Source organism: Streptomyces sp. NPDC020845 (assembly GCF_044334165.1).
GTDB lineage: Bacteria > Actinomycetota > Actinomycetes > Streptomycetales > Streptomycetaceae > Streptomyces.
In genome coordinates, this window is record NZ_JBIRSJ010000002.1 from 284,912 (window position 1) to 340,939 (window position 56,028).

54 protein-coding genes and 1 pseudogene (2 of these 55 only partly in view) are annotated in these 56,028 nt (G+C 70.6%); 19 read left to right on the forward strand and 36 right to left on the reverse strand.

What is annotated here, in order from left to right:
* The 14 genes from ACH4U7_RS05165 to hisI form a co-directional block, all read right to left on the reverse strand.
* A protein-coding gene (locus ACH4U7_RS05165; RefSeq protein WP_398526656.1) for a glutamate synthase subunit beta crosses the window boundary here: on the reverse strand, positions 1-404 show its beginning. Its footprint begins 1,057 nt before the window's first position; the window shows 404 of its 1,461 coding nt (coding positions 1-404); its start codon is at positions 402-404; the stop codon falls past the left edge of the window.
* Positions 397-4,905 (reverse strand): glutamate synthase large subunit, encoded by a 4,509-nt coding sequence (gene gltB / locus ACH4U7_RS05170; RefSeq protein WP_398526996.1) that lies wholly within the window; start codon positions 4,903-4,905, stop codon positions 397-399. Before gltB ends, ACH4U7_RS05165 begins: the two co-directional genes overlap by 8 nt.
* Positions 4,906-5,234: 329 nt before the next feature.
* Positions 5,235-5,966, reverse strand: coding sequence for a VIT1/CCC1 transporter family protein (locus ACH4U7_RS05175; protein WP_398526657.1), 732 nt, complete (start codon positions 5,964-5,966; stop codon positions 5,235-5,237).
* 179 nt (positions 5,967-6,145) lie between these two features.
* Complete coding sequence (gene lgt, locus ACH4U7_RS05180) at positions 6,146-7,171, reverse strand: prolipoprotein diacylglyceryl transferase (RefSeq protein ID WP_398526658.1); 1,026 nt, start codon at positions 7,169-7,171, stop codon at positions 6,146-6,148.
* A gap of 79 nt (positions 7,172-7,250) precedes the next feature.
* On the reverse strand, positions 7,251-8,015 hold the full coding sequence (locus tag ACH4U7_RS05185) for a DsbA family protein (RefSeq protein ID WP_398526659.1): 765 nt from the start codon (positions 8,013-8,015) through the stop codon (positions 7,251-7,253).
* Between the two features lie 69 nt (positions 8,016-8,084).
* Positions 8,085-8,894, reverse strand: coding sequence for a tryptophan synthase subunit alpha (gene trpA, locus ACH4U7_RS05190; RefSeq protein ID WP_398526660.1), 810 nt, complete (start codon positions 8,892-8,894; stop codon positions 8,085-8,087).
* On the reverse strand, positions 8,894-10,126 hold the full coding sequence (gene trpB, locus ACH4U7_RS05195) for a tryptophan synthase subunit beta (RefSeq protein ID WP_398526661.1): 1,233 nt from the start codon (positions 10,124-10,126) through the stop codon (positions 8,894-8,896). Before trpB ends, trpA begins: the two co-directional genes overlap by 1 nt.
* Before the next feature lie 1,022 nt (positions 10,127-11,148).
* Positions 11,149-11,322, reverse strand: coding sequence for a tryptophan biosynthesis modulator TrpM (trpM, locus tag ACH4U7_RS05200; RefSeq protein WP_398526662.1), 174 nt, complete (start codon positions 11,320-11,322; stop codon positions 11,149-11,151).
* Positions 11,323-11,329: 7 nt separating this feature from the next.
* Positions 11,330-12,139, reverse strand: coding sequence for an indole-3-glycerol phosphate synthase TrpC (trpC, locus tag ACH4U7_RS05205; protein WP_014180510.1), 810 nt, complete (start codon positions 12,137-12,139; stop codon positions 11,330-11,332).
* A gap of 203 nt (positions 12,140-12,342) precedes the next feature.
* Entirely contained in the window at positions 12,343-12,753 is a 411-nt protein-coding gene (locus tag ACH4U7_RS05210) for a DUF2752 domain-containing protein (protein WP_398526997.1), read from the reverse strand.
* A 253-nt stretch (positions 12,754-13,006) separates the two neighbouring features.
* A complete protein-coding gene (locus tag ACH4U7_RS05215) occupies positions 13,007-13,255 on the reverse strand; it encodes an HGxxPAAW family protein (protein ID WP_089511390.1) in 249 nt (82 codons plus the stop codon).
* Positions 13,256-13,365: 110 nt separating this feature from the next.
* Positions 13,366-14,055, reverse strand: a complete 690-nt coding sequence (locus tag ACH4U7_RS05220) for a TIGR02234 family membrane protein (RefSeq protein WP_398526663.1) — start codon at positions 14,053-14,055, stop codon at positions 13,366-13,368.
* A 160-nt stretch (positions 14,056-14,215) separates the two neighbouring features.
* Positions 14,216-15,730 (reverse strand): anthranilate synthase component I, encoded by a 1,515-nt coding sequence (locus ACH4U7_RS05225; RefSeq protein ID WP_398526664.1) that lies wholly within the window; start codon positions 15,728-15,730, stop codon positions 14,216-14,218.
* 11 nt (positions 15,731-15,741) lie between these two features.
* Entirely contained in the window at positions 15,742-16,107 is a 366-nt protein-coding gene (gene hisI / locus ACH4U7_RS05230; RefSeq protein ID WP_385628309.1) for a phosphoribosyl-AMP cyclohydrolase, read from the reverse strand.
* 134 nt (positions 16,108-16,241) lie between these two features.
* Between hisI and ACH4U7_RS05235 the strand changes: the two genes are divergently transcribed.
* Both ACH4U7_RS05235 and ACH4U7_RS05240 read left to right on the forward strand, forming a co-directional pair.
* Complete coding sequence (locus tag ACH4U7_RS05235) at positions 16,242-17,279, forward strand: hypothetical protein (RefSeq protein WP_398526665.1); 1,038 nt, start codon at positions 16,242-16,244, stop codon at positions 17,277-17,279.
* A 99-nt stretch (positions 17,280-17,378) separates the two neighbouring features.
* On the forward strand, positions 17,379-18,011 hold the full coding sequence (locus ACH4U7_RS05240; protein ID WP_398526666.1) for a TIGR03085 family metal-binding protein: 633 nt from the start codon (positions 17,379-17,381) through the stop codon (positions 18,009-18,011).
* A gap of 133 nt (positions 18,012-18,144) precedes the next feature.
* Here ACH4U7_RS05240 and leuA read toward each other — a convergent pair whose 3' ends face one another.
* Positions 18,145-19,959 carry a 2-isopropylmalate synthase gene (gene leuA, locus ACH4U7_RS05245; protein ID WP_398526667.1) on the reverse strand — a complete coding sequence of 605 codons (1,815 nt, stop codon included), beginning with the start codon at positions 19,957-19,959 and terminating at the stop codon, positions 18,145-18,147.
* Positions 19,960-20,199: 240 nt separating this feature from the next.
* Between leuA and ACH4U7_RS05250 the strand changes: the two genes are divergently transcribed.
* The 5 genes from ACH4U7_RS05250 (at position 20,200) to ACH4U7_RS05270 (ending at position 24,032) form a co-directional block, all read left to right on the forward strand.
* Positions 20,200-20,964 carry a FadR/GntR family transcriptional regulator gene (locus ACH4U7_RS05250; RefSeq protein WP_398526668.1) on the forward strand — a complete coding sequence of 255 codons (765 nt, stop codon included), beginning with the start codon at positions 20,200-20,202 and terminating at the stop codon, positions 20,962-20,964.
* Between the two features lie 163 nt (positions 20,965-21,127).
* Positions 21,128-21,622, forward strand: a complete 495-nt coding sequence (locus ACH4U7_RS05255) for a hypothetical protein (protein WP_398526669.1) — start codon at positions 21,128-21,130, stop codon at positions 21,620-21,622.
* Between the two features lie 19 nt (positions 21,623-21,641).
* Positions 21,642-22,196, forward strand: a complete 555-nt coding sequence (locus tag ACH4U7_RS05260) for a hypothetical protein (RefSeq protein ID WP_398526670.1) — start codon at positions 21,642-21,644, stop codon at positions 22,194-22,196.
* Between the two features lie 755 nt (positions 22,197-22,951).
* Positions 22,952-23,446, forward strand: coding sequence for a hypothetical protein (locus ACH4U7_RS05265; protein WP_398526671.1), 495 nt, complete (start codon positions 22,952-22,954; stop codon positions 23,444-23,446).
* Between the two features lie 19 nt (positions 23,447-23,465).
* A complete protein-coding gene (locus ACH4U7_RS05270; RefSeq protein WP_398526672.1) occupies positions 23,466-24,032 on the forward strand; it encodes a hypothetical protein in 567 nt (188 codons plus the stop codon).
* 101 nt (positions 24,033-24,133) lie between these two features.
* On the opposite strand, the gene ACH4U7_RS05275 is transcribed toward ACH4U7_RS05270, so the two are convergent.
* Entirely contained in the window at positions 24,134-25,246 is a 1,113-nt protein-coding gene (locus ACH4U7_RS05275) for an FAD-dependent monooxygenase (RefSeq protein ID WP_398526673.1), read from the reverse strand.
* Between the two features lie 193 nt (positions 25,247-25,439).
* Here ACH4U7_RS05275 and ACH4U7_RS05280 point away from each other — a divergent pair, with 193 nt between their 5' ends.
* Positions 25,440-26,381 carry a GntR family transcriptional regulator gene (locus ACH4U7_RS05280; protein ID WP_398526674.1) on the forward strand — a complete coding sequence of 314 codons (942 nt, stop codon included), beginning with the start codon at positions 25,440-25,442 and terminating at the stop codon, positions 26,379-26,381.
* Between the two features lie 34 nt (positions 26,382-26,415).
* On the opposite strand, the gene ACH4U7_RS05285 is transcribed toward ACH4U7_RS05280, so the two are convergent.
* On the reverse strand, positions 26,416-27,222 hold the full coding sequence (locus ACH4U7_RS05285) for a nucleotidyltransferase domain-containing protein (RefSeq protein WP_398526675.1): 807 nt from the start codon (positions 27,220-27,222) through the stop codon (positions 26,416-26,418).
* 170 nt (positions 27,223-27,392) lie between these two features.
* Positions 27,393-27,839, reverse strand: coding sequence for an ATP-binding protein (locus ACH4U7_RS05290; protein ID WP_398526676.1), 447 nt, complete (start codon positions 27,837-27,839; stop codon positions 27,393-27,395).
* A gap of 167 nt (positions 27,840-28,006) precedes the next feature.
* Here ACH4U7_RS05290 and ACH4U7_RS05295 point away from each other — a divergent pair, with 167 nt between their 5' ends.
* Positions 28,007-28,771: a GntR family transcriptional regulator gene (locus ACH4U7_RS05295; protein ID WP_398526677.1), complete on the forward strand. Its 765-nt coding sequence runs from the start codon at positions 28,007-28,009 to the stop codon at positions 28,769-28,771.
* A 16-nt stretch (positions 28,772-28,787) separates the two neighbouring features.
* On the opposite strand, the gene ACH4U7_RS05300 is transcribed toward ACH4U7_RS05295, so the two are convergent.
* Positions 28,788-29,129, reverse strand: a complete 342-nt coding sequence (locus ACH4U7_RS05300) for a nuclear transport factor 2 family protein (protein WP_398526678.1) — start codon at positions 29,127-29,129, stop codon at positions 28,788-28,790.
* 291 nt (positions 29,130-29,420) lie between these two features.
* Positions 29,421-30,137 (reverse strand): TetR/AcrR family transcriptional regulator, encoded by a 717-nt coding sequence (locus tag ACH4U7_RS05305; protein ID WP_398526679.1) that lies wholly within the window; start codon positions 30,135-30,137, stop codon positions 29,421-29,423.
* Here ACH4U7_RS05305 and ACH4U7_RS05310 point away from each other — a divergent pair.
* Positions 30,115-30,369, forward strand: a complete 255-nt coding sequence (locus ACH4U7_RS05310) for a DUF1330 domain-containing protein (RefSeq protein WP_398526680.1) — start codon at positions 30,115-30,117, stop codon at positions 30,367-30,369. The genes ACH4U7_RS05305 and ACH4U7_RS05310 overlap by 23 nt on opposite strands.
* A gap of 45 nt (positions 30,370-30,414) precedes the next feature.
* Here the strand turns inward: ACH4U7_RS05310 and ACH4U7_RS05315 are convergent, their stop codons facing one another.
* The 3 genes from ACH4U7_RS05315 to ACH4U7_RS05325 are packed head-to-tail and all read right to left on the reverse strand — an operon-like array spanning position 30,415 to position 33,783.
* Positions 30,415-31,533 (reverse strand): NADH:flavin oxidoreductase, encoded by a 1,119-nt coding sequence (locus ACH4U7_RS05315; RefSeq protein WP_398526681.1) that lies wholly within the window; start codon positions 31,531-31,533, stop codon positions 30,415-30,417.
* Positions 31,534-31,585: 52 nt separating this feature from the next.
* On the reverse strand, positions 31,586-33,166 hold the full coding sequence (locus ACH4U7_RS05320; protein ID WP_398526682.1) for an MDR family MFS transporter: 1,581 nt from the start codon (positions 33,164-33,166) through the stop codon (positions 31,586-31,588).
* A gap of 17 nt (positions 33,167-33,183) precedes the next feature.
* Entirely contained in the window at positions 33,184-33,783 is a 600-nt protein-coding gene (locus ACH4U7_RS05325; RefSeq protein WP_398526683.1) for an NADPH-dependent FMN reductase, read from the reverse strand.
* 118 nt (positions 33,784-33,901) lie between these two features.
* Between ACH4U7_RS05325 and ACH4U7_RS05330 the strand changes: the two genes are divergently transcribed.
* From ACH4U7_RS05330 to ACH4U7_RS05345, 4 genes and pseudogenes are all read left to right on the forward strand, one after another.
* Positions 33,902-34,654 carry a TetR/AcrR family transcriptional regulator gene (locus ACH4U7_RS05330; protein ID WP_398526684.1) on the forward strand — a complete coding sequence of 251 codons (753 nt, stop codon included), beginning with the start codon at positions 33,902-33,904 and terminating at the stop codon, positions 34,652-34,654.
* Positions 34,655-34,741: 87 nt separating this feature from the next.
* Positions 34,742-34,900: pseudogene (locus ACH4U7_RS05335) on the forward strand (hypothetical protein); the annotation flags it as partial.
* Positions 34,901-35,012: 112 nt separating this feature from the next.
* Positions 35,013-35,492: a hypothetical protein gene (locus tag ACH4U7_RS05340; RefSeq protein ID WP_398526685.1), complete on the forward strand. Its 480-nt coding sequence runs from the start codon at positions 35,013-35,015 to the stop codon at positions 35,490-35,492.
* A gap of 129 nt (positions 35,493-35,621) precedes the next feature.
* Complete coding sequence (locus ACH4U7_RS05345) at positions 35,622-37,118, forward strand: PQQ-binding-like beta-propeller repeat protein (RefSeq protein ID WP_398526686.1); 1,497 nt, start codon at positions 35,622-35,624, stop codon at positions 37,116-37,118.
* A 78-nt stretch (positions 37,119-37,196) separates the two neighbouring features.
* On the opposite strand, the gene hisF is transcribed toward ACH4U7_RS05345, so the two are convergent.
* The 8 genes from hisF to hisD all read right to left on the reverse strand — a co-directional run bounded on the left by hisF (position 37,197) and on the right by hisD (position 43,205).
* Positions 37,197-37,970, reverse strand: coding sequence for an imidazole glycerol phosphate synthase subunit HisF (hisF, locus tag ACH4U7_RS05350; protein WP_398526687.1), 774 nt, complete (start codon positions 37,968-37,970; stop codon positions 37,197-37,199).
* Positions 37,967-38,374 carry a RidA family protein gene (locus ACH4U7_RS05355; protein ID WP_358634309.1) on the reverse strand — a complete coding sequence of 136 codons (408 nt, stop codon included), beginning with the start codon at positions 38,372-38,374 and terminating at the stop codon, positions 37,967-37,969. Before ACH4U7_RS05355 ends, hisF begins: the two co-directional genes overlap by 4 nt.
* Entirely contained in the window at positions 38,371-39,102 is a 732-nt protein-coding gene (priA, locus tag ACH4U7_RS05360; RefSeq protein ID WP_398526688.1) for a bifunctional 1-(5-phosphoribosyl)-5-((5-phosphoribosylamino)methylideneamino)imidazole-4-carboxamide isomerase/phosphoribosylanthranilate isomerase PriA, read from the reverse strand. Before priA ends, ACH4U7_RS05355 begins: the two co-directional genes overlap by 4 nt.
* A gap of 71 nt (positions 39,103-39,173) precedes the next feature.
* Positions 39,174-39,839: an imidazole glycerol phosphate synthase subunit HisH gene (gene hisH / locus ACH4U7_RS05365; protein WP_398526998.1), complete on the reverse strand. Its 666-nt coding sequence runs from the start codon at positions 39,837-39,839 to the stop codon at positions 39,174-39,176.
* Entirely contained in the window at positions 39,836-40,000 is a 165-nt protein-coding gene (locus ACH4U7_RS05370; RefSeq protein WP_179285467.1) for a hypothetical protein, read from the reverse strand. Before ACH4U7_RS05370 ends, hisH begins: the two co-directional genes overlap by 4 nt.
* A 174-nt stretch (positions 40,001-40,174) precedes the next feature.
* Complete coding sequence (gene hisB, locus ACH4U7_RS05375; protein ID WP_014180479.1) at positions 40,175-40,768, reverse strand: imidazoleglycerol-phosphate dehydratase HisB; 594 nt, start codon at positions 40,766-40,768, stop codon at positions 40,175-40,177.
* Positions 40,765-41,883: a histidinol-phosphate transaminase gene (locus ACH4U7_RS05380; RefSeq protein WP_398526689.1), complete on the reverse strand. Its 1,119-nt coding sequence runs from the start codon at positions 41,881-41,883 to the stop codon at positions 40,765-40,767. Before ACH4U7_RS05380 ends, hisB begins: the two co-directional genes overlap by 4 nt.
* Positions 41,880-43,205 carry a histidinol dehydrogenase gene (gene hisD / locus ACH4U7_RS05385; RefSeq protein WP_398526690.1) on the reverse strand — a complete coding sequence of 442 codons (1,326 nt, stop codon included), beginning with the start codon at positions 43,203-43,205 and terminating at the stop codon, positions 41,880-41,882. The genes ACH4U7_RS05380 and hisD overlap by 4 nt, the downstream gene beginning before the upstream one ends.
* 169 nt (positions 43,206-43,374) lie before the next feature.
* Here hisD and ACH4U7_RS05390 point away from each other — a divergent pair, with 169 nt between their 5' ends.
* The 3 genes from ACH4U7_RS05390 to ybaK are packed head-to-tail and all read left to right on the forward strand — an operon-like array spanning position 43,375 to position 46,253.
* Positions 43,375-44,970, forward strand: a complete 1,596-nt coding sequence (locus ACH4U7_RS05390) for an oxidoreductase (protein WP_398526691.1) — start codon at positions 43,375-43,377, stop codon at positions 44,968-44,970.
* A 33-nt stretch (positions 44,971-45,003) separates the two neighbouring features.
* Positions 45,004-45,744, forward strand: coding sequence for an LON peptidase substrate-binding domain-containing protein (locus tag ACH4U7_RS05395; RefSeq protein WP_398526692.1), 741 nt, complete (start codon positions 45,004-45,006; stop codon positions 45,742-45,744).
* Positions 45,745-45,758: 14 nt separating this feature from the next.
* Positions 45,759-46,253 carry a Cys-tRNA(Pro) deacylase gene (gene ybaK, locus ACH4U7_RS05400; RefSeq protein WP_385628249.1) on the forward strand — a complete coding sequence of 165 codons (495 nt, stop codon included), beginning with the start codon at positions 45,759-45,761 and terminating at the stop codon, positions 46,251-46,253.
* A gap of 20 nt (positions 46,254-46,273) precedes the next feature.
* On the opposite strand, the gene ACH4U7_RS05405 is transcribed toward ybaK, so the two are convergent.
* From ACH4U7_RS05405 to ACH4U7_RS05420, 4 genes are all read right to left on the reverse strand, one after another.
* The gene (locus ACH4U7_RS05405) at positions 46,274-46,933 is read right to left on the reverse strand and encodes a DUF2567 domain-containing protein (RefSeq protein WP_398526693.1); all 660 of its coding nucleotides are present in this window, start codon (positions 46,931-46,933) and stop codon (positions 46,274-46,276) included.
* A 59-nt stretch (positions 46,934-46,992) separates the two neighbouring features.
* Positions 46,993-47,835, reverse strand: coding sequence for an ABC transporter permease (locus ACH4U7_RS05410; RefSeq protein WP_398526694.1), 843 nt, complete (start codon positions 47,833-47,835; stop codon positions 46,993-46,995).
* 76 nt (positions 47,836-47,911) lie between these two features.
* Positions 47,912-48,931 carry an ABC transporter ATP-binding protein gene (locus tag ACH4U7_RS05415; protein ID WP_398526695.1) on the reverse strand — a complete coding sequence of 340 codons (1,020 nt, stop codon included), beginning with the start codon at positions 48,929-48,931 and terminating at the stop codon, positions 47,912-47,914.
* An 88-nt stretch (positions 48,932-49,019) separates the two neighbouring features.
* The gene (locus ACH4U7_RS05420) at positions 49,020-50,363 is read right to left on the reverse strand and encodes an NYN domain-containing protein (protein WP_398526696.1); all 1,344 of its coding nucleotides are present in this window, start codon (positions 50,361-50,363) and stop codon (positions 49,020-49,022) included.
* Positions 50,364-50,635: 272 nt separating this feature from the next.
* On the opposite strand from ACH4U7_RS05420, the gene ACH4U7_RS05425 reads away from it, so the two are divergent.
* The gene (locus tag ACH4U7_RS05425) at positions 50,636-50,839 is read left to right on the forward strand and encodes a hypothetical protein (RefSeq protein WP_398526697.1); all 204 of its coding nucleotides are present in this window, start codon (positions 50,636-50,638) and stop codon (positions 50,837-50,839) included.
* Positions 50,840-50,958: 119 nt separating this feature from the next.
* Here ACH4U7_RS05425 and dnaE read toward each other — a convergent pair whose 3' ends face one another.
* Positions 50,959-54,504, reverse strand: a complete 3,546-nt coding sequence (dnaE, locus tag ACH4U7_RS05430) for a DNA polymerase III subunit alpha (protein ID WP_398526698.1) — start codon at positions 54,502-54,504, stop codon at positions 50,959-50,961.
* A gap of 204 nt (positions 54,505-54,708) precedes the next feature.
* Between dnaE and ACH4U7_RS05435 the strand changes: the two genes are divergently transcribed.
* Positions 54,709-56,028: the 5' portion of a DUF2252 domain-containing protein gene (locus tag ACH4U7_RS05435; RefSeq protein ID WP_089514049.1), read on the forward strand. 6 nt of this gene lie beyond the right edge of the window; the window shows 1,320 of its 1,326 coding nt (coding positions 1-1,320); its start codon is at positions 54,709-54,711; its stop codon lies beyond the right edge, outside the window.

Here is a 56,028-nt window from a genome sequence, read left to right on the forward strand (position 1 = left end):
GTGACGTCGCCCGTCTCCCAGGCCTTGTCGATGATGGAGACCTCGACGTTCTTGATGGTCACGGCGGGCTGGTTGATGCCCAGCACACACGCGGCCTCGCACGGGGCGGGGCACAGCCGCCCGGTGAACTCCGGGAAGTTGTTGGTCGCGTGCAGCCGCTCGCTGGCCTCCCGCCAGTCCTCGCGGTAGGCGTAGTCGTTCCACTCGGGGATCAGGTTTCCGAGCGGACAGCCGTTGTGGCAGAACGGGATGCCGCAGTCCATGCAGCGGCCGGCCTGCTTGCTGATGATCGGCAGCAGCGAACCAGGGACGTAGACCTCGTTCCAGTCCTGGACGCGCTCGCCCACCGGACGGGTCTTGGCGACCTCGCGGTCCGTGCTCAGAAAGCCCTTGGGATCAGCCATTGGTCGCCGCCTCCATCATCTTCTCGGTGGTCTCGGACTCGGAGAGCCCGGCTCGCTCGGCGGCGTCCTTGGCGGCGAGCACTGCCTTGTACGTGGTGGGGATGATCTTGCTGAAGCGAGGGAGGGCGGCGTCCCAGTCGGCGAGCAGGGCGCCCGCGACGGTGGAGCCGGTCTCCTCGTGGTGGCGGCGCACCACGTCGTGCAGCCACTGCTGGTCGGCCGTATCGAGCGCTTCGACGGACTCGATGTTGCCGGCGTTGACGTTGTCCCGGTCCAGGTCGACGACGTAGGCGATGCCACCGGACATGCCCGCCGCGAAGTTGCGGCCGGTCGGGCCGAGCACCACGGCCCGGCCGCCCGTCATGTACTCGCAGCCGTGGTCGCCCACGCCCTCGGAGACGACGGTCGCGCCCGAGTTACGGACGCAGAACCGCTCGCCGACGCTGCCGCGCAGGAACATCTCGCCGCCGGTGGCGCCGTACGCGAGGGTGTTGCCCGCGATGGTCGAGTACTCGGTCAGGTGGTCGGCGCCGCGGTCCGGGCGGACGATCACCCGGCCGCCGGACAGGCCCTTGCCGACGTAGTCGTTGGCGTCGCCCTCCAGGCGCAGCGTGACGCCGTGCGGCAGGAACGCGCCGAACGACTGGCCGGCCGAGCCGGTGAAGGTGATGTCGATGGCGTCCTCGGGCAGACCCGCGCCGCCGAACTTCTTGGTCACCTCGTGGCCGAGCATGGTGCCCACGGTCCGGTTGATGTTGCGGATCGCGACCTGCGCGCGGACCGGCTGGGCCGCCTCGGCGCTCTCCGCGTTCAGCGCATCGGACGCGAGCTTGATCAGCTCGTTGTCCAGCGCCTTCTCCAGGCCGTGGTCCTGGCCCACCACCTGGTGGCGCACCGCGCCCTCGGGCAGGTCCGGGACGTGCAGCAGCGGGGCGAGGTCCAGGCCCTGCGCCTTCCAGTGCGCCACGGCGCGGGTGGTGTCCAGCAGCTCGGCGTGGCCGACGGCCTCGTCGAGGGTGCGGAAGCCCAGCTCGGCCAGGAGCTCGCGGACCTCCTCGGCGATGAACTCGAAGAAGTTCACCACGAACTCCGGCTTGCCGCTGAACCGCTCGCGCAGCACCGGGTTCTGGGTGGCGATGCCGACCGGGCAGGTGTCCAGGTGGCATACGCGCATCATCACGCAGCCGGAGACCACCAGCGGGGCGGTCGCGAAGCCGAACTCCTCGGCGCCGAGCAGCGCGGCGATCACGACATCGCGGCCGGTCTTGAGCTGGCCGTCGGTCTGCACCACGATGCGGTCGCGCAGGCCGTTGAGCAGCAGCGTCTGCTGGGTCTCGGCCAGGCCGAGCTCCCAGGGGCCGCCCGCGTGCTTGAGCGAGGTGAGCGGGGAGGCGCCGGTGCCGCCGTCGTGGCCGGAGATCAGCACCACATCGGCGTGGGCCTTGCTGACGCCCGCGGCCACGGTGCCGACGCCGACCTCGGAGACCAGCTTGACGTGAATGCGCGCCTTCGGGTTGGCGTTCTTCAGGTCGTGGATCAGCTGGGCGAGGTCTTCGATGGAGTAGATGTCGTGGTGCGGCGGCGGGGAGATCAGGCCGACGCCCGGGGTGGAGTGCCGGGTCCTGGCGACCCACGGGTAGACCTTGTGCCCGGGCAGCTGGCCGCCCTCGCCGGGCTTGGCGCCCTGGGCCATCTTGATCTGGATGTCGTCGGAGTTGACCAGGTACTCGCTGGTGACGCCGAAGCGGCCGGAGGCCACCTGCTTGATCGCCGAGCGGCGTGCCGGGTCGTACAGCCGCTCCGGGTCCTCGCCGCCCTCGCCGGTGTTGGACTTGGCGCCCAGCTGGTTCATGGCGATCGCCAGGTTCTCGTGCGCCTCCTTGGAGATGGAGCCGTACGACATGGCGCCGGTGGAGAAGCGCTTGACGATCTCGCTGACGGGCTCGACCTCCTCGATCGGGATCGAGGTCCGCCCGCTCTTGAAGGCGAACAGGCCGCGCAGCGTCATCAGCCGCTCGGACTGCCCGTTCACCCGCTCGGTGTACTTCTTGAAGATGTCGTAGCGGCGGGAGCGGGTGGAGTGCTGCAGCCGGAAGACCGTCTCGGGGTCGAACAGATGCGGCTCGCCCTCGCGACGCCACTGGTACTCGCCGCCGATCTCCAGCGCCCGGTGAGCGGAGGGGATACCGGAGACGGGGTACGCCTTGACGTGCCGCGCGGCGACCTCCTGGGCGATGACATCCAGGCCCGCGCCGCCGATCTTGGTGGCGGTGCCGCGGAAGTAGGTCTCCACGAAGGACTCGTCCAGGCCGACGGCCTCGAAGACCTGCGCACCGCGGTAGGAGGCCACGGTGGAGATGCCCATCTTGGACATCACCTTCAGCACACCCTTGCCCAGCGCCTTGATCAGGTTGCGGATCGCGGTCTCGGCCTCGACGCCCGGCAGGAACGTCCCGGCGCGGACCAGGTCCTCGACCGACTCCATCGCCAGGTACGGGTTGACGGCCGCGGCGCCGTAGCCGATCAGCAGCGCGACATGGTGCACCTCGCGGACGTCGCCCGCCTCGATCAGCAGCCCCACCTGGGTGCGCTGCTTGGTGCCGATGAGGTGGTGGTGGACGGTGGAGGTGAGCAGCAGGGAGGGGATCGGGGCGTGCTCGGCGTCCGAGTGGCGGTCGGAGAGCACGATCAGCCGGGCGCCGTCCTCGATGGCGGCGTCGGCCTCGGCGCAGATCTCCGCCAGCCGCGCGGCAAGGGCCTCGCCGCCCCCGCCGACCCGGTACAGGCCCGAGAGGGTCGCGGCCTTCAGGCCCGGCATGTCGCCGTCGGCGTTGATGTGGATGAGCTTGGCCAGCTCATCGTTGTCGATCACCGGGAAGGGCAGGGTGACGCTGCGGCAGGCGGCCGGGGTCGGCTCCAGCAGATTGCCCTGCGGGCCCAGCGAGGAGATCAGCGAGGTGACCAGCTCCTCGCGGATGGCGTCCAGCGGCGGGTTGGTGACCTGCGCGAACAGCTGGGTGAAGTAGTCGAACAGCAGCCGGGGGCGCTCGGAGAGGGCGGCGATCGGGGAGTCGGTGCCCATCGAGCCGATCGGCTCGGCGCCGGTCTTGGCCATCGGGGCCAGGATGACGCGCAGCTCCTCCTCGGTGTAGCCGAAGGTCTGCTGACGGCGGGTGACCGAGGCGTGGGTGTGCACGATGTGCTCGCGCTCGGGCAGATCGGCCAGGTCGATCAGGCCGGCTTCCAGCCAGTCGCCGTACGGCTGCTCGGCGGCGAGCGTGGCCTTGATCTCGTCGTCCTCGATGATGCGGTGCTCGGCGGTGTCGACCAGGAACATCCGGCCGGGCTGCAGCCGTCCCTTGCGCACCACCTTGGCCGGGTCGATGTCCAGCACGCCGACCTCGGAGGCCAGCACGACCAGGCCGTCGTCGGTGACCCAGTAGCGCCCGGGCCGCAGACCGTTGCGGTCCAGGACCGCGCCGACCTGAGTGCCGTCGGTGAAGGTGACGCAGGCCGGGCCGTCCCAGGGCTCCATCAGCGTGGAGTGGTACTGGTAGAAGGCGCGCCGCGCCGGGTCCATGGAGGGGTGGTTCTCCCACGCCTCGGGGACCATCATCAGCACGCTGTGCGGCAGCGAGCGGCCACCGAGGTGCAGCAGCTCCAGGACCTCGTCGAAGGTCGCGGAGTCGGAGGCGTCGGGGGTGCAGATCGGGAAGATCCGCTCCAGCTTCTTGTCTCCGAACAGGTCGCTGACCAGCTGCGACTCCCGGGCGCGCATCCAGTTGCGGTTGCCCTTGACCGTGTTGATCTCGCCGTTGTGGGCGACGAAGCGGTACGGGTGGGCCAGCGGCCAGCTCGGGAAGGTGTTGGTGGAGAACCGCGAGTGGACCAGCGCGATGGCGGTGGCGAAGCGGCGGTCGGACAGGTCGGGGAAGAACGGCTCCAGCTGGCCGGTGGTCAGCATCCCCTTGTAGACCAGGGTGCGCGAGGACAGCGACGGGAAGTAGACCCCGGCCTCCCGCTCGGCGCGCTTGCGCAGCACAAACGCCTTGCGGTCGAGGGCGAGCCCGCTGCTGGCGCCGTCGGTGACGAAGAGCTGGGCGAAGGCGGGCATGACGGAGCGGGCGGCCTCGCCGAGCAGGTCGGGGGCGACCGGGACCTCGCGCCAGCCGAGGACGGTCAGACCCTCCTCGGCGGCGATCCGCTCGATGTGGTCGGCGGCGTCGGCCTCGCCGTCCGGGAGGAACGCGATGCCCACGGCGTACGAGCCGGCCTCGGGCAGCTCGAACCCGCTGACACTCGTCCGGAGGAACGCGTCCGGAACCTGGACGAGGATGCCCGCGCCGTCACCGGACCGGGGATCGGCACCGGTGGCTCCACGGTGCTCAAGGTTGCGCAGCACGGTCAGAGCCTGCTCCACGAGCTCATGGCTGGCCTCGCCGGTGAGGGTCGCCACGAAGCCGACGCCACAGGCGTCGTGCTCATCGCGCGGGTCGTACATCCCCTGTCGGGCGGGGTGGGACGCGGAACGCATCGGCTCTCCCGTCGTCGTCTACGGCATTTGGGTGTGCCGAGGGACGACGCTGGCCCTCCGCCAAGAAATTTTCGTGCAGGTTACATGATGGGTCGCTTCTCGGGAAGTGGATAGCGCGTTCCATCATGCGGACACCGGACACGAAGGGTGAAGTAAGGCAAGGGGGGATCAAAGGATCGCCCCGCCGAAGCGCGAAGCGGGCGACGCTGCCCACGGCGCTACGGCGTTATGCCCGTCGGTAAACGGATTGAAACCGTCAAGTAACGGCGTAATCTTGCGGCTCGCCGTATGGTAAATCAACCCACGGCCGTGCCAAAGAGTATGCCCAAGGCATATGTCACACCGGCCGCCGCGCCACCCAGCGCCAGCTGCCGCAGCCCGCTGAACCACCAGCTGCGAGCGGTCACCCGCGCCACCACCGCACCGCACGCGAACAGCCCGATCATCGCCAGCGCCACGGCCGGCCACAGCGCCGTCGCCCCCAGCAGATACGGCAGCACCGGCAGCAGCGCGCCCAGCGCGAACGAGCCGAACGAGGACACCGCCGCCACCAGCGGCGACGGCAGATCGTCCGGGTCGATGCCCAGCTCCTCGCGGGCGTGTATCTCCAGCGCCTGCTCGGGGTCCTTCGACAGCTGCTCGGCCACCTGACGTGCCAGCTGGGGCTCCACGCCCCGCGACTCGTACAGCGCCGCCAGCTCCTCCAGCTCGTCCACGGGATGCTTGCGCAGCTCGCGCCGCTCCACCTCCAGCTCGGCCTCCACCAGCTCACGCTGGGAGGCCACGGAGGTGTACTCCCCGGCCGCCATCGAGAACGCGCCGGCGGCAAGACCCGCCAGCCCGGTGATCACGATCGTCTGGCGGTCCACGGCGCCGCCCGCGACACCGGTCATCAGCGCGAGGTTGGAGACCAGACCGTCCATCGCACCGAATACGGCCGGGCGCAGCCAGCCGCCGTTCACATCGCGGTGGGTGTGGTTGTCACGGTGCGCGATGTGCGGAGGTTCGGTACTCGCGATGACAGACATGATGGATACTGCGCTCCCTTCAGGGGGTACGGGCGCGGCCGCCCTCAACCCAACAGTCCGAAGGTACGCACGAATTCCCTGCCGCCGCCAGCAAGGAAGGCCGAACTTACCTCGCTGACCTGCGGAAACGCAAAGGCCGCCGAACCCGTGCGGCTCCGGCGGCCTCTCGGTGACGCTCGCTACTTCGAGGCTTCGGCCTCCGGCTTCGACTCCGCCTCGGCTCCGGTCTTGCCCTCGGTCTTGGACTCCGCCTTGGCCTCGGTCTTGCTTTCGGTCTTGGCCTCCGCCTTGGCCCCGGTCTTGCTTTCGGCCTCGGCCTCAGCCTCGCCGCCGCCCTCACGGCCCGGCTCGCCGCCCTCGGCCTTGGCCTGCTCCGCCCCGGCCACCGCGGCGGGCTCCACGATCTCCTCCCGCCCGGGGGCCTTCTTCGCGGAGATCACGAAGTAGGCCACCGCCGCCAGGAAGACGACGATCGCCGTCCAGTTGTTCAGCCGCATGCCCAGCACATGGTGGGCGGTGTCCACTCGTAGGTACTCCACCCAGAAGCGGCCTACGGTGTACGCGGCGACGTACAGCGCGAACGCCCGGCCGTGTCCCAGCTTGAACCGCTTGTCCGCCCAGAGCACCAGCAGCGCCACGCCCACGCACCACAGCGACTCGTACAAGAACGTCGGCTGGTACGTACCGGCGACGCGCCCTATGTCGGGGTCGGCGTCGATCTTCAGCCCCCAGGGCAGATCGGTCTTCTTGCCGTACAGCTCCTGGTTGAACCAGTTGCCCCAACGGCCGATCGCCTGGGCGAAGGCGATCCCCGGCGCGATCGCGTCCGCATACGCCGGGAGCGGGATCCCCCGGCGCCGGCAGCCGATCCAGGCGCCGAGGGCGCCCATCGCGATCGCACCCCAGATCCCGAGGCCGCCCTCCCAGATCTTGAAGGCGTCCACCCAGTCGCGACCGTCGGTGAAGTACAGCTCATAGTCGGTGATGACGTGGTACAGCCGACCGCCGATCAGGCCGAAGGGCACCGCCCATACGGCGATATCGGCGACCGTGCCGACCTGGCCGCCCCGTTTGACCCAACGTCGGCCGCCGAGCCAGACCGCCACGAAGACACCGAGGATGATGCAGAAGGCATAGCCGCGCAGCGGGATCGGGCCGAGGTAGATCACGCCGGACGACGGGCTGGGAATGTATGCGAGGTTCATGTCGGAGTCGACGCTACCGTGCCGGGCGGTCAATACGGCAACCCACCCGGCGCAACGGCTCCGTAACGAGCACGGGTCCCTAGCCCTTCCCGGTGACCATCCGCTTGAGTTTCCGCGGACTCAGCGGCTTGTTCGGGTCCCCGTAGATCGCCTTCCCGTCCAGCAGAACGGTCGGCGTCATGCTGTACCCCGAGCGGGTGAAGACGCTGTTGGACTTCCGCACCCACCCGTCGTGCTTGCCCTCCTCGACGCATCTGCGGAACGTCTCGGTGTCCAGCCCCGGAACCTTGCCCGCCAGCTTGATCAGCTTCGACTTGTCCGCGTACGAGTCCTTGGTCTCCGACGGCTGGTTCTTGTAGAGCACATCGTGGTACGCCACATACTTCCCGGCGTCCTGCGCGCAGCCCGCCGCGTTCGCCGCGTACAGCGAGCCGGTGCCGCCCATATTGCCGTCGATGATCGTCACCAGGTGGTAGCGGACCTTCATCCGGCCCTTGTCCTGCAACTGGTGCACGGTCTTGCGGAAGACGTCCTCGAACTGCTTGCAGCCCGGGCAGCGGAAGTCCTCGTACACGGTCAGCGTCTTCTGCGCGCCCGCCTTCCCGGTCGGGATCACCGTGCCGGTCGCACCCCGGGGGGCCACCGCCCGGCTGCCGGACTTCCCCGAGTCCCCGCCGCTCTTCGAGGCGACCATGCCCACCCCCGCGGCCACCCCCAGCACGGCCACCACCGCCCCGGCCACGCCCAGGCCACGCCTGCGCTTGGCGCGGACCCGGTCCTTCTCTCGCTGTTCCCGCAGCCGCTCCCGGGCGCTGCGCTTCCCCTCACGGTTTTTCTCGCTCACGCCCACGACAACGAGGCGGAGGAGCCCCACTGAACCCCTCCGCCCCGTATTCGCTCTATCGAGGGACCCCTACCGGGGGACGCGGACGCCCTCCGCCAGCTCACCCGCCAGGTCCCGGACGGCCGTGAGCCCCGTCTCCAGGTCCTCGGCGTCCATCAGCCGCCGCACGAACGCCGTCCCGACGATCACGCCGTCCGCGTACTCGGCCACCTCGGCGGCCTGCCGGCCATTGGACACCCCGAGCCCCACGCACACCGGCAGCGAGGTCGTCGCACGGGTGCGCGCCACCAGCCCCCGCGCCCCCTCCCCCACCGAGTCGCGAGTGCCGGTCACGCCCATGATCGAGGCCGCGTACACAAAGCCGCTGCCCGCCGCGGTGATCTTCGCCAGCCGCTCGTCACTGCTGCTCTGGGCCACCACGAAGACCGTGGCCAGCCCATGCTGCTCGGCGGCCTTCCGCCAGGCCTCCGACTCCTGGACCGGCAGATCGGGCAGGATGCAGCCCGCCCCGCCCACCGCGGCCAGATCGGCGGCGAACCGCTCGACGCCGTACCGGTCCACCGGATTCCAGTACGTCATGATCAGGACGGGCGCCCCCGTCGCCGCATGCACCTCGCCGACCGTACGGATCACATCGCGGATGCGAACACCGCCCCGCAGCGCGATGTCGTCGGCGGTCTGGATGACGGGGCCGTCCAGCACCGGATCGCTGTACGGCAGGCCGACCTCGATCACATCGCAGCCGCCCTCGACCATCGCCGTCATCGCCCGCACGCCGTCGTCGACGGTCGGATAACCGGCCGGCCAGTAGCCGATGAGCGCGGCGCGCCCCTCCTCCTTGGCCTTCGCCAGCACGGACCCCAGCAGCTCTGCGCTCATCACTTCTCTCCCTCGTAGAGCCCGAAATACCGCGCGGCCGTGTCCATGTCCTTGTCGCCCCGGCCCGACAGATTGACCAGCACCAGCCCGTCGCCGCCCAGCTCACGCCCGAGCTCCAGCGCCCCCGCCAGGGCGTGCGCGCTCTCGATCGCCGGGATGATCCCCTCGGTCCGCGACAGCAGCCGCAGCGCCTGCATCGCGGCGTCATCGGTGACCGCCCGGTACTCGGCCCGCCCCGTGTCCTTCAGATACGCGTGCTCCGGGCCGACCCCCGGATAGTCCAGCCCGGCCGAGATCGAGTACGGCTCCAGGATCTGCCCGTCCTCGTCCTGCAGCACATACGACCGGGAGCCGTGCAGAATCCCCGGCTCCCCCTTGGTCAGCGTGGCCGCGTGCTCCCCCGTCTCCACGCCGTGCCCGGCCGGCTCGAAGCCGAACAGCCGCACCGACTCGTCCTTCAGGAAGGCGTGGAACAGCCCGATCGAGTTCGACCCGCCCCCCACACACGCCGCGACCGCGTCCGGCAGCCGCCCGACCCGCTCCAGGATCTGCCGCCGCGCCTCCACGCCGATCACCCGGTGGAAGTCGCGCACCAGCGCGGGGAACGGGTGCGGTCCGGCGGCGGTCCCGAACAGATAGTGCGTACGGTCCACGTTCGCCACCCAGTCGCGGAACGCCTCGTTGATCGCGTCCTTGAGCGTCCGGCTGCCCGTCTTCACGGAGACGACCTCGGCGCCCAGGATCCGCATCCGCGCGACGTTGAGCGCCTGGCGCTCGGTGTCGATCTCCCCCATGTAGATCACGCACTCGAGCCCGAACAGCGCACACGCGGTCGCCGTCGCCACGCCGTGCTGCCCCGCACCGGTCTCGGCGACCACCCGGGTCTTGCCCATGCGCTTGGCGAGCAGCGCCTGGCCCAGCACGTTGTTGATCTTGTGGGATCCGGTGTGGTTGAGATCCTCCCGCTTGAGAAAGATCCGCGCACCCCCCGCATGCTCCGCGAACCGCGGCACCTCGGTCAGGGCACTGGGCCGCCCCGAGTAGTTGACCAGCAGATCCTCGAGCTCGGCGGCGAACGACGGATCGCTCTTCACCTTGTCGTACTCAACGGCGACCTCATCCACCGCGGCGACCAGCGCCTCGGGGATGAACTTGCCGCCGAAGGCGCCGAAATACCCCTCGGCGGTGGGGATACGACCCTCCGGGTCCGGAACAAAGAAGTCAGACGGCATCTGACGTACTCCTCAGTCGGGGCGGATGCCCCACAGCTCATAACGGACAAATAACCACGATGATCGCTGCGCGACGGTGCCACGCGCGGGAGGGTGCGGGGGGCTTCCCCCTACCCCACCCCTGCCCGAGCTGTGGGCGCCGGGCGCTTCGCCCCCAGACCCCAGCGATCGCTGGGGCGGGTGGCTCGGGGCTGCGGGGCCGCCGACGGTGAGATGCGCCGCGGGCTTCGCCTTCAGACCCCAGCGGTGGCCGGGAGCCGGGTGGCGTCGGTCAGGGCGCTGCCGGGGGTGACATGAGACGTCGCCCCGCCCCGGACACCCCTTCCGGCACCGGACCGGCCTCGGACACCCCACCCCGCCCGGCCGACGAACCGGCCGATGGGATGGGGCGGTCCGCACCGCCCGGGCCCGAGTTCGGCCGGGAGGCCGACCTACCAGAAGGGAGCCGGGGCCGCCCCGCATCCGAGCCGCATCTGAAGCCAGACGCCACCCGAGGGGAAGCCGGAGCAACCAGCCCCACGCCCCAGCCGAACCCGAAACCGGACCCACCCGAGGGGGAAGCCAGAGACCACCAGCCCCGCACCCGGAACCAGGCCAGCCCCACGCCCCAAGCCGAACCCACCCGAGGGGAAGCCGCACGTCGGCTGCAGGAGGTGCGCCCAACCGGGCTGGAGCCGACCCCTTGTGGGGGAAGCCAGCGCCTACTCGGGTTGGGCCCGAGCCAATGGGACGAAGCGCGCCCGCCTGCCCTCGACCGGGTCGGGACGACCCGCCCGAGAACCGGAGAAGAGAGGCGAAGCCCACCCGCACCGCAACCGCGACGGGCCCGGGCCGGGGTCACCGGTCGGGAGTCGCCGACGAGGCGGGAGGGGGTGGGGGTGCAGGGGTGGCGCCCTGGACGCTTACGCATATTTGTGGCGCCAAGTTCCGAGCGACCCTACGTTTCGGGCCATCGGCGCCGTAAATATGCGGTCCAGGGTGACAGCCCCGGAGGCCACGCCCCCGGCACCCACCACAAACGCTCAGCGCACCGCGCGCAACCTCAACGCAGCGAGCGACCCACGCCATCGGCGCCCGTTGACCTGCCCCGGCTCGCATCCGATGTGGTAGCGCACCCGCCGCCCCCGCACCCGCCTCGCGGGCGCGCGGCAGCCACGGGGGCGGCACCCCCGGGCCAGGCGCGCGTACGTGTCCATGGCGGCCTCAGTCCCGCCCGTGCCGCAGCGCCGGGTGCGCGCCCGCCGCGACCAGGTCCGCGACCGCGCCCTTCGGGTCGCGGCCGGTGACCAGGGACTCGCCCACGAGCACGGCGTCCGCGCCGTCGTTCGCGTAGGCGATCAGATCGTGGGGGCCGCGCACACCCGACTCCGCGATCTTCACGATGTGGTCCGGGATCTCGGGCGCGACGCGCGCGAAGTTCCCGCGGTCCACCTCGAGCGTCTTCAGGTTCCGCGCGTTGATGCCGATCACCCGCGCCCCCGCGTCGACCGCCCGCGCGGCCTCCTCCTCGTCGTGCACCTCGACCAGCGGCGTCAGCCCGATCGATTCGGCACGCTCGATGAGCGAGACCAGCGCCTCCTGGTCCAGCGCGGCGACGATGAGCAGGGCGACATCCGCGCCGTACGCCCGCGCCTCCCACAGCTGGTACGAGGTGACGATGAAGTCCTTGCGCAGCACCGGGATGTCGACCTTGGCCCGCACGGCCTCCAGGTCGGCCAGCGACCCGCCGAACCGGCGCTGCTCCGTGAGGACACTGATGACCGCGGCGCCGCCCGCCTCATAGTCGGCGGCGAGCCCAGCCGGGTCGGCGATCGCGGCGAGCGCGCCCTTGGAGGGGCTGGACCGCTTGACTTCGCAGATCACCTTGACGCTGTCGCCCTTGAGCGCGGCGGCGCCGTCCTTGGCCTGGGGTGCCTTGGCGGCCCGCTCCTTGAGCTCGTCGAGGGTGACGCGCGCCTGCCGCTCCGCGAGGTCGGCACGGACTCCGTCGATGATCTCGTCGAGCACACTCACGCGAGCGGCCCCCTTCCGGACGGGGATGGAGCTTCTGATCACTACTGGCGCAGCGGGCGTCCTCTGGGGGACGAGCACTTCACCAGGCACTGCGATGGTATCTGGCGGAGAACCGAGGTCTCGCATCCGGTTGACGCGGACCTGCGCAATCCGCCGCCGTGAACCCGATACGGAACCAACGGGTACCCCCATCAAATCAACGGTCACGGCGTGAGGAAACTTCCGAAGGGGAAGTTCCGGATAACCGTGAAACCGAGAACCACCCCGCCGAGCACCCACCCGTGTACGGCCCGCAGCGGGACCACCGGCCCCGCCACCCCCACCGTCCGCCGCCCCCGTACGCACGCCACGAACCACCGCAGCCACACCACGGCGAACCCGAGGTAGCCGAGGACGGCGAGCGCATTGGCCCCGAGCGCGGTGAACGGTTCGCCGTGAGCGATCGCGTACGCGCTGCGCAGCCCGCCGCAGCCGGGGCAGTACACGCCGGTGAGCCTCAGCAGCGGGCAGGCGGGGTAGTGGCCCGGCTCGTTGGGGTCGACGAGCCCGACGAAGGCGAAGGCGGCCACGACCGCCGCGAGCGCGCCCACAGGAGCGCCCAGCCGACGCACCAGCCCGACCCCACGGCCGCTGACCCCGCGGCCACCGGCCCCACAGTCGCCGGCCCCACGACCGTCCCCCGGAACGTCCGTCGGCGCAGGTGTTTCCTCGGTCACATCGCCGAGTCTCCCCGCGGATACACGAAGGCGCAGCTCAGGGTCCGCGCATCTGCCTCCGTACGGCGCTACGACCGTACGGCCGTAACGCCCGGACCCCGCGCCGCACCTCGAAACAGACCTGCCGGGTCGCCCCCGACCCGGCCTCGGCCTACTGCTGGGTCTGCGCCTGCGGCTGGGCCGCCCGCTGCGCCTGGGGCTGCCGCTTCGGCGTCATGCCGAGACCGGCCGCGCGCATCGCCAGGCCGACGACGCCGCCGAGGGCCACCACGACCATGCCCGCCCAGAAGCCGATCGGGTTGGCCAGCACGACAAACGCACCGGCGACACAGAAGCCGATGAAGGCGATGGTGACGCCGGTCCAGGCGGCCGGGGTGTGTCCGTGGTTGTTACCCGCCATGAATACTCCTCGTTGCTCTACTGCCCCCGGGTTCCGGGCGCGCGGGGCGAACGCTCCCACGTCATTGTCCCCGACGCGCGCAAATGTCTTGAGCGGGGGGTCCTAACCGCTCAGGCCTCGCGGCCCGCCGACCGCTCCGTCGGATCCTCGCCCCGGTCAAGCGCCTTCCACAGGTCCTCGGGCCGCTCCGGATCCCCCGCGGCCCCACCGCGCCGCGCCCGCGCGGCCGGGCCGCGGCTCCCCTTGCCGTCTCCCGCCCGCTCGTACCGGCCGGACATGGCGGGCCAGTGGCGGCCGTAGCCCAGCGCGAGCACCCCGGCGAGCAGCAGCAGGAGCCCGCCCACCATGGCGACCCAGGGCCACGGGGTGTACGCGACGTCGTGGATGGCGCTGTCGGCCAGGCCGGTCGCCTGGGACGCCTTCTCCTCGAGCGCCGCCTTGTCGGACGCGCCGAGCACCGCGCTGACCACGATGCCCGCCCCGCTGAGGGCCAGCAGTCCGGAGACGACCCAGCGCCCGACGCGGTTGACGGCGAACACCGCGACGAGCGCGGCGAGGCCGACGACCGCCAGCGCTCCGGGCAGCCCGGTGATGTCGTCACCGTTGGCATGCTGCGGCAGGGTGCCCTTGGCGACCGCCGCCGTGCCCTTGGCCCAGGTGCGGCTGGTGGCCAGCAGCACGAGCGCGGCGCCGAGCGCGCCGGACAGCAGGGCGACGCCGAGGCTGCGTCTACGGCCGCGCGCGGCTGAGGCGGTGGGCTCGTGATGGGCCCGGGGCTGGGGTACGGCTGCTGCACTCACGCGTACCACTATCCCCCACGGGTCGGACAGCCCCGCCGCGGGGATACGGTTTGCCTGATTCGACGCCGAAAACCCGGAACGTTATGCGACACCGGACCTTCGAAACGTCAGCCGACACCGGACACCGAGCACGTCAGCCGGCACCGAGCACCCGAAACGTTCAGCCCCGCTCCAGCCGCCCCGCCGTGTGCACGGCCCGCAGCACCGCCGCCGCCTTGTTCCGGCACTCCGCGTCCTCCGCCACCGGATCGGAGTCGGCGACGATGCCCGCGCCGGCCTGGACGTACGCCGTCCCGTCCCGCAGCAGCGCCGTACGGATGGCGATCGCGGTGTCGGAGTCGCCGGCGAAGTCGAGATACCCGACGCAGCCCCCGTACAGGCCGCGGCGGCTCGGCTCGAGTTCCTCGATGATCTGCATGGCGCGCGGCTTGGGGGCGCCGGAGAGGGTGCCGGCGGGGAAGCAGGCGGTGAGCACGTCGAAGGCCGTACGGCCCTCGGCGAGCCGGCCGGTCACGGTGGAGACGATGTGCATGACATGGCTGTAGCGCTCGATCGACATGAAGTCGACGACCTCGACGCTGCCGGGCTCGCAGACCCGGCCGAGGTCATTGCGGCCGAGGTCGACGAGCATCAGGTGCTCGGCACGCTCCTTGGGGTCGGCGAGGAGTTCGTCGCCGAGAGCGGCGTCCTCCTGCGGGGTGGCGCCGCGGGGGCGCGTACCGGCGATCGGGTGCACCATCGCCCGCCCGTCCTCGACCTTGACCAGCGCCTCCGGGCTGGAGCCCACGACATCGAACCCGTCGAAGCGGAAGAGGTACATATACGGGCTCGGGTTGGTGGCCCGCAGCACGCGGTAGACGTCCAGGGCGCTCGCCACGCAGGGCGTCTCGAACCGCTGGGAGGGCACGACCTGGAAAGCCTCGCCCGCGCGGATGCGCTCCTTGATGTCCTCCACGGCCGCCATGAAGTCCGGCCCGCCCCACAGTGCGGTGTACTCGGGGAGCTCGGAGGCCGGCAGGGCGGTGGGGTCCGTGGGGACGGGGCGGGCCAGGTCGGCGGCCATCGCGTCGAGCCGTGCCACGGCGTCCGCGTACGCCTCGTCGACGCCCGTGGCGAGATCGTTGTGGTTGATCGCGTTGGCGATCAGCAGGACCGTGCCGTCCCAGTGGTCGAGCACGGCGAGATCCGAGGTGAGCAGCATGGTCAGCTCGGGCAGCCGCAGATCGTCCCGGCCGCTCTCGCCGATCTTCTCCAGGCGGCGCACGATGTCGTAGCCGAGGTAGCCGACCATGCCGCCGGTGAACGGCGGCAGATGGACAAGACCCCCGAGGTCGCGGGGCGTGTGCAGGGTCTCGATGGTCGCGCGCAGCGCCTGCAGCGGATCGCCCTCGGTGGGGACGCCGACGGGCGGGGTGCCCAGCCAGTGCGCCTGGCCGTCACGCTCGGTGAGGGTGGCGGCGCTGCGTACGCCGATGAAGGAGTAGCGGGACCAGGACCGGCCGTTCTCGGCGGACTCCAGGAGGAAGGTGCCGGGGCGCTCGGCGGCGAGCTTGCGGTACAGGCCGACCGGGGTGTCGCCGTCCGCGAGCAGCCGCCGGGTGACGGGGATGACGCGGCGGTCGGCCGCCAGCTTGCGGAAGGTCTCGAGGTCCATCGTGTGCGCACCCTGGGTCATGGCTGGCGAGCCTACTGGCCGAGCGGCAGGACGTCGGAATCGAAGCAGGTGCGGTCGCCGGTGTGGCAGGCCGCGCCGACCTGGTCGACCTTGACCAGGACGGTGTCGGCGTCGCAGTCGAGGGCCACGGACTTGACCAGCTGTATGTGGCCGGAGGTGTCGCCCTTGACCCAGTACTCCTGGCGGCTGCGGCTCCAGTAGGTGGCCCGGCCAGTGGTGAGGGTGCGGTGCAGCGCCTCGTCGTCCATCCAGCCGAGCATCAGCACCTCGCCGGTGTCGTACTGCTGGGCGATGGCGGGGACGAGGCCGTCGGCGTTGCGCTTGAGGCGGGCGGCGAGGGCCGGGTCGAGGGCGGAGGGGCGGTCGGAGCCGGTCATGCGACCATTCTGCACTCCCCACGCCGGGGACTGATTCCGCACTCCCCGAGGCGGGGGCCAGGGGTGGGGCCGAAGTCGGGTCCGCCGCGGAGCCCGATGACTCGGTTGTCGGTGGGATGGGGCATGCTTCGGGCATGACGTTTCCGCCGTCGCCGAACGACTCCAACCGGTCTGGAAACGGCGGGGGGTTCGGGCCGCCGCCGGAGCAAGGTTTCGGGCCGCCGCCCGAACAGAGCCAGGGACAGGGCTTCGGGCCGCCTCCGGAGCAGGGCTTCGGGCCGCCCGCGCAGCCCGGCCTGCCCGCACCGCAGGGCCAGCTGCCGCCGTCGGGCGGCTTCGGACCGCCCGCCGGTGCACTGCCTCCCGGCGCACCGGCTGCCGGTCCGCTGCCCTCCGGTCCGCTGCCCTCCGGGTCGCTTCCGCCGGGCGCGCTCCCGCCCGGCGCCTTTGCCCCCGGCCCGCTGCCGTCCCCGCCGCCGCGCCCTGGTTCGGGCGGGGGCAGGACCGCGGCGATAGCCATTGCCGCGGTGGTGGCGGGCGCGCTGGTCATCGGCGGGATTCTCATCGGCACGCGCGACGACGGCGACAAGAGCGAGGCATCCGGCAAGGAGACGGCACCCGCGTCGGCCGACGCGAAGTCGTCGGACTCCCCCTCGGCCTCGGCTTCCCCGTCGGACTCCGCCTCCCCCTCCGAGGGAGCGTCCGGCTCGGCGGACCCCGGACAGGGCGCGCCGCTGGGCGGCGGCAGCGACGCCTCCGACGGCGGTACGTCCCCCTCGGCCTCCGAGCCGGGGGACCCCGGCGATCTGGTGCCGTATGCGGTGCTCAAGCCCGGCGAGTGCTTCGACCACCCCGCGCTCGACAGCAGCGTGACGAAGATCGAGAAGCGGGCGTGCAGCGGTCCGCACGACGGTGAGGTGGTCGCCAACGAGACGCTGACCGGGGACTTCTCCACCGAGAAGGCCATTCAGGACAAGGCGCTCTCGCTGTGCGAGACGGATGCCAAGAAGCGGCTGAAGTCCATACCGAACGACGGCCGGATGTATTACTACTACGCGCTCTATCCGGCGCTGGCCACCTATCGGATCCGGGGCGAGGACCAGGTCTCCTGCGCGCTGACGCTCAGCTCGGGCCCGGGTGGCAAGAAGCTGACCAAGCCGCTTCCAGGGTGACGGGGCGCCGGACTGACGGGACGCAAGGGGGGGCGTGGCCCAGGGGTGACGGCCCGGCGCCGGTGGCGGGGGCCGGACGGCGGTCGTAGGGTGGGCGGTATGTCCACTCACGCGAGGCGCGAACGGCTGCTGCTGGCCGACCTGTTGGAGACCGCCGGCTCCGATGCCCCGACGCTGTGCGAGGGCTGGACCACCCATGACCTGGCCGCCCATCTGGTGGTCCGCGAGCGCCGCGCGGACGCGGCCGCCGGTCTGCTGCTCAAGCCGCTGGCCGGGCGGCTGGACCGGGTCCAGGCGGAGTTCGCCGCGAAGCCGTACGGGGAGCTGGTCCAGCTCTTCCGCGAGGGTCCGCCGCGGATGTCGCCGTTCGCCGTCAAGCAGGTGGACGAGGCGGCCAACACCATCGAGTTCTACGTCCATGCCGAGGACGTCCGCCGGGCCCAGCCCGACTGGCAGCCGCGCGAGATCGACCCGGTCTTCGCCGACGCGCTGTGGTCCCGGATCGAGCGGATCGCCAAGACGGTCGGCCGCAAGTCCCCGGTCGGCCTGGTGCTGCGCCGCCCGGACGGCCGTACGGCGGTGGCGCACCGCGGCACCCCGGTGGTCACGGTCACCGCGGGACCGGGCGAACTGGCGATGTTTCTGTTCGGCCGCCAGGACGCCGCCCGGGTCGGGTTGGAGGGCGACAAGGAGGCGGTGGCCAAGCTCCAGGCCGCCAAGCTCGGCATCTGAGCCGACGTCCTGACTCTGTGCCCTGGTGCTGTGCCCTGGTGCTGTGTCCTGACTCGGTGTCCTGACTCGGTGTCCAACCGAGCACCGGCGCACCGCCCCCTCACCGCATCAGCCCTTCACCTCACCCCGGCCATCACCACACCCGCGCCCGGTTCACGGCGGCCAGCACGGCGTGCACCGACGCGGTGAGCACGGAGGTGTCCTGACCCGCGCCCCACCGCGTGCTGTCACCGACGCGGCATTCGACATAGGCCATGGCGGGGCTGCCGGGCCCGGCGGCGGTCGCGTGCTCGGCGTAGTGGAGGATGTCGACGGCGATCCCGGCACCGGCCAGAGCGTCGGCGAAGGCGGACAGCGGCCCGTTGCCCATGCCCTCGTACACACGCTTGTCGTCGCCCGTGTGCAGCTCGCAGACGAAGCGGTGCCGGCCGGGGCCGGTCTCCTCGGTCGCCCATGACCCGAGGGTGACCGGGCCGCCGTCGTGACCGGGGACGAGATACGACGTACGGAACAGCTCCCACAGGTCCTCGGCCGCGGCCTCCCGGCCGCTGTCGTCGGTGGCGGCCTGCACGATGCGGGAGAAGTCGGCGCGCAGCCGCTTGGGCAGGTCCAGACCGTAGTGCGCCTGGAGCAGATGGGCGATGCCGCCCTTGCCCGACTGGCTGTTGACGCGGATCACGGCCTCGTAGCTGCGCCCCACGTCGGCCGGGTCGATCGGCAGATACGGCACCGCCCACGGCGCCTGCCCTTCCGGCACCCCGGACTCGGCGGCCCGCCGGGCGTGCTGGGCCAGCCCCTTGCTGATGGCGTCCTGGTGGGTGCCGGAGAAGGCCGTATAGACCAGCTCGCCGCCATAGGGGTGGCGCGGGTGGACCGGAAGCCGGTTGCAGTGCTCGACGGTGTCGCGGATCGCGTCGATATCGGAGAAGTCGATCATCGGGTCCACGCCCTGGGCGTAGAGGTTCAGGGCGAGCGTGACCAGGTCCACATTGCCCGTCCGCTCGCCGTTGCCGAACAGACAGCCCTCGACGCGCTGGGCGCCCGCCAGCACGGCCAGCTCCGCGCAGGCGACCCCGGTGCCCCGGTCGTTGTGCGGATGTACGGAGAGGACGACATCCGAGCGCCGCTCCAGGTGGCGGTGCATGTACTCGATCTGGTCGGCGTACACATTGGGGGTGGCGCACTCGACGGTGGCGGGCAGGTTGTGGATCACCGGCCGCTCGGGGCAGGCGTCCCACAGCTCCGTGAGGCCGTTGCAGACCTCCAGGACGAAGTCGGGTTCGGTGAGGTTGAAGACCTCCGGGGAGAACTGGAACCGGATGTTCTCGGGGCGCGCCTCGGCGAGCCGGGCCAGATGCCCGGCGGCGTCCCGGATCATCCCGTACACCTCGGCGCGGCCACGGCCCAGCACCACCTCGCGCCAGACGGGGGCGGTCGCGGTGTAGAGATGCACCACCGAGCGGGGCAGGCCCTCGATGGCGGCGTACGTCCGCTCGATCAGATCACGGCGGGCCGGGGTGAAGACCACCACGGTCACATCGGCGGGGACCGCGTCGCTCTCCGCGAGGTGGCGTACGAAGTCGAAGTCGGTCTGGCTCGCGGAGGGGTAGCCGACCTCGATCTCCTTGAAGCCCATCGCGACCAGGAGGTCGAACATCCGGCGCTTGCGCGGGGTGTCCATCGGCTCGGCCAGGGCCTGGTTGCCGTCGCGCAGATCCACCGGCACCCACAGCGGCGCCCGTTCGATCCGGCGGCCCGGCCAGGTGCGGTCGCCGGTCAGCGGCACCGCGACCCTGTCGTACACGGACCGGTAGCGGTGGTGCGGCATGGCGCTGGGGCGCTGCGGGTTCCAGGAGGGGGCGTCGGCGGGGAGGGGCCCGTGCGGGGTGCGGAGCGCCGGGGGCGCGGGGGTGTTGTGCCGGATGGGCTCGTCGTACTGAACAGCCATGAGGCCGGGATGTCCTTCGCTCGATCGGGGTCGACCGGCAAGCACGGCACTCCGCGGCGGGGTGCCGGTCCGGTCAGGCCCCGCCGCGGCAGCCGAGAAGAAGGAGTCCGCGCAGCGACATGCGGGATAGGCTAGCCATATGTCAGGTCCTCAGACAAGCTGAGAACCTGCGGAGTTGGCGACGACGAGGCGACGCCCCACGCCCCCAACTCTCCAGACGCTCCCTGAAAGGTGAACCGGATGCCGCTGGCCGCCCTCCGTCCCACGCCCCTGATCGATCAGGCGGCCGCGCGGCTGCGCGAGGAGATCACCGGAGGCCACTGGCCGGTCGGCACCCGGCTCCCCGGTGAGACCACCCTGGCCAAGACCCTGGGCGTGGGCCGCTCCACCGTGCGCGAGGCGGTCCGCGTCCTGGCGGGCGCGGGGCTGGTGCAGGCCCGTCAGGGCTCCGGCGTCTTCGTCATCGCCACCGAGCCCGCCGAGGACTGGCCCGCCCGGCTGCGCCGCGCGGCCGTCACCGACGTCTTCGAGGTGCGCATGCTGGTCGAGGTCCAGGCCGCCCGCCTGGCCGCGCTGCGCCGCACCGACGCCGACCTCACCACCCTGAACGCGGCCCTGGACGCCCGGAGCGCCGCCGCCGCGGGCGACGACGCCGCGTTCGTGGACGCGGACATCGCGCTGCACGCGGCGGTGGTCGGCGCCGCGCACAACCCCGTACTCACCGATCTGTTCGCCGAGTTCGTCCCCCGGCTGCGGCAGGCCCTGATCGACCTGGTGGACCTGCTCGCCCTGCGCACCGGGGCGACCGGGACGCCGAACCCGGGCGACGAGGCCCACACCGCCCTGGTCCGGGCCGTCGAGCGGGGCGACGCGGATACGGCGGGCCGCGTGCTCCAGGCCGAGCTGGAGCAGACCCTGACCCGGCTGCGCGACGGCAACGGCGACGGCCCGTCCCACACCGGCCAAGAACATTACGGTCGAACCGCAGGATCGATCAGCGATTGAATCCCGCTGACGAATCGAGGCTGACTTTGCCCGGCCGCAGCCGGAGTGATGTCATCCGATTCAGCTAGCATGCGTTTCTATTCGCGATGTGGTGCGGCGGGCCAGGGGAGCGACGGCCGCAGTACCGGACGCGCTGATGTTCTTTTCGGGAGGTAACGGGGAAATGTCGTTCGACAGCGAGTGGTCTCAGCTCAAGGCGGACGCGGCCGGGGAGCAGAGCGCCCATACGCGACTCAACCAGCTTGCCGCGGCCGGCGGTGGCGGCGGGGGTGAGGACGGCGGCAAGGCCTCCGATCTCATCGTTCACCAGGACGACTTGGGCGCCGTGGGGCACGAGGCCTTCGTCCTGCACGGGCAGCTGCAGAAGGCGGCCGACATCGCCGGGGCCGGGGCCGATAAGGAGGGCGTGGGGTCGTCCATGCAGTCGGCCAAGGCGCTGAGCGACCGCAACTTCACCATGGGCGAGGAGCTGAGCACGACGGTGTCCGTCTGGACTTCCCAGGTGAATACCATGCTGCAGATGTGCGCCCATATCTCCAATCACCTGGACTACTCGAAGAAGAGTCACGCGAAAGACGACGAGCTGATCGCGGCCTCGTTCAGAAATCGGGACGGCTCGGCCGTCAGCGTTTCCGAGATATCCAAGATGGTGAAGTAGCGGAAACGGGGGAACGACGATGGGGACTCTCACTTACACGGATCTCATCGGGGTCGATCTGGGAAAGCTCAGTACCGCGGTCACGGACTGGAAGTCCGTTGTCGATGGTTTGAAGAAGCTGGTGAGCGATGCGCGTTCGGGCCTGCTGAAGAAGTCGGAGGGTGCGCGGTGGGCTGGGCTCAACGCGACCGTCACGCATGAATTCGTCCGCAAGACCGCGAAAGAATTCGAGGACCTGTACAAGGAAGCCAGCAGCATCTATGCCATCCTGGACGACGCGCATTCCGAGCTGACTAAGATTCAGTCCAAAGTCAAGTCGCTCGTCGCAAGCGCGCAGGACGACGGGTTCAGGGTCTCCGACAACTCCGACGGCACCGTGCGTTTCGATGAGTCCGGGGATGGCGGGTCGCGGTGGTCACTGGACTCCACGCTGTCGTACACCGAAGCCGTCAATCATGAAATCCGCCGGGCCGTCACGACCGACCTTCTGGCCAAGCGCGCACTGGCCAAGATCCACGGCGGAGACCCGTCCGACGCGGGCCACGCCCAGTACCACTCTCTGCTGGACGTATAACAGGGGAGTCGTGACGGTCGAGCCCGGTGGCCATGGGAAGCCCAAGTGTCCGCGCGCACACGGCCGGAGGGGCCGGTGGCGGGTCGGCACCGGCCCACGTCCCCGCCGACGCCGCCCTGTGCCCTCCCACCCTGCGCCTACGCGACGGCCGCCTCCTGATGACCGATTGGCCTGGTTATAGCGAGATCGCGTTCTTGGCCCGCTCGACCGACTCCTCGGAGGCCGGCCCGCCCGGATTCTCCGTGGCCAGCGCCTGGTTGACCGCGACGAACGGCCACATACGCCGCTCGTAGTCGTCGAACGCCGCGCCGTGATCGCCGTCCGCCCCTCCCAGCGGACGGCGGCCATCCGATCGGCGAGCACCCGCTTCTCCCCCTCGATGTCGCGGTGGTCGATCCGCTGCTCCTGGGGCCCGGCCGCCGCCCAGCCGAAGGTGATCCTCGAATCGGAATTTGTCGCGTACGGGGAGGAAAGAGGGACCTTCGCAGTCTCCGAGCCCGTGGAACCCGGCGCAGCCGCGGCGTCACGCGACAGCCCATCCCGCACCGGCCAAGAACATTACGGGCGAACCGCAGGATCGATCAGCAATCGAACCCCGCTGACGAATCGAGGCTGGCTTTGCCCGGCCGCAGCCGGAGTGATGTCATCCGATTCAGCTAGCATGCGTTTCTATTCGCGATGTGGTGCGGCGAGCCAGGGGAGCGACGGCCGCAGTACCGGACGCGCTGATGTTCTTTTCGGGAGGTAACAGGGAAATGTCGTTCGACAGCGAGTGGTCTCAGCTCAAGGCGGACGCGGCCGGGGAGCAGAGCGCCCATACGCGACTCAACCAGCTTACCGCGGCCGGCGGTGGCGGCGGGGGCGAGGACGGCGGCAAGGCCTCCGATCTCATCGTTCACCAGGACGACTTGGGCGCCGTGGGGCACGAGGCCTTCGTCCTGCACGGGCAGCTGCAGAAGGCGGCCGACATCGCCGGGGCCGGGGCGGACAAGGACGGCGTGGGGTCGTCCATGCAGTCGGCCAAGGCGCTGAGCGACCGCAACTTCACCATGGGCGACGAGCTGAGCACGACGGTGTCCGTCTGGACTTCCCAGGTGAATACCATGCTGCAGATGTGCGCCCATATCTCCAATCACCTGGACTACTCGAAGAAGAGTCACGCGAAAGACGACGAGCTGATCGCGGCCTCGTTCAGAAATCGGGACGGCTCGGCCGTCAGCGTTTCCGAGATATCCAAGATAGTGAAGTAGCGAAAACGGGGGAACGACGATGGGGACTCTCACTTACAAGGATCTCGTCGAGGTCGATCTGACAAATCTCATGCTCGCGGTCGGGGACTGGAAGTCCGTTGTCGATGGTTTGAAGAAGCTGGTGAGCGATGCGCGTTCGGGCCTGCTGAAGAAGTCGGAGGGTGCGCGGTGGGCTGGGCTCAACGCGACCGTCACGCATGAATTCGTCCGCAAGACCGCGAAAGAGTTCGAGGACCTGTACAAGGAGGCCAGCAGCATCTATGCCATCCTGGACGACGCGTATGAACAGCTGACTGCGAGTCAGGACAAAGTCAAGGGGACCGTCAACGACGCGGAGGTCCACGGGTTCAAGGTCTCCGACAACTCCGACGGCACCGTGCGTTTCGATGTTCCTGAGGGTGACGAGTCGCGGTTGGCACAGACCTGGAAGCGGTTGTACGCCGATTCCGTCAATCAAGAAATTCGCCGGGCCGTCACGACCGACCATCTGACCAAGCGCGCACTGGCGAAGATCCACGGCGGAGACCCGTCCGACGCGGGCCACGCCCAGTACCACGGTCTGCAGGACATAACAGGGGAGTCGTGACGGTGGAGCCCGGTGGCCATGGGGTGGTCGGGGCGCATGACCCTGCGCCCTCCCACCCTGCGCCTACGCGACGGCCGCCTCCTGATGACCGATTGGCCTGGTTATAGCGAGATCGCGTTCTTGGCCCGCTCGACCGACTCCTCGGAGGCCGGCCCGCCCGGATTCTCCGTGGCCAGCGCCTGGTTGACCGCGACGAACGGCCGCATGCGCCGCTCGTACTGGTCGTACGCCGCGCGGTGGTCGCCCTCCGCCCGGCCCAGCGCGTCGGCCAGTACGTAGGCGCCCACCAGGGCCAGGCTGGTGCCCTGGCCCGACAGCGGGGACGCGCAGTAGCCCGCGTCCCCGAGCAGCGCCACCCTGCCACGCGACCAGCGCTCCATCCGGATCTGCGCCATCGCGTCCGAATAGAAGTCGGGCGCCTCCCACATCGCCTTGAGCATCCTCGGCGCCTCCCAGCTGATGGCGGCCATCTGGTCGGCGAGCGCCCGCTTCTGCCCCTCGATGTCGCGGTGGTCGATCCGCCGCTCCTGGGGCCCGGCCGCCGCCCAGCCGAAGGTGATCCTCAGCTCGGAGTTGTCGCGTACGGGGTAGATGCCGTAGCCCGCGGCGCCGTCCCTGAGCCACAACTGCCAGTCCTCCAGGCCCAGGAAGTTGTCCGCGCGGAAGATCGCCACCTGCATCCCGAGGGGGTGCGCGAACTCCTCCTCGGGGCCGAAGGCCAGTCCGCGCACGGTCGAGTGCTGCCCGTCGGCGCCGACCACCAGATCGAAGTCGCGCGACCGCCCGCTCTCGAACTCCACGCGCACGCCGTACTCGTCCTGCTGGAGGGCCGCGACGCCGTCGCCGAAGACGTACTCCGCGCCATCCCGGGTCCGCTCGTACAGCAGCCCCGTCAGGTCCTCGCGCAGCAGCTCGATGTCGTCGCTGTCGAGCCGGCCACTGCTGTACGTCTTGTCGGTGGACCGCTCGATCTCGTTGCCCTCGCCGTCGAGCACCGACATGCCCCGCATCCGGGTGCGCAGCTCGCGCGCCCGCTCCAGCAGCCCCATGCGCCGGACGACTTCGAGGGCCACGCCCCGGATGTCCACCGCCTGCCCGCCGGTACGCGGCGCGGGCGCGCGCTCGACGACGGTCGGGGCGAAGCCGTGGTGGCGCAGCCAGTAGGCGAGCGCGGGGCCGGCGAGGCCGGCGCCGGAGATGAGCACAGTCTTCATGGGAGCTCCTTCATACGGTGTACGCGGAGCTGAATGTACACCGTAAGCAACCCGCTCCAGCTGTACTTTCTTCTGCATCTGACCTAGTACAGAAACCAGCTTCCAGCCCCCTCCCCCTGGTAACGTCTGCACTAGTACAGGAGCAGTGAGCCGGAAAATCAGCCGCAGAAAAATCGAAGGGACGGAGTCGGAGATGCCCCCGGAGTCCGATCCGCCCTATCTGCGCATCGCCGCCGAGATCCGGCGCCGCATCGCGGACGGCGAACTGGCCCCCGGCGACCGGGTGCCCTCGACCCGTCAGATCGCCAAGGAGTGGGGCGTCGCCCTCGCCACCGCCACCAAGGCGCTCACCACCCTGCGCCTGGAAGGCCTCGTCGAGGCGCGCCCCCGAGTCGGCACGGTCGTGGCCACGCGGACCCCCGCCCCTTCCGCACGCCGCACCCCACCGCCACCGCCCCCGGGCCCCGAACACGAGCTGACCCGCGAACGCATCGTCCGCGCGGCCATCGAGATCGCCGACTCGGAGGGGCTGGCCGCGCTGTCGATGCGCGGCGTCGCGGCGCGGCTGGGCGTGGCCGCGATGTCGCCATATCGCCATGTCGGCAGCAAGGAGGACCTTGTGCTGCTCATGGCCGACACCGCGTTCGGCGAGAAGCCCTATCCCGCCGACCCTCCCACCAGCTGGCGCCCCCGCCTGGAACTGGCCGCGCGCACCCTCTGGGCCCTCTACCGCAGCCACCCCTGGCTGGCCCAGACCGGCCCCCTCACCCGCCCCCTGCTGCTGCCCAACCTGATGGTCCACGCCGAATGGGTGCTCGCCACCCTCGACGGCCACGGCCTCGACCCGACGACCGTCCTCGACCTGCACGTCCTGCTCTACAGCTACGTCCAGGGCATCGCGGCCAACCTGGAACAGGAGGCCCAGGCCGAGGCCGCCACGGGCCTGTCGGAGGACGAATGGATGGACCGCCAGTCCCAGGCCCTCCAGGCGATCACCACCTCCCCCCGCTACCCGACGTTCACCCGCCTCACCGCCTCCCTCCCGAACGGCTACGACCTCCGCCTCGACGAACTCTTCGAACTCGGCCTGGGAACGCTGCTCGACGGGGTCGCGGTCATCGTCGAGGGCCGTTAGGCGCCGTACGAGGTTCACCTACCTCGAGTCGTGACTACGCCTCGGCAGCTCCGCTCCCGGCAGATGGGCGCCAGGGCGCGACGTATCCCTCCCGGAGGGGACCGCCCAACAGTTCCAGCACACGGCGGGCCGCGGTGGTCAGCGGTGCCGGGTCGGCGCGCTCGGCGAGGGCCAGGTGCCCACGGAGCAGTTCCCTACCGAGGACCGGATCGGCTGCGGTCAGACGTCGGGGCAGCCACTTGCCGGCCCCGTTCCAGGCGCGGTGATGAGCGGTCAGGAGGTGTGCGGCCTCCTGCAGCGTCCGGTCGGCGATGGCCAGTTGCTCATGCCGGTCACTGCCGGGACCGGTCTCGGCCAGGTCGTCCAGAAGGTCGGTGAGCAGGAAGCGGCCGAGTTCGCTCTCGTTCGGGGTAAGGGGTTCGGGCCCGGCGGCGAGCAGGGCGTGGGCCTCGGCACGCCGGGTTTCGGCATGACCATCCGGGTCGTACAGCAAGACGGACTCGGCGTAAATGAAGAGCGCGGTCGCTCGGCGCGTGGCCCGGGCTTCCGCGAACACCTCCCCCAAGTCCACGCGGGTGTGCAGGAACACCTCGGCGGGGCGGCCTTCGTGACGGAACACTTCGTGGCGGCTGATGCCGCCGTCAGGAAGGAGGACAGCGATGTCGAGGTCGCTGCGGGGGGTGGCCCGACCGGAGGCGCTGGAGCCGCCGAGTACGGCGCCGAGTGCGTCCGGATAGCGGGCGAAGACCAGTCTCCGGGCTTCGTGAGCGTACTCAACGACCGCGCTGGAACCGGTTGCCTCCGGGAAGGGTGCGGCGTCGGGCTGTGGCTGGGCATCCATGGCTGCCATCGTTCCAAGCCGACGGCAAATGCGGACGGGTTAATCGCGTGAGCACAGTCGCGGACCACCTCCGGCTCCGGAGCGGGCGGGCGCCTGTGGTGCCCGCCCGGAGGCCGAGGGGGTCATCGAGGGACGATGGCCGCAGAGTATGCGCAGTACGGGCGCGAGGGTCAGCGTGAGCTGCCGAACGCCTTGTACATCACGAACACAACAACCGTGCCTCCGTACGGACTCGGCCCCGACCACCACTCGTCGCACACCGTGTCCACGATCAACAGCCCGCGCCCGTGGGCCTCGTCGGCCGCAGGGCTACGCAGCCGGATCCCGGCCGGGAGACCGGGGTTGTGCACATGCACCCGAAGCGACTGCCCCACCCGGTACCACTCGACACGTACGCGCCAGATTCCCTCCGCCGAGCCGTACCTGATCGCGTTGGTGACCAGCTCCGAGACCAGCAGTACGCAGTCGTCGATCGAGCAATCGAGCTCCTCGTGGGCCGTGAACTTCCTGAACCAGCGGCGTGCCCGCGGCACCGACTCCGGGACGGGGCACAGGACAAGCAATCCGAGCCGCTCAGGATCCTTCTCATCGCCCTGCACATCCACGACACGCGCCATCGCGCCCCCCCCATGGAGACATCTCTAGACATCTACAGTCCAGCAGAGCATCTCTAGAGATGTCAATCACGCTAAGGCATGACCCGATTGCTCAATCGATCGAACGGAGACCTAGGGTGTCTCTAGAGAGGAGCGAAATGTCTCCAGATTCGAACGGAGGACAGCCATTGCCAGCGGGCCAGGGCAACGTTGGAAAGCTCAAGTACCAGCGCATCGCCAATGCGCTCAAGGCCGCCATCGCCGGCGGAGAGTACGGGCCGGGCGATCGCCTGCCCGGCGAGAACGAGCTGATGACCACGTACCAGGTGGCTCGTATGACCGCCCGCCAAGCACTCGGCGTCCTGCAGAGCGAAGGCATCGCCGAAGCGCGCAAGGGCGCCGGGGTCTTCGTACGGACGTTCCGACCGTTGCGGCGACGCGGCATCCAGCGACTCGCCCGGGGCCAGTGGGGAGCGGGGCAGTCGATCTGGTCCGCCGACCTGGATGAGGACCGCGAACTCACCGTCGACAGCATCTCGGTGACCGAAGAGGAAGCCTCGAGGCACATCGCCGATGTGCTGGGGCTTCGCCCCGGCGACCGGGTCTGCGCCCGCAGCCGCCGCTTCGTCCTCGACGGCAAGCCGGTTCTGCTCGCCACGTCGTACCTGCCCGCCGCCCTGGTCGCGGACTCGGCGATCACCCGGGAGGACAGCGGCCCAGGCGGCGTCTACGCACGGCTCGCGGAGCTCGGCCACGCGCCCGTGCACTTCCGGGAGGAGATCCGGTCACGCATGCCCAGCGCCATCGAGGCACAGGACCTCCGGCTGTCCAGCGGCACCCCCGTCATCCTGGTCTGCCGCACAGCCTTCGCGGAGAACGGAGCGGCGGTGGAGGTCAACGAAATGGTGCTCGACGCCGCCTCCTACATCCTGGAATACGACTTCGACGCGTGACCGGGGAGTTCGGCGCTCATGTCTCCCGGACGCGGCCACCGAAGAAGACCTGGGTCTCGGTGATCCTTCCGTCCCGCACGGTGATCACCTCGACGTTGCGATAGCGTCCGCCGGTCTTCAGTTCGTACTCGTACAGGAGGAAGACGTCGTCGCCCCCGGCGGGGACCGCTTCCAGGACCTTCTGGTACTGGAAGCGATCGACCGTGGGAAAGCAGCGTTCGAAGAACGCGGCCTTGTCGATGTGGTCGTCCTGCGGGCTCGTGAAGACGAAATCCTCGGCGATCAGACGGTCCGCGGTGTCACGGTCCTGTGCGAGGTAGCTCTCCATGCATGCGCGGACGACGTCGACGTTCGCCATGGCTGCTCTTCCTTCCGGTCCGGGTCGCTCTCCTGGCCCCCATAGGGCAGACCGATCCCGCCGCCGGAACTCATCGGCGAGGCGCCGCGCGCCTGGCCCACGGGAGGACGGGCGCACGTCCGCCTTGAGGCGCATACGCGAAGGGGCAGTCAGACCTTGGAATCAGCCGCACCGTGGTGAAGCCTGCGGCCATACGCACATGCCGTTCCGCGTCAGACAAGTGACCCCGACCCACGCCAGTTCAACAGCCTGACCGTCAGACAGCCACATGACCGCCGCCCGGGGTGGGACCTAGGCCAGGCCCAGTGACCCGACCAGGTCAAGCATTTCGGCGCGGTACAGGGCGGCCGGGTTCCCCGCGACGGGGTGGATGTGGCCGTCGATCTCCAGGGCCACCAGGCCATGCATCCGGCCCCAGACGCGCAGCGCGAGCGCCGCCGCGGCGGGTGGCACGTCCGGGAGGTCTTCCTGGATCTTCGCGACGTAGTCCGGGTGAAGATCGGCCCAGGAGGTGTCCTCGGGCTGGCGGTGCCGGGCGTTGGGCCACGCGGCGGCCACCAAGCGGGTGAGTTCGCGGCATACACGGCGCGCCGTCCGATCCACCGGTCCGTCCTCGGGGGGTTGGTAACCGGGGATGGGGTGGCCGTAGAAGAGCCGGAAGCTCTCGGGGTGAGCCAGCGCCCATTCCCTCAGGGCCTGGCCCCAGGCCAGCAGCCTGCCGCCGGGGTCGGTGTCGGGCACGGCGTTGCTGGCGGTCTCCAGCGCCTCCGCGAGCGAGGCGGCGATTCCGCTGATCAGTGCTGTGATCAGGTCGTCCCGGGTGGGGAAGTAGCTGTAGATCGCGCGAGCGGTCATCCCCATCTCGCGGGCGATGCCGCGCAGCGAGATCGCTCCGGGCCCCCCTTCTGCCATCTGCCGCAGCGCGATGGCCTTGATCTCCCGGCTCGTCTCCACCCGCAGCCGCTCCCGGCGGCTCATCACACCCGTGACGCTTTCGCCCTCGTCCATCCTCGACCACGGCGGTCGCTACCTGGTCGCGGGCCCCACACCCGAGCCCGTCGAAGGCACCTGGGGCTCCTCCCGGTTCCTGGTCATCGAGTTTCCCGACATGGACCGGATCCGGGAGTGGTACGACTCCCCCGAGTACCGACGAGCCCGGGGGATACGAGAGGGCAAGGTTGGGGTGGGAATGCTGTTCGTCGAGGGCGCGCCGCCCGAGGGCTTCTCCCTCCCTGCGTAGCTGTGCTGCTGGTGCGGTGACCGGACAGGGCCTCGGCGGAGCAGCTCAGTTCAGGGTGGCGAGCAGGCCCACGTGGAAGGGGCTGAGGTCCGCTGTGCGATCGGTCAGGACCTTGGTGAGCCAGTCGGGGTCGCCGAGCAGGGCGCGGCCGACCGCGGCGAGGTCGAACTCGTCGCGCTCCATGCGGTCGAGCAGTTCTCCGATGCCCGTGACCGCGCCCGGCCGGCCCTGGATCACATCGGTGAACTCGTTGTCGAGGCCGATCGCGCCGACGGAGATCGCGGGCTTGCCCGTGAGCTTCTTCGTCCAGCCTGCGAGGTTGAGGTCGGACCCTTCGAACTCGGGCTGGTGGAAGCGGCGGGTGGAGCAGTGGAAGGCGTCGGCTCCGGCGTCCGCCAGCGGGGCGAGCAGGGCTTCGAGTTCCTGCGGCGAGCGGACGAGCCTGGCGTCGTAGGCGCTTATCTTCCACTGTGAGAACCGGAAGGTGATCGGGAAGTTCGGGGAGACCGCCCCGCGGACCGCGGCGACGACCTCGGCGGCGAAGCGGGAGCGGGTGACGAGGTTTCCGCCGTAGGCGTCGGTGCGCCGGTTGGTCCGCTCCCAGAGGAACTGGTCGATGAGATAGCCGTGGCCCGCATGGACCTCGACGCCGTCGAACCCGATCCGCTCGGCGGCCACGGCAGCCGTGGCATAGGCCGCGACGACATCGTCGATGTCGGTCCGCGTCATCGCCCGGCCGGACTGCGTACCGTCGACGGCGATGCCTGAGGGGCCCATGGGCGGGGCGGCGGGCACGGGCGGGGTGCCGGGCTTGCGGTCCATGCCCACATGCCACAGCTGCGACATGATCTTCCCGCCTGCGCTGTGCACCGCGCCCGTCACCCTGGCCCAACCCGCCAGGGCCTGTTCTCCGTGGAGACGGGGGACGCGGTCACTGCTGCCCGCCGATTCATGGCCGATGTACGTCCCCTCGGTGATGATCAGGCCGACCCCGCCCGCGGCCCGCCGGGCGTAGTACGCCGCCACGTCCTCGCCCGGTACGCCGCCGGGCGAGAACTCACGGGTCATCGGCGCCATCACGATCCGGTTGGGGAGGGTGAGGCCACCCAGGGTGAAGGGGCGCAGAAGGATGTCCTTGGCGCGCGTGGCGGAGGTGCTGGGCATGGTGGTGGTCTGCTTTCTCTGTCTTCTCGGTCAGGGGTGTGCGCGGGAGGCTTCAGTCCGTGGCCGTGGCCGGGATTCGCGCTCGGTCCGTCTCTCCGGCCGGATCGGACGGCTCGGCGGCCGCCTTCCCCCGGACGAACCAGGCGAGGGCGAAGGCGGCCGCGGCGAGCACGGCCGTGCCGATGAGGACGCCGCGCAGCCCGCCGATGAACGCCTCCTGGACGGCGTGGCGCACCTGGGCGGGCATCCTGTCGACCGAGGACGGGGTCACCTCGCCCGTGGAGGTGAGCTGTTCGGCGGTGCGGTGGCCGAGCCGGTCGGCCAGTTCGGCCGTCATCCGGCCGATGTGTACGGCGCCGAGGGCGGCGACGCCGAGTGAGCCGCCGATCGTACGCAGCAGGGTGACGGTGCCGGTGGCGGCGCCCATGTCGCGCGGCGGGGCGGTGTTCATCGTGGTGAGCAGCGTGCTCTGCATCAGCATGCCGACGCCGGCGCCGAACACCAGAGGGAGGGCCGAGGCGGCGAACACCGGGGTGCCGGTGTCGAGCAGGAGCAGCAGGAACACGCCGGTGACGGTGAGGGCGGCACCGGTGATCGGCACCACGCGTTCCAGACCGCCCCGGTCCATCAGCCGGCCGGTGATGAGCTGCGCCGCCAGCATGCCCATCATCAGGGGCAGGCCCTGCATGCCGCTGACGGTGGAGGAGGAGCCCTGTACGAACTGCATGTACTGGGGCAGGTAGCTCGCCACCGAGATCAGCGCGGCGCCGACCAGGAAGCTGAGGGCCTGGGCGAGGGTGAAGTCGCGGCTGCGGAACAGCCGCAGCGGGATGACGGGTTCCGTCGCGCGCCGTTCCACCCGGACGAAGGCGGCGAGGGCCGCGGCGGCCACCGCGCCGAGCAGCGCGATCTGCGGTGAGGTCCAGTCGTAGCGGGTGCCGCCCCAGCCGGCCAGCAGGGTCAGGGACAGGATGGCGGTGGTCAGCAGGGCCGTACCGGGGTAGTCGATCCGTCCGCCGACGCGCGCTTGTGGCAGTCGTACGCCCTTGCCGACGGCGAGCAGCGCGGCGATACCGAAGGGCACGTTGACGTAGAAGACCCAGCGCCAGTCCAGGACGTCGGTGATGAATCCGCCGAGCAGCGGCCCGCCGACGAAGGCGACGGGCAGCATCACGCCGATCATCGACTGGACGCGGCCGCGGTCCTGAGCGGGGATCAGTACGCCGATGATGGACATCGCACCGACCATGAGACCGCCGGCCCCGAGGCCCTGGGCGGCGCGGAAGGCAATGAGTTGTCCCATGTTCTGCGCGACGCCGCACAGGACGGTGCCGATCAGGAAGAGCACCACGGACCAGAGGTAGGCGCCTTTGCGGCCGTAGAGGTCGCCGAGTTTGCCCCAGATCGGAGTGGTCGCGGCCAAGGTGAGCAGGTAGGACGTGACGGCCCAGGAGAAGTGGTCGAGGCCGCCCAGGTCGCCGACGATGGTCGGCAGTGCGACGCCGACGATCTGTCCGTCGAGCGTCGCCAGGAAGATGCCGAGCATCAGGCCGAAGATGCCCAGGTAGGGAGGGTTCCGCCGGGCGGGAGGGGGCGTGTCCCCCGGGTCGCCGGTCATGGCGTCACCGGTCATGGCCGCACTCCCCCGCCTCAGCCGGTGTACGGGCGGGCGGCGCGGGCGTCCCGCAGCGCGAGCCCCCACCACGTCAGCTGGTCGAGCAGGGACTTGGCCGCGGCGTCGCACTCCGGGTCCAGGGGCTTGCCGTCCGCGTCGAACTTGTCGCCGTAGTTGTGGAAGCTGACCGTGTTGCGGATGGTCACCGCGTGCAGCTCGGCCAGGACGCCCCGCAGGTGTTCGACCGCGCGCAAGCCGCCGGAGATACCGCCGTAGGAGACGAAGGCGACCGGCTTGGCGTGCCACTGCGGGTTGTGCCAGTCGATCGCGTTCTTCAGGGCCGCCGGGTAGCTGTGGTTGTACTCCGGCGTGACGATGACGAACGCGTCGGCCGCCGCCAGCCGCGGGGCGACGGCGCCGAGCAGCGCCACGTCCTCGTCGGACGGCTGCTGCCCGAACGCCGGCATGACGGTCGGGACCGGGGTCTCGACCAGGTCGACAAGGTCGGCCTCCAGGTCCTCGCGCTGGGCGATGTGACCGGCCGTCCACTCGGCCACCACGGGTCCGAAGCGGCCGTCCCGGGTGCTGCCGACGAGGACCGCCACGCGTAGCGGGCTGTCGTTGAGGTCGTTCATGGGAGGCTCCCGTTCGATGTGTACGTTGTATCTGGTGAGATACAACGTACACAGCAGTGTGTACGTTGTCCACTGAGCGATACTCTGTACATCACTCGCGAGAGAAGGAGCTGGCCCCATGCCTCCCCGGAAGAAGCAGGAGACGCAGCCGAAGCCGGAGCAGGGCGAGCCGGAGGCCGCCTTTCTGTGGGAGCGGCTGAACCGCCCGGCCCCCGCCCCGCGCTCCATGCTCACCCCCGAGCGCATCGCCCGGGCCGCGGTCGCGATCGCCGACGCGGAAGGCCTCGACGCCGTCACCATGCGCCGCCTCGCGACCGATCTGGGGGTCGCGCCGATGGCGGCGTACCGCTATGTATCCGGCAAGGGCGAGCTCCTGGAGCTGATGGTCGACCATGTGTACGGCGAGATGTCGCCGCCGGAGGGCGCCGAGGACTGGCGGCAGGCCATGCGAACGCTCTCCCAGCGCACCAGATCCGTGCTCCTCCAGCACCCCTGGGTGGCCCGCGCAGCGGTGTTCACGCTGACCCCGAACCAAGTGGCCGTGGTCGAAAGCGCCCTGGCCTCGCTCGACGAACTCGATCTGGACGTCGACACGATGATGGCGGTCTGCCGCGCAGTGGACTCCTACGTGAAAGGCGCCGTGGACCGCGAGATCGGCCTCGCGGAGCTGATGCAGGAGCAGGGCTGGGCGAGCGCGGACGAGACGCGCAGTGCCCTGGCCCCGCGCATGACCTGGCTGATGAACACCGGCCGCTACCCGACCTACCAGCGCTATATCAACGAGGCGACCCGCAAGGACGACGTGCAGTGGCAGTTCGAGACGGGGCTCGACGCCGTCCTCGACGGGATCGCCGCCCGCCTGGGCATCTGAACCGTCATCACACGGGGCTTCAGCCCGTGCCTCGGACCAGTGACGGCATGGGTGTCGCTCCGATCCCTGTGAAAGCGGGAACCCTTCTTGAGCAACGCCGCCCCCGGTGTCGAGAGTTCTCACTGGTACGTCGACGATCGCTGTCTGAACTGCAATATCGCCCGTCAGTACGCCCCCGGCCTGATCGGCTACCAGCCCAGCGGGGACTACGGCGGCTCGTCGACCGTCCTGCGCCAGCCCGCGAACGAGGAGGAGACTCGGCAGCTCTACATGGCCGCGCACGCCTGTCCGACCCGGTCCGTGCATCCGCCCGCCAATGAGTGGGCCCCGGATTCGGATCCGTACCCGATGGCCCTGGATGAGGACGGGATCGTGCTACGTCACCCACGGCCGCAAGTACGCCGACGCTTTCGGCGCCCGGCTGTGGATCCACGAGGGGGATCTGCGCTCCCGCCCCGATGCCGACTCGGTCATCCGCGGTCAGGATCCGATCGAGATCGGCCCGGGTGTGATGGCTCACCCATTCCCCGGCCACACCAAGTGCAGCACGCTCTTCATCGCGGACAAGAAGTTCTGCTTCAGCGGCGACGCGGTCTTCTCGTCGCGCTCCGAGCAGGACCTGGAGGTCCCCGACAGCGTCGTCTACGACTCGATCAAGACGCTGGCCGAGTCCGTGGCGCGCGGCGCGGAGGAGTTGACGTTCGAGTGGGTGCTGCCGGGACACGGCAGCTACCACCGGCTGCCGGCCGACGAGATGCGGCAGCGGATGCGGGCCCTCGGGCAGCGGGCCGCCACGTATCCCGTGCGGGAGGTCGACTACGGAAAGGTCCGCTACTGACGGCGGCCGGAACCTTCTCTTCCTGGTCCCGCTCTGGGTGCAACGCCACGGCTCCGATCGGCGTCTGTCCTTGTGTTCATGCGGGCCGCAGGTCGTGGCCCGGTCAGTGGACGGGGGTTGGAACGAACCATGACGTACGAGGATGACAGCGGCGCGCCCGGGCGGGGCGCGCCGAACGGCCAGGGCGGGCCGTACGCCCAGGGCGGAAACGGGCAGGGCGGAAACGGGCAGGGCGGAAACGGGCAGGGCGGAAACGGGCAGCCGGGACTGCCCTCGTATCCGCAGCCGCACCCCGGGGGCGGCCCCGCTCCCGCGGCCCAGTGGCCGCCGCCCCCGCCCCCGCCCGTGCCCCCGCGTCGCGGCGGGGGCAAGGTCGCGACCGTCATCGCCATCGTCGTGCTGCTGCTGGCGGGCGGCATGGCGGTCGCGCTGTCCAAGCACAGCAGCTCGGGCTCCGACGGCACGACGGCTCAGACGTCATCAGGGCCCCCAGCCAACGCGCTGCACCAGAAGTGGCATGCGGAACTGCCCAAGTCGCACGTCCTGGGCAACCTCAGCGGGCTGCCCGCGCTGTGGACGACCGACCGCGGCCCGGTCTACGCCGACGACAACGGCGTACGCGCCTTCGACCCCGAGACCGGCAAGAAGCTGTGGACGGTGAAGACGCCCAAGGGGGCGAGTGAGGTCTGTGCCATCGCTCCGCAGCCGAACTCCGATGGTGTGGGCGCCGCCGTCTACGACGCGGGCGGCAACGACTGTGCGTTCCTCGTCGTCTTCGACACGGAGACCGGACAGACCCTGTGGTCGAAGAATCTGTCGAGCGGCTACAAGACGGTCGCGCCGCACGTCGAGGTCAGCGAGGACACGGTGGTCGCCAGCATTGGCGCGGTGTCGGCGTACTCCATCTCCCACAAGGGCACCAAGGTGTGGACGGTGTACTCACGGGGCCACGACTGCGGAAACGACATCGTATGGTCCGGCGCGTACCTGGCCTACTCCAGCAGTTGCAGCGACGCCAAGCCCGAGAACCAGCTGAGCATCCAGGATCTGCGGTACGGGGACGTCTGGAAGTTCCCGAACGAGAAGCGGGACGTGGAGCAGGTGCTGGGGGACGATCCGCTGACCCTGGTCCTGGCCGAGCAGGAGGGCAACGACGACCCCAAGCGCACGCTGCAGACCTATACGAAGGACGGAAAGCCCGACAAGACCTTCCCCCTCACGGGCGCGCTCAAGGACCTCCAGTTCGGCGCCACGACCACCGTCGACCGGGACAGCTCGGTGCTGCTGTCCTACTACGACACCACCTCGGGCATGGCGGCCACCGACCTCAAGACCGGCAAGGTGCTGTGGTCCAAGCGGCAGACGAGGCAGGTCGGCATGGAGGACGGCAAGGTGATCGCGCTCAGGGCCCCCAAGGCGCCGGCGCAGGATCCGACGCTCGTCTCCCTCGGGCTGCGGAACGGCACGGAGGAGTCCCGGGGCGTGCTGTACACGCCGAAGCACACGCTCCAGCTTGTCGACTCGATGAGCGCCGGCACCTGGGGCGACACGCTCTATGTGATCGGCAATCCGATCGATGACCCCCAGGGCAAGCTCGTCCTGCGCGCCTTCGACATGGGGCGCTGAGGCACTGAGAGCGCGCTGAGGCGGGCCCTGACGGAGCGAGGACCGGACCGCCCGGCCCGGTCCTCGCCCGGCCGCGGCCTACAGCCGCACCGGGTGCCCGGCCTCCCGCAGGGCCTCCTTGACCTGGCCGATGCGCAGATCGCCGAAGTGGAAGACGGAGGCCGCGAGCACCGCGTCCGCACCCGCGGCGATCGCCGGGGAGAAGTCGGCGAGCTTCCCGGCGCCGCCGCTGGCGATGACGGGGACGGTGACGTGCCTGCGCACCGCCTCGACCATGGCGGTGTCGTAGCCGTCCTTGGTGCCGTCGGCGTCCATCGAGTTCAGCAGGATCTCCCCCGCGCCCAGCTCGGCGGCGCGGTGGGCCCATTCGACGGCGTCGATGCCGGTGCCGCGGCGGCCGCCGTGGGTGGTGACCTCGTAGCCGGACGGGGTGACCGTGCCCTCACCGCAGCGGCGGGCGTCGACGGACAGCACCAGGACCTGGCTGCCGAAGCGCTCGGCGATCTCCCGGATCAGCTCGGGGCGGGCGATGGCGGCGGTGTTGACGCCGACCTTGTCGGCCCCGGCCCGCAGCAGCTTGTCGACGTCCTCCACGGTGCGCACGCCGCCGCCCACGGTGAGCGGGATGAAGACCTGCTCGGCGGTGCGGCGCACCACGTCGTACGTGGTCTCGCGGTCGCCCGAGGAGGCCGTGATGTCGAGGAAGGTCAGCTCGTCGGCGCCCTCCTCGCCGTAGATCTTGGCCATCTCGACGGGGTCGCCGGCGTCCCGCAGGTTCTGGAAGTTGACTCCCTTGACGACCCGGCCGTTGTCCACGTCCAGGCAGGGGATGACTCGGACCGCCAGGGTCATGACGCTCGGGCTCCTCGGAATGCTTCTACTTCGACTTCCACCAGGACGCGCGAGTCGACGAAGCCGGACACCACGACGAGGGTCGCGGCGGGGCGTACGGCGTCGAAGAGCTCCTTGTGTGCGCGGCCCACCTCGTCCACATCGCGCGCGTGGGTGAGGTACATACGGGTACGGATGACCGATTCGACGCCGAGGTCGAACTTCCGCAGCGCGTCCAGCGCGTTACGGAAGGCGGCCAGCGTCTGTTCGTACGGATCGCCCTCGCCCTGCAGGACTCCGCCCACCAGCGGCATCGTCCCGGCGACCAGGACCCGGTCGCCGGCCGCGACGGCCCTGGCGAAGCCGATGGTCTCTTCCCAGGGGCTGTCCGCCTGGACGCGCCGCACGGGCTCGGGTGAGGTCATACGGATACCGCCTCCAACGCCTCTTCCAAGGTGAACGCCTTGGCGTAGAGGGCCTTGCCGACGATGGCGCCCTCCACACCCTCCGGTACCAGGGTCGCAAGGGCACGCAGATCGTCAAGGGAGGAAACGCCGCCGGATGCGACGACCGGCTTGTCGGTCGCGGCGCAGACGTTCTTCAGCAGCTCCAGGTTGGGGCCCTGGAGGGTACCGTCCTTGGCGATGTCGGTGACGACGTAGCGGGCGCAGCCCTCGGAGTCGAGGCGGGCCAGGGTCTCGTACAGATCGCCACCGTCGCGGGTCCAGCCGCGGCCGCGCAGGGTGGTGCCGCGGACGTCGAGGCCGACCGCGATGCGGTCCCCGAACTCGGCGATGACCTTGGCGACCCACTCCGGGGACTCCAGCGCGGCGGTGCCGAGGTTGACGCGGGTGCAGCCGGTGGCGAGGGCGGCGGCGAGCGAGGCGTCGTCGCGGATGCCTCCGGAGAGCTCGACCTTGATGTCCATGGTGCGCACGACCTCGGCGATCCGGTCGCGGTTGTCGCCGGTGCCGAAGGCCGCGTCGAGATCCACCAGGTGCAGCCACTCGGCGCCCGCCCGCTGCCAGGCGAGGGCGGCCTCCAGCGGGTCGCCGTATGACGTCTCGGAGCCGGACTCGCCGTGGACGAGGCGTACGGCCTGGCCGTCGCGGACGTCGACGGCGGGGAGGAGTTCGAGGCGTTGCGTGCTCATGGGAGACCTTACGGTGAGGTGCGGGCTGGTGCGGGCTGGTACGGGAAGGCCAGGGCGGGTCGGGCCGCCGGTCAGAGCGTGTCGAGCCAGTTGCGCAGCAGCTGCGCTCCGGCGTCGCCGGACTTCTCGGGGTGGAACTGGGTCGCCCACAGCGGCCCGTTCTCAACCGCGGCGACGAACGGCTCGCCGTGCGTGGCCCAGGTGACCTTGGGGGCGCGAATGTTCGGGTTGGTCACTTCGAGCTCCCAGGTGCGGACCGCGTAGGAGTGCACGAAGTAGTACCGGGCGTCCTCGTCCAGGCCCGCGAAGAGCTGGGAGTCCTCGGGCGCCTTGACCGTGTTCCACCCCATGTGGGGGACGACGGGGGCGTTCAGCTGCTCGACGGTGCCCGGCCACTCGTCCAGGCCCTCGGCCTCGACGCCGTGCTCGATACCGCGCGCGAAGAGGATCTGCATGCCCACGCAGATGCCCATCACCGGCCGCCCGCCGGCCAGCCGGCGCCCCACGAGCCAGTCGCCGCGGGCCTCGCGCAGCCCCTTCATACAGGCGGCGAAGGCGCCGACGCCGGGGACCAGGAGGCCGTCGGCGGCGGTGGCGCGGTCGTAGTCACGGGTGATCTCGACGTCCGCGCCGACGTGGGCGAGGGCCCGCTCGGCGGACCGTACGTTGCCGAAGCCGTAGTCGAAGACGACGACCTTCTTGGCGGCCTTGGCGGCCTTCTTGGCGCCCGCGGTCAATTCCACACCTCCAGCCGAAGGATTCCGGCCATGAGTGACATCGTGGCGCCGATGCCGAGCAGCACGATGACGCTCCTGGGCAGGCCCTGCTTGACGAAGGAGTAGACCCCGCCGAGCAGGAACAGACCGAGAACGATAAAGGCAGTGGAAAGACCGCTCACAGCATCTTTCCGTTCGCTTCTACGCCCGCGCGGCGAAAGCGCGGCCCGAATGCCGTCTGCGGCCGGGTGGCCGCGCGTGCGTCGCTCACTGCATCTTCCCGTTCGCTTCTCCGCCCGCGCGGCGAAAGCGCGGCCCGAATGCCGTCTGCGGCCGGGTGGCCGCGCGTGCGTCGCTCACAATGCACCCTTCGTAGAGGGAAGAATGCCTGCCGCCCGCGGATCGCGCTCGCTCGCATAGCGCAGCGCCCGCGCCAGCGCCTTGAACTGGCATTCGACGATGTGGTGGGCGTTGCGCCCGTACGGGACGTGGACGTGCAGGGCGATCTGCGCCTGTGCGACGAAGGACTCCAGGATGTGCCGGGTCATCGTCGTGTCGTAGGTGCCGATCATCGGCGCCATGTTCTCCGGCTCGCTGTGCACCAGGTACGGGCGGCCCGAGAGGTCGACGGTCACCTGGGCCAGCGACTCGTCCAGCGGCACCGTGCAGTTGCCGAAGCGGTAGATCCCCACCTTGTCGCCGAGCGCCTGCTTGAACGCGGCGCCGAGCGCGAGGGCGGTGTCCTCGATGGTGTGGTGGGTGTCGATGTGCAGGTCGCCCTCGGTCTTGACGGTGAGGTCGAAGAGGCCGTGGCGGCCGAGCTGGTCGAGCATGTGGTCGTAGAAGCCGACGCCTGTCGAGACGTCGACCTTCCCGACGCCGTCGAGGTCGATCTCGACGACGACCGAGGTTTCCTTGGTGGTGCGCTCCACACGGCCCACGCGGGTCATGCGCTTGTCTCCTTCATCAGCTCGCGGACCGCGTCGAGGAACGCGTCGTTCTCGGCCGGGGTGCCCGCGGTGACCCGCAGCATGCCCGGTACGCCCAGGTCACGGACCAGGACCCCCCGCTCCAGCAGGGCCTGCCACGCCGCCTGGGCGTCCTCGAAGCGGCCGAACTGTACGAAGTTGGCGTCCGACTCGGTCACCTCGCAGCCGAGTGCGCGCAGCTCGCGCACCATCCGGTCGCGCTCGGCCTTGAGCGCCTCGACGTACCCGAGCAGGGTATCGGTGTGTTCGAGGGCGGCCAGCGCGGTGGCCTGGGTGACGGTGGACAGGTGGTAGGGCAGGCGGACCAGCTGGACGGCGTCCACCACCGCCGGGTCGGCGGCGAGGTAGCCGAGCCGCAGCCCGGCCGCGCCGAACGCCTTGGACATCGTCCGGGTGAGGACCAGCCGCGGCCGTCCCTCGATCAGCGGAAGCAGCGAGGGGCGGTGGCTGAACTCGCCGTACGCCTCGTCGATCACCACCAGCGCCCCGGCCGCGTTCGCCCGCGCCTTCTGGGCCGCGTCGTGGAGGGCCAGAACGGTCTCGGCCTCGACGGCGGTGCCGGTCGGGTTGTTCGGCGAGGTGATGAAGACGACGTCGGGGCGGTGCTCGGCGATGGCCGCGCGGGCCGCGCCGACATCGATGGTGTAGTCGGGGTTCCGCGGGCCGGAGATCCAGCCGGTGCCGGTGCCGCGGGAGATCAGCGCGTGCATCGAGTACGAGGGCTCGAAGCCGATGGCGGTGCGCCCGGGCCCGCCGAAGGTCTGCAGCAGCTGTTGCAGCACCTCGTTCGAACCGTTGGCGGCCCACACATTGGCCACACCGACCTCGTGCCCGGCGGTGCGGGTCAGATACTTCGCAAGCTCCGTGCGCAGCTCGATCGCGTCCCGGTCCGGGTAGCGGTTGAGGTGGCGGGCCGCCTCGGCGACCCGCTCGGAGATCCGGGCCACCAGCGCCTCGGGCAGCTGGTACGGATTCTCGTTCGTGTTCAGCCGTACGGGGACGTCCAGCTGGGGGGCGCCGTACGGGGACTTGCCGCGCAGCTCGTCCCTGATGGGGAGATCGTCGATCCGGGTCACTTGTCCCCTGGCACCTTCCAGTCGAACCTTGCCTTCACCGCGGCGCCGTGGGCGGGCAGATCCTCCGCCTCGGCGAGCGTCACCACATGGCCGGCGACCTCCGCCAGCGCCTCCCGCGTGTAGTCCACGACATGGATGCCGCGCAGGAAGGACTGCACCGAAAGCCCCGAGGAGTGGCAGGCGCAGCCGCCGGTGGGCAGCACATGGTTGGACCCGGCCGCGTAGTCGCCGAGGCTGACGGGCGCGTACGGACCGACGAAGATCGCCCCGGCGTTCCGCACCCGGGCCGCGACCGCCGCCGCGTCCCTGGTCTGGATCTCCAGGTGCTCGGCGGCGTACGCGTCCACGACCGCGAGGCCCTGGTCGAGGCCGTCGACCAGCACGATGCCGGACTGGCGCCCGGTCAGCGCCGGGCGGATCCGGTCCTCGACGTGCTTGACCGCGGCGACCTGCACGTCCAGCTGCTTCTCGACCGCCGAGACCAGTTCCTCGGAGTCGGTGACGAGCACCGAGGCGGCCAGTGGGTCGTGCTCGGCCTGGCTGATCAGGTCGGCGGCGACATGCACCGGGTCGGCGGTGGCGTCGGCGAGGATCGCGATCTCGGTCGGGCCGGCCTCGGCGTCGATGCCGATACGCCCCTTGAGCAGCCGCTTGGCCGCGGCCACCCAGATGTTTCCGGGCCCGGTGACCAGAGAGACCGGGCGGCACTCCTCGGTGCCGTACGCGAACATGGCGACGGCCTGGGCACCGCCCGCCGCGTACACCTCGTCCACGCCCAGCAGCGCGCACGCCGCCAGGATGGTGGGGTGCGGCAGCCCGCCGAAGTCACGCTGGGGCGGCGAGGCGACGGCCATCGAGCCGACCCCGGCCTCCTGCGCGGGCACCACATTCATCACAACGGAGGACGGGTAGACGGACCGGCCGCCCGGCACATAGAGCCCCACCCGCTCGACCGGCACCCAGCGCTCGGTGACCGTGCCGCCCGGCACGACCTGTGTGGTGTGGTCGGTGCGGCGCTGCTCGCGGTGGACCAGCCGGGCGCGCCGGATGGACTCCTCCAGGGCGGCCCGCACGGCCGGGTCCAGCTCCTCAAGGGCGCGCGTCAGCGCCTCCTGGGGCACTCGCACCCGCTCGATGGTCACTCCGTCGAACCGCTGCGCGTAGTCGATCAGCGCCGCGGTGCCGCGATGGCGCACGTCGTCGCAGATCGGCCGCACCTTCTCCAGGGCGGCCTCGACGTCGAGCTCGGCACGGGGCAACAGGTCGCGGTCGATCCCGCCCTCCGGGAAGGCGGCGCCGCGCAGATCGATACGGGAGATCACGCGATCAATTGTCTCAGACCCGCACCGGCGGCCTGCCCCCCGTATCAGTGAGTGATACGTACCCCCTAAGTTGACCTTGGAAGTTGACCCTGACCGCAAGCGTTCAAGCGGTTACTCAACGGGCATGGGGATCCGTACGGGGGTACGGAGAACAGGAGGGGACACGGCTGTGACCGAGCCACGCGACGGCGATCCACCCCCCGGGCTCGACCTGACCACCGCGGAGTGGGGCATGTGGCAGGCGTTCCGCAACGGCAGCACCCACGATCTGCGCACCTCCCACCCCCAGCGCAACGACCCCTCCGGTCCCTACGCCTGGGGCCCCGAGCGCAGTGTGCGCGCCCGGGTCGTGGCCCTGCTGCTGCTCGACGGCCCTCCCCCGCAGCCGGGCCGGGTCGCCGCGCTCAAGCTCAACGGGGTGCACATCACGGGCACGCTCGACCTGGCCGGCGGCACCGTCGAGCCGTATGTGGAGATGAAGAACTGCCGCTTCGAGCAGGAGGTGCTGCTCCCCGAGGCCCACTTCACCACCCTCCGGCTGGTGGGCTGCGCCCTGCCCCGGCTGGAGGCGGCCCGGGTGCGCACCGAGGGCGATCTGCATCTGCCGCGCTGTGTCGTGGAGCACGGCATCCGGCTCACCGACGCCCATATAGGCACGGATCTGCTGCTCAACCAGTTAGTGGTGCGCCGGGACCGGCGCGGCCAGTCGATCAGCGCCGACGGACTGACCGTCGGCCAGGACCTCCAGGCCGAGATGATCGAGTCACACGGCGAGCTGAGCATGCGCGGTGCGCAGATCGGCGTGTCGCTCAGCCTGCGCGGCGCCCAGCTGCGCAATCCGTACGGGCGCCGGGCTCTCAACGCCCCGCAGCTGACCGTCGAGCGCAGCCTCTACCTCACCGCCGCCGGGGTGAGCAGCTACGGCAGCGGTTCCACCCCGCCGTACGGCACCAGCAACACGCCGACACGCGGGACGCGTATCCAGCGCTTCGAATGCGAGGGCGGGATACGCCTGGACGACGGGCGGTTCAATGACGCGGTCGACTTCGACCAGGCCCGCTTCGTCATGGAGAACGACCAGGAGCTGTCGCTGCGCCGCATCCAGACCCCGGAGCTGCGGTTCGTCGGGGAGCGGCCACAGCGCGGACGGGTGATCCTCTCCGGCGCGCGGGTCGTCAACCTGGTTGACAAATCGGTCAGCTGGCCGGGCCCCGGCGGGCTGACCATGGCGGGCTTCTCCTACGAGTGTCTGATCCCGGTCGGCCACTTCCCGCTCTCCCGGCGGCTGGAGTGGGTGGCGGCCGCGACCCCGGAGTTCTCCCGGGGCCCGTACGACATGCTCGCCACGGCGCTGCGCACCAACGGCGAGGACGCGGAGGCGCGCGAGGTGCTGCTCGCCAAGGAGCGGCGGCGCCGCGAGACGCTGCCGCCGGCCGGAAAACTCTGGGGATATCTCCAGGACTGGACCGTGGCCTACGGCTACCGCCCCGGCCGGGCGGCGGTGTGGATGGCGGTGCTCTGGGCGATCGGCTCGGTGTTCTTCGCCCACAACCGGCCGGACCCCATCAAGCCGGGCGAGTCGCCGCACTGGAACGCCTCGCTGTACACCCTCGACCTGCTGCTCCCGGTGATCGATCTGGGTCAGGACGGCTACTGGAAACCCGACGGCGCGGTCCAATGGGCGGCCATCGTGATGGTCATGCTCGGCTGGATCCTGGCCACCACGGTCGCCGCCGGCGCCTCCCGGCTGCTGCGCCGCCAGTGATCGGGGCGCGCGGGGCCATTAGGCTTAACGCCCGTGACCTCCGCGCGCCTACCGCTCTTCCCGCTGAACACGGTGCTGTTCCCGGGGCTCGTCATGCCCCTGAACGTCTTCGAGCAGCGGTATCGCGCCATGATGCGCGAACTGTCGGCGATGCCCGAAGACGCACCACGCCGCTTCGGTGTCATCGCCATCCGGGACGGCCGCGAGGTCGCGCCGACGGCAGTCGGCCTCCCGGACCCCACCGCCGACCCCGAGCGCGGCGCGGCGGCCGGGTTCGGGCCTGAGCCGATGAAGTCCTTCCACGCGGTGGGGTGTGTCGCGGACGCGGCCACCATCCGGGAGCAGAAGGACGGCACCTTCGAAGTGCTCGCCACCGGCACCACCCGCTTCGAACTGCGCTCGGTCGACGCCTCGGGCCCGTATCTGACGGCCGAGATCGACGAGCTCGACGAGAAGCCGGGCGACGGGGCCGGGGCGCTGGCCTCCGGTGTCGTACGCGCCTTCCGCACGTACCAGAAGCGGCTCGCCGGGGCCCGCGAACGAACCGTGGCCGCCCAGCAGGACCTGCCCGGCGAGCCGTCCGTGCTCTCCTACCTGGTCGCGGCCGCCGCCGTGCTCGACACGCCGACCAAACAGCGGCTGCTCCAGGCCCCGGACACCGCCACCCGGCTGGCCGAGGAGCTGAAATTGCTGCGCGCGGAGAGCGCGGTGATCGGTAAGCTCCCCTCGCTTCCCGCGGTCGATCTGACCCGCCACCCCACCAGCCCCAACTGAGGCCCGCACCGGATATGGCCAAGAAGAAGACCTCCGCCGGCACCCCGGCCACCACCGCCCTGACCGCCGCCGGCACCGCCTTCACGGTGCACGCCTACGAGCACGACCCGGCGGCCCCCTCGTACGGCGAGGAGGCCGCACAGGCCCTCGGCGTGGACCCGGCCCGGGTCTTCAAGACCCTCATCGCGAGCGTCGACGGCGGTCTGACCGTCGCGATCGTGCCCGTCTCCGCCACGCTCGACCTCAAGGCCCTGGCGGCGGCGGTGGGCGGCAAGCGCGCGGCGATGGCGGACCCGGCGGCGGCCGAGCGCACCACGGGCTATGTGCTGGGCGGGATCTCGCCGCTCGGCCAGCGCAAGCGCCTGCCCACGGCTCTGGACGCATCGGCGGCCGACCACGAGACGATCTGCGTCTCGGCGGGGCGGCGGGGTCTTGAGGTCGAGCTGTCGCCCAAGGACCTCGCGGCGCTCACGGACGCGGTGCTGGCGCCGATCGCGCGCAACAGCTAGCCCGGCACCCGGCGCAACAGCTAGCCCGGCAGCTGCGCCAACGGCTCTTCGTCTCGCGGCCCAAAGAGCGACGTGAGCCCCAGGTGCACCGCCATCGCCGCGAACGACCAGGCCAGCAGCGCCCCCTTGGCCCCCAGCTTCAGCGGCGCGTCGAACGTCACGCCCTTGCCCACCGCCTTGGCGTGCGCCTCGATGCCGGCCTCGGGTCCGAGCCACACACCGAGCCGCCAGGCGATCACCGAAGCCAGCACCCCGCCGATCGCCAGCCCCACGACCAGCGCGACACCGCCCCGCCGGAAGAACAGGAAGACGAGCGCCGCGGACACGGCCCCGAAGGCCAGCGCCCACAGTGTGAACACCCCGTCCGCCCCCATCGCCTGCTCGCCCTCGGCGTCCTTCGGGTAGATCCCGTCGCCGATCCAGACCAGCGGAATCCGCGGCGCCAGCCACAGCCACACCAGCCCGAGCAGCACCCCGGACACCGCCACCCCGATCGCCACCAGCGCCGCCTGCACCAGCTCGGCGCGCAGCTCGGGGCCGGGCTCGGAGTAGTCAGGAGCCGAGGGGCCCGGCCCGGAGGGGTCCGGGGCGGTGGGGTAAGGCACTGCACCTCCCAGCGGAGACGGGTCGTGCGGCGAAGGCTGCCCAGGCTGATCGTGCGGAGTCAACGGTGCGGTCACCCCGTCATGGTGCCAGGCGGCGGACGTACATCGGGCGGCGGGAGTCCCGCCGCGCCGCGTCAGCGCACGGCCGCGCGCCGATACGCCCAGGTCGCGGCGGTCAGCGAGACCACCGCCACACCCGCGCACACCCCGAGGTCCGCGCAGACCACCAGCCAGTCGGGGTTCCCGTCGAAGGACCGCGCCAGCGCCTCCACACCGTACGTCGAGGGCAGCACATCGCGCGCGTACGACACCGGCGCGGGCATCCGCTCGGCGGGCAGCACGCCCAGCAGCAGCGCGGCCGACATGCCCAACTGCCCGCACAGCGTGGCCAGTTCCTGGCGGGGCGCGAGCAGCCCGAGCGCCGCGCCCAGGCCCGCGAGGGCGGCGCCGGACAGCGGGATCACCGCGACCAGCACCCACAGATGCGCCATCGGCAGCTGGAACAGCGCGCTCCCCACCACCGCGGTGACCAGCGTCCCGGGCGCGGTGAAGGAGGCGTACGCGGCGGCGGCGCCGAGTACGACGGCGGCGGGCGGCACCGGCAGGGTCGCGTAGTGGTCGAGCCCCCCGCTCGCCCGCAGCTGTCCGAAGTACTGCGCCAGCAGGTTCAGCGCGACGAAAGCCACGACCAGCACGCTGGACCCGGCGACCACGGACCGCGCCTCCATCCCGCCGTCCACGACCCCACGCATCAGGATCATGATCCCCACGGACTGGAAGGTCGCCACGAACAGCAGCGGTATCCGCGCCACCCGGGCCCGGGACAGCTGCGCCCGGTAAACGGCGGCCAGCGCGGGCAGCAGCCGCGCCCGCGCCGCCAAGGGGGCGGGCGCGGCGTCGCCGCCGGGCCATGGCGCCTCGGCGGCCTGGGCCAGGGCTTCTCGGCCGGACACGGCCTCCGCGGGCACGACACTCACCTTGCGCTGCTCCTGTTCCCCGTACCGGCCGCGCCCCGTGCGGGGTCGGCAGCGCTTACGGCGGTGCTTACGGTCGTCACGCCTTCACCAGCCCCTCCGCCCCCTCCGAGCGGCCGCCGAGCGCGAGATAGACGTCCTCCAGGCTGGGCGTGGCGAGCGTGAAGTCGTCCAGCGCGGCGAAAGCCGGGCCGCCGGTCACCGTGGCGATCGCGGCCCGGGCCTGCTCCGGGGCCATCCGCAGCGTCCAGCGCCGCCCGGAGGCCAGCGCGGCCTCCCGTAGCGCCGCGACCTCGGGCACCTCGAGCGGCGGCTCCCCGCGCCATACGAGGTCCACCCGGACCTCGTCGGCGACCAGTGCCTTCAGCCCGGCCGGGGTGTCGCAGGCGATGACCCGGCCGCGCTCCAGCACCGCCACCCGGTCCAGGACGGTCTCCGCCTCGATCACATTGTGGGTGACCAGCAGCACCGTCGCGCCCCGCTCCGCCCGCCGCCGGTCGACGGCGGCCCATACGGCCCGCCGTGCGACGGGGTCCATCCCGGTGGTCGGCTCGTCCAGCACCAGCAGCGGCCGCTCCCCGACCAGCGCGGCGGCGAGGCAGGCCAGCCGCCGCTGCCCGCCGGAGAGCTTCTTGAGCGGGCGCCCGGCCACCTCGCCGAGGCCCAGTTCCCCGATCACCGCGTCCCGCTCCGCGCGGGCGGCGCGGACGTCAAGACCGCGCAGCCGCCCCGTGGTCTCTGCGGCGAGCGCGACGGTCAGCTCGTCCAGCGCGGTCGAGTCCTGCCCCAGATAGCCGAGGAGGCGCGCCGCCCGCTCGGGGTGGCGTACGAGATCGTGGCCGAGCACCCGGACGCTGCCCTCGTCGGGGCGGAGCAGCCCGGTGAGCTGGCGCACCAGGGTGGACTTCCCGGCGCCGTTCGGGCCGAGCAGCCCGAACACCTCACCGCGGCGCACGTCGAGGTCGATGCCGTCGCTGGCCCGGACGGCGGGCGCGGCGGGCACGCCCCGGCGGCGGCGCGCGGCGGGATAGGTCTTGACCAGGCCGCGCACGGTACACACCACATCGCCGCCCGCAGCCTGTTTCGCGCCCGTCCTCACGAGCTATGAGGGTACGCGCCCAATCACCCAGGCCCGTCTTCGGGGCACCCGCAGCCACCGCACGCCGACGCCGGTCCTGGTGGCGCCGTTAGTCGGCAGGCGGGGCGTGCTCGGCGGCCGTACGGGTGTCGATCTCGCGCCAGAAGCCGGCCCGGATCGCATAGCGGTCGTGCTCGTCGATCTGGTCGTCCTTGTGGGCGAGCAGTCCGAAGCGGGCCGCGTAGCGCAGCAGTTCCCCGTCGATGCGGTGCGGGATGCGCGGGTATTCGGTGGAGAGCTGCTGGAGGTGGCCCGGGTCGGAGAGCCGCTCGATCCAGCGGCGGGCGAAGACCTGACCCACCTCGAAGGGGTCGCCGCTGACGGTGGTGATGTCCTCCTCGCGGTCGGCCCAGCGCTGCTCGGGGCTGGTGAGCTGGGCCAGCATGGGCAGCCCGGCGGTCTCGGGCGGCTCGCCGAGCCCGGTGCCGGAGCCGCGCTCGATCCAGCCCTTGTCGGAGGACCAGCGCAGGGTGGCGCTGGGGGCCGGCTGGGCGCCCGCCTGGCCGCCTGCGGGGCCGCGGCCGAGGTCGGCGAGGTCCTTGGGCGTGGGCACACCTCTGCCGCCGGGGGCGGAGCCCGCCTCCGTGTCGTCCGCAGGGGCGGTGCCGGGGCCGCCCGCCGGGGCCGCGGCCCGCCCGGGGGCGCCCGCGGGGCGCGTGGGCGCGCCGCCCCGCCGCGTGGCGCCGTTACGGCCCGGGGCCAGGTCGCCGGGGGCGCCCGGCACCCCGGAGACACCGCTCACCGCGCCCGCGGCGGCCGCGGCGGCGGTCTCGGGCAACGGGGCGGAGAGGATGGCCGCGATCTCCGGCCGGGGCTCGGAGACGGGCGCGCACGGCCCGGTGAGGTCCTTGGCGCGGACGGCCCGGGTGATCCAGGCGCGGTCCAGGACCCGCCGCTCGTCGGCCTCGGCGACCAGGTCCTCCGACTGGTTGTAGTCGCCGTCGGCAGCCTGGACGGCCCACAGGTGGACGGCCACACCGTGTTCCTTGGCGGACATCAGACCGGGCAGCAGATCGCCGTCGCCGGTGACGAGCACGATGTCGGAGCAGGCGCGGTTACGGGCCAGCTCGGTGAGCTCGGCGTGCATGGCGGCGTCCACGCCCTTCTGCGCCCAGCGGCCGTCGCTGCGGGTCAGGGCGCCCAGCCGGACGGTGACCCGGGGCATGACGCGCAGCCTCCGGTGCTCGGGCTGGGGGACGCGGTCGGGGGCTCCGTCGAACCAGTAGATGCGCAGCAGCGGTCGCTCGGTCTCGGCTTCGGCGCGCTCGCGCAGTCCCTGGATGAGGGTCGCGTGGTCGACGGAGATGCGGGACCGGGCTGGCTCCCCGGCAAGCAGGCTCGCGGCGGCGCCCAGCAGATAGCCGGCGTCCACCAGGACGACGCAGCGGTCCACGTTCCACCCTCTTTCCTGAAGCAGTCCTCGGTTGCCCCCCGTGCACAGCCGTGCTCGTTTTCCTGTCTTCGGTCTCAACTGGAGTCTGCCCGACCGTACCGGGGTTATCAGTCCGAACTGGATCACTGGCGTGGCGGATACGGCCTACCCTCGAAGACCCTCCTTCTCACCCACCGTAATTGCCCGAAATGCAGCCTTCGCTCCGGCGTGTCAGTGTTTCTTCCCGGAGGGCTCTTCCCTTGGGGGGCGATCCCAACTGGAGGCACAGCACCATGGCTAAGAACCGGAACCGCGACCGCAAGCAGCAGCAGCGCCAGGGCCGCGGGATGGCCGACCGCCCGGGTGAGCAGACGCAGAACTCGCAGAGCTCCCAGGCGGACGCGCAGTCGCAGGCCATGCAGTCGGAGGGCGGCCCGGCGACGGCCCCTTCGAGCACCGCCCGTAAGGACCGGCAGAAGAGCTTCGGCCACAATTGACCGCCGCCGCACGGCGGTTGAGGGGCGCGCCCGTGCGGGCGCGCCCCTCTCATGAGCGGTGGTCCGTCAGACCGCTGTCCTGACTGGTGGACCGTCACACCACCGTCATGGGCGGTGGTTCAGCCCGCCAGGCAGGCCGGGCCCAGCAGCACCTTGAGGTCGCCGAACAGCGCGGGGTCGGCGGTGACCCGGTGCCGGTCCAGCCGGAGCACCGTGGTCTTACGCGCCCCCTGGAGCTTGATCCGCACCTCGGTGGAGCCCCGGTGGTGGGTGAGCACTTCGCCGAGCTTTTCGACCAGGGGCGGGGTGACCTTCACCGTGGGGATGGTGATCGTCACGGGCGCGTTGGCCCCGGCCTCGGACAGGTCGGGGACCATGAGCTCCATGGCGACCAGCCGCGGCACGTCCTCGCGCTTGTCGAGCCGTCCCTTGACGAACACGACGGTGTCCTCGACGAGCTGGGTGGAGACCAGCTGGTAGGTGGCGGGGAAGAACATGCAGTCGATGGAGCCCGCCAGGTCCTCGACGGTGGCGATGGCCCAGGCGTTGCCCTGTTTGGTCATCTTGCGCTGCAGGCCGGAGATGATGCCGCCGATGGTGACGATGGCGCCGTCGGCGTGCTCACCGCCGGTGAGCTGGGCGATGGCGACGTCGGCCTTGTCGTTGAGGACGTGCTCGATGCCGAAGAGCGGGTGGTCGGAGACGTACAGGCCGAGCATTTCGCGCTCCTGGGCGAGCAGATACGCCTTGTCCCACTCGACGTCGGAGAACTCGACGTCGAGCCCGAAGCCCGGCCCATCGCCCCCGCCGTCGTCGCCGCCCATGCCGCCGAACAGGTCGAACTGTCCCTCGGCCTCCTTGCGCTTCACCGCGACCACATTGTCGATCATGGTCTCGTAGTGCGCCATGAGCCCCTTGCGGGTGTGGCCCATCTCATCGAAGGCGCCGGCCTTGATCAGCGATTCGGTGGTGCGCTTGTTGCAGACGACCGCCTCGACCTTGTCCAGGTAGTCCGGGAAGGAGGAGTACTTCCCCTTCGACTTGCGGCCACGGATGATCGCTTCGACCACGTTCGCGCCAACGTTTCGAACCGCGGTGAGCCCGAAGAGGATCACATCGTCGCCCTGGGCGGCGAAGTTCGCCTCGGACTCATTGACGTTCGGCGTGAGCACCTTGATGCCCATGCGGCGGCACTCGTTGAGATAGATCGCCGACTTGTCCTTGTCGTCACGCACCGAGGTGAGCAGCGCGGCCATGTACTCGGCGGGGTAGTTGGCCTTCAGATACGCGGTCCAGTACGTGACCAGGCCGTACGCGGAGGAGTGGGCCTTGTTGAAGGCGTATCCGGCGAACGGGACCAGCACGTCCCACACCGCCTGGATGGCCGCGTCGGAGTAGCCGCGGTCGCGGCAGCCCTTCTGGAAGGGCACGAACTCCTTGTCGAGGACTTCCTTCTTCTTCTTGCCCATCGCACGCCGCAGCAGGTCGGCCTGGCCGAGCGAGTAGCCCGCGAGCACCTGGGCGGCCTTCTGCACCTGCTCCTGGTAGACGATGAGGCCGTAGGTGATGCCGAGGACGTCCTTGAGCGGTTCTTCCAGCTCGGGGTGGATCGGGGTGATCTCCTGCTGGGCGTTCTTCCGCAGCGCGTAGTTGATATGCGAGTTCATGCCCATCGGGCCCGGTCGGTACAGGGCCGAGACGGCGGAAATGTCCTCGAAGTTGTCGGGCTTCATCATGCGCAGCAGGGAGCGCATGGGGCCGCCGTCGAACTGGAAGACGCCGAGCGTGTCACCGCGGCACAGCAGCTCATAGGTCTTGGGGTCGTCCAGCGGCAGCTCGAGCAGCTTGAGGTCGACGCCCTTGTTCGCGCGCACCATCTTGACCGCGTCATCCATGATGGTCAGGTTGCGCAGGCCGAGGAAGTCCATCTTCAGCAGGCCGAGCGATTCACAGGTGGGGTAGTCCCACTGGGTCACGACCTGGCCGTCGTTCTTCGGCGAGAAGACCGGCACATGCTCGGTCACGGTCTCGCTGGACATGATCACACCCGCGGCGTGCACGCCCATCTGCCGCACCAGGCCCTCGATACCGCGGGCGGTATCGATGACCTTCTTCACATCCGCCTCGTTCTCATACATCCCGCGCACCTCGGCCGCCTCGCTGTAGCGGGGGTGCTTCTCGTCAGTGATGCCGGACAGCGGGATGCCCTTGCCGAGCACATCGGCGGGCATGGCCTTGGTGATCCGGTCGCCCATCGCATACGGGTAACCGAGCACCCGGGCCGAGTCCTTGATCGCGTTCTTGGCCTTGATGGTGCCGTACGTGCCGATCTGGGCGACCTTGTCGGCGCCGTATTTCTCGGTGACGTACCGGATCACCTCACCGCGCCTACGCTCGTCGAAGTCGATGTCGACATCGGGCATGGAGACGCGCTCGGGGTTGAGGAACCGCTCGAAGATCAGGCCGTGGTCGATCGGGTCGAGGTCGGTGATGCCCATCGCGTACGCCACGATCGAACCGGCCGCGGAGCCACGGCCGGGGCCGACCGCGATGCCGTTGTTCTTCGCCCACATGATGAAGTCGGCGACCACGAGGAAGTAGCCCGGGAACCCCATCTGGATGATGACGTCCATCTCGTACTCGGCCTGCTTCTGGCGGTCCTCCGGCACCCCGGCCGGATACCGCCGCTCCATGCCGCGCCGGACCTCCTCCTGGAACCAGGAGACCTCCGTGAAGCCCTCCGGCACGTCGAAGCGCGGCATCAGGTCGCGCTTGTCGAACCAGCCGGTGGTGTCGATCTGCTCGGCGACCAGCAGCGTGTTCCGGCAGCCCTCCTGCCAGGCGTCGGAGGAGTCGATGGCGTACATCTCGTCCGTCGACTTCAGGTAGTAGCCGGAGCCGTCGAAGCGGAAGCGGTCGGGGTCGGAGAGGTTCTTGCCGGTCTGGACGCACAGCAGCGCGTCATGGGCCGCGGACTCGCGGGAGTAGGTGTAGTGCGAGTCGTTGGTGACCAGCGGGGGAATGCCCAGCTTCTTGCCGATCTCCAGCAGGCCGTCGCGGACCCGGTGCTCGATCTCGATGCCGTGGTCCATCAGCTCCAGGAAGTACCGGTCCTTGCCGAAGATGTCCTGGTACTCGGAGGCGGCCTTCAGGGCCTCGTCGAACTGGCCGAGCCGCAGCCGGGTCTGCAGCTCACCGGACGGACAGCCGGTGGAGGCGATCAGGCCCTCCGACCACTGGGCGATGGTCTCCTTGTCCATCCGGGGCCACTTGACGAAGTAGCCCTCCATATAGGCGTCCGAGGAGAGCCGGAAGAGGTTGTGCAGACCCGCCTTGTTGGAGGCCCAGATCGTCTTGTGGGTGTAACCACCGGAACCGGAGACGTCGTCCCGCTTCTGGTGCGGCTGGCCCCACTGAACCCGTCGTTTGTAGCGCCGCGACTCGGGGGCGACGTACGCCTCGATCCCGATGATCGGCGTGATGCCCGCGCCGGTCGCCTGCTGGTAGAAGTCGTACGCCCCGTGGAGGTTGCCATGGTCGGTCATGGCGATATGCGTCATGCCCATTTCCTGGCAGGCGTTGAACATGTCCTTGAGCCGCGCCGCACCGTCCAGCAGCGAGTACTGGGTGTGGACATGCAGGTGCGTGAAGGGCGGCTTGGTCACGGTGGCAGACCTCCGGCGAACGGTCGATGAAGGGTGTGCGGAACAGCTCCGAAGGTTACCCCTCCGGACTGACAGCGAGTGGGCACCCACGAGTAGCCTCAGGCGTTGGGACGGACGGAACGAGCCGTCCCGTTCGCGATCTTTGTCATGCTCTTTTCTTCACGTACTCACGTACTTTCTCCCGACACCAGGAGGCGCCCCGCGATGCCGACCCAGCAGACCCAGGCGGAACAGCGCGGCGAGCACATCCTCGCCGTCTTCGACACCGCCTTCGGCGAGCTGCTCGCCGCCGACCCGGCCGCCTTCCGCGTCAAGTTCCGCAAGATGGCCGCATCGGCCTTCGCGTTCTACCGCGGCACGGCCGGCCTGTTCTACGCCGATGTGGAGCAGGAGCGCGAGGGCGGCCCCTACCTGGACGACCGCACGGGCCGGGTGTGGATCCACGGTGACCTCCACGCCGAGAACTTCGGCACCTACATGGACGCCAACGGCCGCCTGATCTTCAACGTCAACGACTTCGACGAGGCGTATGTCGGCCCCTTCACCTGGGACCTCAAGCGCTTCGCCGCCTCCGTCGCGCTGATCGGCTACACCAAGGCGCTCAGCGACGAGAAGATCAGCGAGCTGGTGCGGATCTACGCCGCCGCCTACCGCGAGCGTATCCACGCCCTGGCCACCGGCGCCAAGAACGACGAGGTGCCGCCCTTCACCCTGGAGACCGCCGAGGGCCCGCTGCTGGACGCGCTGCGTGACGCCCGCTCGCTGACCCGTTTCGGGCTGCTCGACTCGATGACCACGATCCGCGACTTCGAGCGCCGCTTCGCCTCCGGCGGCGGCTCGGTCGAGCTGGACGCGGCCACCCGCTACAAGGTCCTGGCCGCCTTCGACGGCTATCTGGAGACACTGCCCGAGTCCAGCCTCGCCCGGCCGGACTCCTACCGGGTCAAGGACGTCGTCGGCCGCCGCGGTATCGGCATCGGCAGCGCCGGGCTGCCCTCGTACAACATCCTTCTGGAGGGCAACAGCGACGCCCTCGAGAACGATGTGGTGATCTATATGAAGCAGGCGCAGACCCCGGCGGTCTCCCGGCACATCACGGACGAGCGGGTCCGCTCCTACTTCCACCATGAGGGGCACCGCACGGTCATCTCGCAGCGCGCCCTTCAGGCGCACGCCGACCCCTGGCTCGGCTGGACCGAGCTGGACGGCTCGGGGCAGCTGGTCGCCGAGATCTCCCCGTACGCGGTGGACCTCGACTGGTCCGATATCGACGACCCGACCGAGATCGCGGCGGTCGTCGCCGACCTGGGGCGGGCCACGGCCACCATGCACGCGGCCGCCGACGACCAGAGCGGCCACTCGCTGGTGCCCTTCTCCACCGAGCGGGCCATCGACGCGGTGATCGCGGCGGACGAGGGCGGCTTCGCGGAGCTGCTGGTGGACTTCGCGCACTCCTACGGGGCGCGGGCGCGGGCCGACCACCAGATCTTCGTGGACCTCTTCCGGAACGGGCGCATCCCCGGG

What these genes read in the sequence shown, in the direction of transcription:
- gltB (WP_398526996.1), bottom strand. Translation starts at nt 4,905, where the DNA reads ATGTACGACCCGCGCGATGAGCACGACGCCTGTGGCGTCGGCTTCGTG.
- ACH4U7_RS05175 (WP_398526657.1), bottom strand. Translation starts at nt 5,966, where the DNA reads ATGTCTGTCATCGCGAGTACCGAACCTCCGCACATCGCGCACCGTGAC.
- lgt (WP_398526658.1), bottom strand. Translation starts at nt 7,171, where the DNA reads ATGAACCTCGCATACATTCCCAGCCCGTCGTCCGGCGTGATCTACCTC.
- trpA (WP_398526660.1), bottom strand. Translation starts at nt 8,894, where the DNA reads ATGAGCGCAGAGCTGCTGGGGTCCGTGCTGGCGAAGGCCAAGGAGGAG.
- trpB (WP_398526661.1), bottom strand. Translation starts at nt 10,126, where the DNA reads ATGCCGTCTGACTTCTTTGTTCCGGACCCGGAGGGTCGTATCCCCACC.
- trpM (WP_398526662.1), bottom strand. Translation starts at nt 11,322, where the DNA reads ATGGACACGTACGCGCGCCTGGCCCGGGGGTGCCGCCCCCGTGGCTGC.
- ACH4U7_RS05215 (WP_089511390.1), bottom strand. Translation starts at nt 13,255, where the DNA reads ATGGCGGGTAACAACCACGGACACACCCCGGCCGCCTGGACCGGCGTC.
- ACH4U7_RS05225 (WP_398526664.1), bottom strand. Translation starts at nt 15,730, where the DNA reads ATGACCCAGGGTGCGCACACGATGGACCTCGAGACCTTCCGCAAGCTG.
- hisI (WP_385628309.1), bottom strand. Translation starts at nt 16,107, where the DNA reads ATGACCGGCTCCGACCGCCCCTCCGCCCTCGACCCGGCCCTCGCCGCC.
- ACH4U7_RS05235 (WP_398526665.1), top strand. Translation starts at nt 16,242, where the DNA reads ATGACGTTTCCGCCGTCGCCGAACGACTCCAACCGGTCTGGAAACGGC.
- ACH4U7_RS05240 (WP_398526666.1), top strand. Translation starts at nt 17,379, where the DNA reads ATGTCCACTCACGCGAGGCGCGAACGGCTGCTGCTGGCCGACCTGTTG.
- leuA (WP_398526667.1), bottom strand. Translation starts at nt 19,959, where the DNA reads ATGGCTGTTCAGTACGACGAGCCCATCCGGCACAACACCCCCGCGCCC.
- ACH4U7_RS05250 (WP_398526668.1), top strand. Translation starts at nt 20,200, where the DNA reads ATGCCGCTGGCCGCCCTCCGTCCCACGCCCCTGATCGATCAGGCGGCC.
- ACH4U7_RS05255 (WP_398526669.1), top strand. Translation starts at nt 21,128, where the DNA reads ATGTCGTTCGACAGCGAGTGGTCTCAGCTCAAGGCGGACGCGGCCGGG.
- ACH4U7_RS05260 (WP_398526670.1), top strand. Translation starts at nt 21,642, where the DNA reads ATGGGGACTCTCACTTACACGGATCTCATCGGGGTCGATCTGGGAAAG.
- ACH4U7_RS05265 (WP_398526671.1), top strand. Translation starts at nt 22,952, where the DNA reads ATGTCGTTCGACAGCGAGTGGTCTCAGCTCAAGGCGGACGCGGCCGGG.
- ACH4U7_RS05270 (WP_398526672.1), top strand. Translation starts at nt 23,466, where the DNA reads ATGGGGACTCTCACTTACAAGGATCTCGTCGAGGTCGATCTGACAAAT.
- ACH4U7_RS05275 (WP_398526673.1), bottom strand. Translation starts at nt 25,246, where the DNA reads ATGAAGACTGTGCTCATCTCCGGCGCCGGCCTCGCCGGCCCCGCGCTC.
- ACH4U7_RS05280 (WP_398526674.1), top strand. Translation starts at nt 25,440, where the DNA reads ATGCCCCCGGAGTCCGATCCGCCCTATCTGCGCATCGCCGCCGAGATC.
- ACH4U7_RS05285 (WP_398526675.1), bottom strand. Translation starts at nt 27,222, where the DNA reads ATGGATGCCCAGCCACAGCCCGACGCCGCACCCTTCCCGGAGGCAACC.
- ACH4U7_RS05290 (WP_398526676.1), bottom strand. Translation starts at nt 27,839, where the DNA reads ATGGCGCGTGTCGTGGATGTGCAGGGCGATGAGAAGGATCCTGAGCGG.
- ACH4U7_RS05300 (WP_398526678.1), bottom strand. Translation starts at nt 29,129, where the DNA reads ATGGCGAACGTCGACGTCGTCCGCGCATGCATGGAGAGCTACCTCGCA.
- ACH4U7_RS05305 (WP_398526679.1), bottom strand. Translation starts at nt 30,137, where the DNA reads ATGGACGAGGGCGAAAGCGTCACGGGTGTGATGAGCCGCCGGGAGCGG.
- ACH4U7_RS05315 (WP_398526681.1), bottom strand. Translation starts at nt 31,533, where the DNA reads ATGCCCAGCACCTCCGCCACGCGCGCCAAGGACATCCTTCTGCGCCCC.
- ACH4U7_RS05320 (WP_398526682.1), bottom strand. Translation starts at nt 33,166, where the DNA reads ATGACCGGTGACGCCATGACCGGCGACCCGGGGGACACGCCCCCTCCC.
- ACH4U7_RS05325 (WP_398526683.1), bottom strand. Translation starts at nt 33,783, where the DNA reads ATGAACGACCTCAACGACAGCCCGCTACGCGTGGCGGTCCTCGTCGGC.
- ACH4U7_RS05330 (WP_398526684.1), top strand. Translation starts at nt 33,902, where the DNA reads ATGCCTCCCCGGAAGAAGCAGGAGACGCAGCCGAAGCCGGAGCAGGGC.
- ACH4U7_RS05340 (WP_398526685.1), top strand. Translation starts at nt 35,013, where the DNA reads ATGAGGACGGGATCGTGCTACGTCACCCACGGCCGCAAGTACGCCGAC.
- ACH4U7_RS05345 (WP_398526686.1), top strand. Translation starts at nt 35,622, where the DNA reads ATGACGTACGAGGATGACAGCGGCGCGCCCGGGCGGGGCGCGCCGAAC.
- hisF (WP_398526687.1), bottom strand. Translation starts at nt 37,970, where the DNA reads ATGACCCTGGCGGTCCGAGTCATCCCCTGCCTGGACGTGGACAACGGC.
- ACH4U7_RS05355 (WP_358634309.1), bottom strand. Translation starts at nt 38,374, where the DNA reads ATGACCTCACCCGAGCCCGTGCGGCGCGTCCAGGCGGACAGCCCCTGG.
- priA (WP_398526688.1), bottom strand. Translation starts at nt 39,102, where the DNA reads ATGAGCACGCAACGCCTCGAACTCCTCCCCGCCGTCGACGTCCGCGAC.
- hisB (WP_014180479.1), bottom strand. Translation starts at nt 40,768, where the DNA reads ATGACCCGCGTGGGCCGTGTGGAGCGCACCACCAAGGAAACCTCGGTC.
- ybaK (WP_385628249.1), top strand. Translation starts at nt 45,759, where the DNA reads ATGGCCAAGAAGAAGACCTCCGCCGGCACCCCGGCCACCACCGCCCTG.
- ACH4U7_RS05425 (WP_398526697.1), top strand. Translation starts at nt 50,636, where the DNA reads ATGGCTAAGAACCGGAACCGCGACCGCAAGCAGCAGCAGCGCCAGGGC.